Origin of the sequence: Streptococcus infantis, assembly GCF_000960085.1 — a bacterium.
In the GTDB taxonomy this organism is placed as follows: domain Bacteria; phylum Bacillota; class Bacilli; order Lactobacillales; family Streptococcaceae; genus Streptococcus; species Streptococcus infantis_C.
The window spans coordinates 346,030-403,700 of the sequence record NZ_JYGT01000007.1; the positions used below are offsets into that span (position 1 = coordinate 346,030).

The following is a 57,671-nucleotide window of genomic DNA, read 5'->3' on the forward strand; positions in this document are numbered from 1 at the left end:
TCCCACATCTCCCATAAAAACTTTAGCAGGCTTATGGTTAAAGACAAAGAAACCAAGAAGACCACCAATCATGGCAAGAATCACTAGGAGAATATCCAATTGGTTTTGTACATAAGCAATGACTCCATAGGCAGATAGGCTAATCACTACTGAGATACTTGCCAACCCATCAATTCCGTCAGTCAAGTTAACAGCATTCGAAAAACCAACTAACCAGAAGAGAGCAAAGAAAATGTAAAGAACGCCTAGGTGCAATGGATACCCAAATACATTTAAGACATCCCCTCCTCTTTCATAAAAGAGATAGAAGATAACTCCTCCTACTAATTGAAGCAAGAGCTTTTGTTTAGGATTGAGCCCTTCATTGATTTTACGAAAAACCTTGAGGAAATCATCTAAGAAGCCAACCAAACCATACAAAACGAGAATAAAGAGGATCATTCCGACATTGTTGGTTAGTTGATTAGTCAAAAGTGCAAGAACTAAACTAACTAAAACACTTGTTACGAGGAAGACTATTCCTCCCATTGTTGGCGTCCCAGCTTTTGCTTGGTGCTGTTTAACATCCTCATGCATCTGTTGGCCTGTAATTTGCGCCTTTCTATAAAATTGGATAAAGGCCGGAATTCCTACTAAAGTTAGTAAAAATGTCACAATTCCAGCACTAATAGAAATAAACATATTAGTCTCCTAAAGTTAATTTAATTTTTTTAATGTTTTTGATAGCTGTATTAGTCCGAACATCTTGCTTCTGAACAACGGAACCTGAACCTTCAAATTCCAGTTCAATATCCAACCATTTAGCAAAGGTCTCGGCAGTCTCTTTTTTCCAGCCATACATGTCTGGAATTTCTTCTACCTTATCCGATAAAAGGAGAACTTGTTGGTTTGGTGCAAGATTGGTCCCTTCTTCTACAGAAGTCTCTTTAATCTTTGTTCCAGTACCTACAACGATTGGTTGCACAATATTTCGGCGTAAGGCTTCCGCCAACTCACCAGGTGAAATATCCTTGATGCTAGGCATTGCATAAGAAGATTCTGTCGTAACTTTATCTAAATTTTTGGCTGGAGATTGAAGATTGAGAGATTCTTTCATAGCTGAAGCCCGCTCCAAGATTGGGGTGGCAAATTCTCCCAACTGGATACCTGAATAATGCTCAGGCTGTTGAACCGTTACATACAAGATAAAATCAGGATTTTCAGCAGGATTCATAGTCACAACTGAGAAAATATAATTGGTAGAACCAACCAAGTATCCTCCATTTTTCTCATCAGCGATTTGAGCCGTACCGGATTTAACTGCTACATTTTGTCCAGGAACTGTTATAATTGGCTTTCCTGTGTAGTGATTATACATAGTTCCATATAGAGGGTCCGTCCCAACTAAGATCATGTGATTTCGAGTTGTGCTTGCTGCCTCTTTGGAAACAGGATTTCCTACTATTTCTTTTTGTGACTTACGTACAGACTGATTGTTAGTATCATAAATAGCACTTATAAATTTTGGCTCCAGCATAACTCCATCATTAGCAATAGCTGTAAAGGCACGAAGCATTTGTGTTTGTGTCACTGAAATTCCTTGCCCAAATGAGCTTTGAGCAATACTAACAATATTATCAGCTGGAAGTTGACCAGCGTATTCATCTGTCAAGCCAAAGCGAGTTGGAACCCCAAATTTAAAGCGTTTTAGATAATCCAACCAAGTAGCATCTCCCATTTTTTGTTCAAGTAGACTCATTCCAACATTACTGGAGTGAGCGAAACCTTGTAAGAAAGTCATCATCCCACCAGTAGTCAAACCATCATTAACATCCCAATCTCGAGTCGTCGCATCCGCTATTTTGAATTCACTGCTATTGAAGTATTCTCCACTTGGGAAGGTATTATTATCAATAGAAGAAGCTAACGTCATAACCTTCATGGCTGATCCTGGTTCATAGTTACTTTGATAAAGAATATCACGCCAAACAAAGTCCTCAGTGATTCCTTCTTTAGTATCTGCATTAAAGGTAGGTCGTTGGGTGGTAGCGAGGATTTCACCGGTCTTTGCACTGACCAAGGTCGCGGTCATATACTTACCTTTTACTTTTTCTAGAAAGGCATCCATCTGAGTTTCCATGAAAGATTGTAGCGGACTAGACAATGTTGTATAAACATCCTTGCCATCCACAGTTTGTTGCGATACCAGTTCTGTACCTGGTACGATATTTCCTACACGGTCTTTTTCATAGGTAATAATACCGTCTGTCCCAGCAAGAATGGTATTTAAAGAACTCTCCAAACCAGAAGTCCCTAACAAACTCTTACTACCATCCTCATTTTCATGAAGTTGGGCTAAGCCAATAAAGCTAGAAGCAAATTGTCCATTTGGATAGCTTCTATTTGGACTAGTCGTAAAATTAATACCCTCAACCTTAGCAGATTCTAAGTCCTGTTTAATGGACATCATATTAGCATAGGTAATCCCATTCCCTTTAGCACCAAAAGAAACCTGTTTGAGATTTGGTTGAGAGAGTTGGTCTTTGACGTAAGTCTCCTCCATATCTAAGTATTTATGAAAAATTTCTGCCACTTTGTTGTACTGAGATTCTTCTACATAAAGAACATCACCATTAGCGGACTTATATTCTTTATCTATTACAGCATAAACATTATAGGAGGTTGCATCTTCTGCAATCGGAGTTCCATTACGATCATAAATGGTTCCCCTCTTAGCAGGGACTGTTCGTGTTGTTTGATGAACCTTATAAGCTTCTTTGACCAGGTCAACACCAAACTTCTTTCCCGTACCAATAATCACCGCAAAGTTAACCAAAAAAACAGCAAAGAGAATGACAGCTAAGAGACTAAGGCTTTTTCCAACTCGTCTGCGGTTTTCTAGAGGAGTTCTGCGATTCTTAATGGCAAAGTGTACTATTTTTTCTTTCCATGTTTTCATATATTACTCCGCCGATCGAATATTTTCATTATTCAATTGCAAGTCTTGTGAATTTGCAATTCCGGTCAAACGTTCTGATCGGATTAATTCGTTAACTTCTTGTTTGGCATCATCTAGCTCTGTCTTTTTTTCTTCAATTTGTGCATTGACTCTTGTCAAATCACTCTGGACCTGAAATAGTTTTGTCTGCATATAGACTACACTAATTGCTAAGACAAGGGCTGTGATGGCAATTGAAAGGTAAAAGGCCTTTTCAACACGTGAAAATTTTTTTATACGAGCTTGTAGCAATTGGCTCGTTGTTCCTCTGTTTTCTGCCATTATTTCCTCTTACTTGTGAATTTTTCTTGCCACTCGAAGCTTGGCTGAGTGGGAACGATTATTGGCTTCCAATTCTTCCTTGCTTGGTAAAATCGGTTTCCGAGATACCAATTCCATTTTGGGCTTGAGATCGTCTGGGATGAAAGGCAAACCTTTAGGAACTTCAACTGTGGAAGCTTCCTTAAATAACTGTTTGGTCAAGCGGTCCTCCAGCGAATGGAAGGTAATCACTGATATTCTGCCATCTAGAGCCAGCATATCCATAGCCTGCTGGATTGATTCATCTGCAGCACCCAGTTCATCATTGACCTCTATACGGATAGCTTGGAAAATTTGTTTGGCTGGGTGGCCTTTTTTCTTGAGCTCCTTTGCCGGTTTGGCAGATTTAATAATCTCTGCCAATTCCGTCGTGGTCTCAATCGGTTTCTGTTCACGCGCCTGTTCAATTTTTCGAGCAATCTGTTTGGAAAACTTGTCCTCTCCATATTTGAAAAAGATTCTTACCAAATCATGGTAGTCGTAGTGATTAACGACTTCATAAGCGGTCAAACTAGCTTCCTGATTCATGCGCATATCCAGCGGTGCATCCTTCTTATAGGAAAAACCACGTTCACGCTGATCCAACTGCGGGCTTGACACACCTAAATCATAACAAATTCCATCAATTTCAGTCACACCTAAGTCATGTAAGCGGTCCTTCAAATGACGGAAATTATCCTTGATGAAGGTGACCATGCCCTTTTCAATGTAAGGCGCCAAACGTTTTTGTGCATTATCAATAGCGTTTTGGTCCTGGTCAAAGGCATATAAATGCCCCTTCTCACTTAACTTACTTAATAAATACTCGCTGTGTCCTGCTCCTCCCAAGGTCGCATCAACGTAAATACCATCAGGTTTTACATCTAGCATATCAATGGTCTCATGGAGCATGACCGTTACATGATGAAATTCTTTTGTCATATCTTATCTATTTTACCACAAATCCGACTAGCTTGCACTCACTAAAGCTAAAACATTCCACTGTTGCTTTATTCCTTATACTCGACAGGCTTCTCAGCTACTTGAGCTAGCCCTGAGTCTACTTCTGGATTCAGGTGATGATGAACTGCCTCTGCCACTGCTCTTGGTATACCAACAGCGACAATCTCATCCACACTGGCTTCCTTGATTTTTGTCAGAGATTTGAAATATTTCATCAAATTCTGCTTGCGTTTTGGACCCAAGCCTTCAATTCCATCCAATTGAGAGGAGAAGGAATTTTTAGAACGTAGTTGTCGGTGGAAGGTAATGGCAAAGCGGTGGACTTCATCCTGAATGCGTTGCAGGAGGAAAAATTCTTGAGAATTGCGAGACAACTCTACCACCTCAAGTGGGTCTCCAAAGAGCAATTCATGGGTTTGGTGCTTGTCATTCTTTTGCAGGCCTGCGATCGGAATATCTAACCCCAACTCTTCTTGAATGACCTGTTTAGCGATATTGACCTGACCCTGACCACCATCGATGACGATTAAATCTGGTGGTGTCAAACCGTCACGCTGGACTCGTCCATAACGTCTACGAATAACCTCTCGCATACTTGCATAGTCATCTGGTCCGACCACAGTCTTGATTTTATACTTACGGTAATCCTTCTTGCTCGGTTTTCCGTTAACAAAAACAACCATGGCAGAGACTGGACTAGTCCCCATAATATTAGAGTTATCAAAAGACTCGATACGGACTGGGGTTGGAATTTGTAGAAGTCGTCCAAGATTTTCAATAGCTCCTTGAGTCTTTTCAACTGATTTCTCTAACAGATTAAACTTCTGCTCTAAACTAACACGAGCGTTTTTGATAGCCAGATTAACCAGTTGCTTCTTCTCCCCTCGTTGGGGCTTGAGAACCTTTGTATCCACCAAAGCCTTGATAGCTTCTTCGTCAATATCTTGAGGGATCAGGATTTCATTGGGAATCAGGTGAGATTTCTCCTGGTAAAATTGCCCCACATAGGTCAAGAAATCCTCGTCTGGATCGTTGTAGTAAGGGAAGAGATTGACATCGCGTTCAATCAGTTTACCTTGACGGACAAAGAAAACCTGAACACACATCCAACCCTTATCCACGTAGTAACCAAATACATCACGGTTTTGGAGGTCTTTAGCCATGACTCGTTGCTTAGTCCGAAGGGTGCCAATAGCCTGAATCAAATCACGGTATTCCGCGGCACGTTCAAACTCCATACTTTGGGCTGCCACAGCCATCTTCTCCTTGAGGTCATCAATGATTTTATCGTCTTGTCCCTTGAGAAAATCAGAGACTTCTTGGGACATAGCTTTAAAATAAGCTTCATCCTTGCGACAAACCGTATGAGCCATACACTGGCCGATATGGTAATAAAAACAAACCTTAGAAGGAGGATTGGTACACTTGCGAAAAGGGAAAATCCGATCCAGAAGTCGCTTGATTTCATTGGCCGCCCCCACATCAGGATAGGGACCAAAATAGAGTCCTCCGTCTTTCTTAACCTGACGGGTAATAATCAAACGAGGATAACGCTCATTGGTAATTTTGATAAAAGGATAGGACTTATCGTCCTTGAGCATAATATTGTATTTAGGCTTGTTTTCCTTAATCAGGTTGATTTCAAGTAGAAGAGCCTCAATATTGGACTCCGTAACGATAAACTCAAAATCCACAATTTCAGATACTAAGGCTTCTGTCTTGGTATCATGACTTCCACGGAAATAGGACCGTACACGATTACGCAGATTTTTAGCCTTCCCCACATAGATGATGGTCCCATTCTTGTCTTTGTGGATGTAACAACCTGGACTAGTTGGCAAGAGCTCCAGTTTTGATTTGATCAAGTTATTCATAGTTCCATTATAGCAAAAACTCCTTACCATTGCTGACATCAAGAAGTCCTATTTGAGCTTAAAAACACTTATTCTCCAGAGCCGTAAAGTTTCTGAACTGCTTGAACATCTTGAGCCTGAATACCATAGTATGACCCCGCTGGCTGCATGACCGAAACTTCATTGGTATGTTCCAAACCAATGGCATGCCCTAGCTCATGCTCTGCTGTATGCAAGATGCGGTCGTAGGTATAGCCATAGTTTTGATTAGATAAATAATAATGATTCAGGCGAACGGTCACTGAAATGAATTGTTTGGTTAGGAGGTTTGTCTGACTCTCCGCCTCACCTGCTACAGCTGTCGAACCATCATTCATTTTGGTAGCGAAAATATTGGCCTTATCCGCTTCTGTTACAAGCTCAAAGTTAAAAGCCCCTGTCTGGTTCCAGTTAGCAATAGCTTCAAGGTAGGCCTTTTGGAAAGTGGCATCCATTTGAGGATCAATATAGATAGTTGCTTGCGCCTTTGACCATTTTGCTCCTGAATCTTGATGATGATCTGTCTGAGACAAACCTTGCAACTTGCCAGTTTCTTGCCATTGTTGCCAACCTGCTTGGCCGACTTGGACCACTTTGCTAACTTGATTTAAAGTAGCAGGTAAATCACCTGTCACATACCAGAGAATCCCAAAAGTGATGAGAATGAAGAAGATAAGCGTCCATACAAGGCGCCAAAACATACGCAAAATCCCTAGTAAAAACCGACATAACACACGAATAATCCAGCCCATAATTGCCCACCTTTCTAAAATAATAAGAACCCATCTTTAAGCCATGGATTCCCATTCTAAAGATAGATTCTTTATTCTACTAAAACAAACTGAAAGAAAGCTAAAATTAAGACAAGCGTTCTTCCAAAACAAAATCGATTGGCAAAGTAGCTAAAAAGCGTTCCAATTGTTTTTCCCAATAATACCACTCGTGGTTACCCGCACTATGACTATAAGTCACATCAAAACCAAGTTTCTTGAGATTCTTCACTGCTAGATTATTGGCAGAATAGAGATAATCTTGTTCGCCACACCAAACCCAGAGTTTGGTCTCCTTGTCTGACTTTTTGGCAAGAGTCTCAAGTGAGTAAGGGCTATTCACCCAATCATTAACTTTGCCAAAAACACCTCGCCAGTAGGCACGCGTTCCTAAATCTTGACTCTCAGGAGAAAACTCTTCAAAACTAAGAGCACCAGAAAAACTAGCTGCATGGGAGAAACGGTCAGTTGACAGTGCTAACTTAAAGGAACCGTAGCCACCCATTGATAAACCAGCAATGAAGGTTTTATCTCGCTCGTTGGTCATATTGGGGAAGAAGCGTTTGAGCACCTTAGGCAATTCTTCTGCTAGAGCTGTGTAATAGTTATAGCCATACTGAGTATCTGTATACCAGCCATTGTTTGTATTTGGCATGACAACAATCAGATTGGTCCCACGTAGCAAGCGCTCTACATTGGTCCGCTTGAGCCAACTATTGTGGTTTCCAGACATCCCGTGAAGGAGATAGAGAACTGGAATATCTTTACTGTTTGGCTCTGTCACCCGAGATGCATCCGGATAGAGTACATTTACTCCCCACTCCATACCTAAAACTTCTGAGTAATACTCAATCTTCATTACTGCCATAACTTGCTCCTTATTGGTTTGAGATAAGAAAAAGCCGAAACTCGACTTTCTCTCTTGCTATTTAATCCTTATTTTGCTTCCATGACCACTGGTAAAATGGCTGGACGACGTTTCGTTTGTTCAAAAAGGAATTTAGCCAAATTGTCACGGACCTTACCTTTAAGATCAGCCCAGTCAAAGTCCTCCCCTTGGAGATAGTCTTCAACTGTTTGGTTCACCAACTCTGTACTTTCGCGCAGAATATCTCGACTCTTCTTGAGATAGACAAAACCACGTGTATGCACTCGTGCTTTGGCAATGATTTTCTTCTCACGACGGTTAACAGTGATAGCCACGATAAAAATACCATCTTCTGACAAGACCTTACGGTCACGAAGAACAACATTACCAACATCCCCAATAGCATTTCCGTCAATCAAGACATCACCTGCAGCAACTGCACCAGACGGGACAAAGTCCCCATGTTCATAAGACATGGTTGTGCCCTTTTTCGGGATAAAAATGCGTTCTGGCAACAACCCAACTGCCATAGCAGCCTTAGCATGAGCATCCAACTCACGGTATTCACCTTGGATTGGGAAAAGATACTGAGGTTGTAAAAGATTAATCATCAATTGAAGATCACGCGCATTCCCATGTCCTGATACACGTAAACTTTGAGTAATCGGTTTAACGACACCACCAGCTTGGTAGACCATATTTTCTACACGTGCCATAACAGCTTCTTTAGCGATTGATGGCGTTGTAACGATATAAACCAAGTCTCCATCCTTGATTTCAACATAGCGGTGACGACCAATGGACATTTTACGGAGTCCATTAATCGGTTCACCCATACGACCGGTTTCAAGGATAATTAATTCGTGGTCTTCAAAACGAGACATATCTTTAGGTTTAATCAAGAGACTTTCGTTAGCCAATGACAATTTTTTCAAGCGAATAGCTGTACGAACGATATTTTCAATATCAAATCCAGTCAAAACAACGCGACGTCCTGTATCTGCAGCAGCATCAAAGACTTGCTGAATGCGAGAAAGGTTACTTGCAACAGCAGCTACAATGATACGTCCATCCCAGTCAGAAATGGTTTGCGTAATTTCATCACCAACTTCACTTTCGCTAGCTACTTGAATATTACTGTCTGCGTTTGCTGAGTCGCTTAGAAGAGCTAAAACTCCTTCGCGACCAATTTCTGCTAAACGACCAAAGTCAGTCGCATATGATTCGCTAGCCGTTTGGTCAAATTTGAAGTCCCCTGTATAAACGATACTTCCTTCAGATGTTTTTAAAACGACACCCAGACTCTCTGGGATAGAGTGAGTTGTGTGGAAGAAGGAAACCTCCGTACCGCCAAAGTCGATTTCTGTATTTTCATCAATAACATGGAAGTCATCGAATTTTTTAGCACTATCATTTCCTTTAACAAAAAGCTTAGCAAGCTCAATTGTCAACTCTGAACCAAAAACAGGAACTTTCACTTCTGACAAAAGATAAGGAAGAGCTCCAATCGCATCCGCATGTCCGTGCGTTAAAAAGACACCTGCAATACGGTCGCTATTTTCAAACAGATATTCCATATTTGGAATAACGACATCGACACCCAACTGCTCATTTTCAGGATATTTTAAACCTGCATCTAAAACAAAGATTGAATCGTTAATTTCTGCGATGTACATGTTTTTCCCGTTTTCACGAACACCGCCTAAAGTTGTTAATTTAATATTGGTCATTTTCCCTCCGAAGTATTACTATAACGTGTTTGTAGAGTCTTCACAACTCTCTTTTTGTAAAAGTCCAATTTACTTTTATCCGAATCTTTTCCTCTCATTATACCATTTTTTTACTAATTTTCAAAATGAAGATAGGATTTCAACTAGAGAACATTCACCACTGATAAAGGAAGTTACTCAGAAATAAAAAAAGATTTAGAAATTCTAAATCTTTTTTTATTTCTAGTTTGGATAAATGTATCTTACAGTACCTTTTGAAGCTGTTGGATTAAACCATCCACGGTAATTTCCGATTGGTTGAGTACCACTACCATCATAGTTTGCTTCCAATACCTGGATAGAATTTTCACTTTGTACATCTGTCACATAAGCAACGTGTCCATATTCACCACCGTCCCAAACGGCGATTGCGCCTACTACAGGCACAGTTCCTGTCCTAAAACCTTGTGCACTAGCATAGATTGCCCAAGTGTTGGCATTTCCCCACCAGTTGCTAGCCCAAGGAGCCATTTCTTTCACGCCCCATGTACACTGACCAATAGGGTATGAGTTCCCGTAGTTTGTAGGAGTATTTATGACAACATCATCAGCTGCTACCCCATTCACAGTACTTGTTGCTTCATAAGCCGGAGCATTATATGTATAGCTAACTTGAGTTGGACCACTCACTTCTAGCACATCACCAGGGTGGATGGTATCAAAAATGCTTTTCCCATTATTAGCTGCCAACTCATAAGGATCCATACCATTTGCAGTAGCAATACCAAAAAATGAATCACCATCTTGGACAACGTAAGAAGCTGCGCTAACAGTTTGAGCACCAACCGTCGCAAAAATAGCTGTAGATGTTAAACCAAGAGTCAGTTTAGCAACTGTTTTTTTCATAACAATTTTCTCCTAAAATTTTATTGATAATTTTTTTTATGTTGATAAGAGAATCATACCTGATTTACATGTCAGTTGTTTTAGATTTTTGTTGTAGTCATGTTACAAATCTGTATACTTTTACTACATAAAGTTAAAAATCACTTACAAAAAGAGACTGAAATAGGTTACTTCAGCCTCCTTATATTTATTTTTTCATCAAGAAATCATAGATTTCCTGTACTGTACCTAGTGCCATCATTTCTTGGTCTTTAACAGTTTGCTTAAGATTTTGATAAATCTGACTTTCAGCAATATCCCGTTTAGTCGCATCTTTATTAACCCTCATCACACCATTTTCAATGGTGACAAAACCAAGCTCTTCAAAAATTTGAATCATCTTGACGAGTAAGATTTGCTCAATTTTGAGATAGGTTGATAAGTCCTTGAGTTTATAACGAATATCAAATTCTGGGAACTGATAGATCGTCTTATAGAGCTTTGCGAATTGCTCTCTTGTGCCATAACCTGTCAAATAGTATGCTTTAGCGATATCATTTTTAAAGTAAATAGCAGAGAAATCCTGTTCTTGCAACACTTGTTTGAGAAGACTGAGATCCTCGGGAATATTTTTTACAACGATTGCTGGGCTAGAAAGCATTTCTGGCAAAGCACTGGTAAAATCTAGGACAGGTACTCCCTCTGGTATCTCTACACTCTTACTACGGATGTTAAAAAGTTGAACACCGTCCACACGGGCATCTACCATCATCAACTGGAGGGTTGTTTGCCCATTCCATTGGTTAACAGAAAGGGTAACTGCCAATTCCAGTTGTTTTACCTGAGAAAACTCTGTAGCCTTTGATCCTTGACCAAAAGCTACTACCTCAAAGCTCGCGGTCCCTTTGGAAATCTTTAATTTTAGATGACTATCTCCCGCTCCCATAGAACGAGCATTTTCAACTTGAAAATCTCGAATATAAAAAACAGGTTTTTGGTTATCCATTCCAAAAGGGGCTAATCGTTCAAAGCTTTTAACCGTCTCTAAACTTAGGCTTTCCAAATCTAATTCTTCATCTAGATATAATGTATTCTTGCCTTTGGCATCTATCCCTTTGTCTTTTACATAGGTTTCTAAAATTTCCGATAAGGCGTCTAGCTGTTCCGCTTCAAGTGTCATACCTGCAGCGCCTGCATGCCCACCAAAGGCGATAAAAAGTTCCCGATGCGGATCCAAGGCTTCAAAGATATCGACGGCTTCAATACTTCGAGCACTCCCCTTGGCACGGCCATCTTCAATATTCAGAACAATAACTGTCTGCCCTAATTCTTCCAACAAGCGCCCAGCTACAATTCCAAGCACTCCTGGGTTCCAACCTTCTTTGGCTAAAACTTGAACACTTTTATTAGGGTCTACCAAGCTTTTAGCTTCTTCATAAATGGCTTGAACTATTTCCTTGCGTTCTTCATTTTTATCTTGAATCATGAGGGCAATCTCACGCACCTCTTCATCATCAAAGCCAGTTAGTAAGTCAATAGCCGGATTGGGATCATCCAAGCGTCCTAGCGCATTCAAACGAGGAGCTAGTTGAAAACCAACTGTCTCTTCTGTAAGGTCACTACTAGAAATCCCTGCAATTTCAAATAGTTCTTGGAGGCCTAGTCTTTGGGTATTGCGCAAAACTTCTAGACCATATTGAACCATAATACGATTTTCATCCGTCAAGCTGACCATATCGGCAATTGTCCCAATAGCAACCAAATCAAGCAACTCAACCTGTACTTCCTCCAAGAGGGCACAAGCTAGTTTAAAAGCCACTCCACAACCAGCTAAATGTTTAAAAGGATAGTCTGATTCAGGATGCTCCGGATGAACGATTGCATAAGCATCAGGTAAAACCTCTGGTAGAGAATGGTGATCCGTTACAATAACATCTACTCCCATAGATTGAGCCAAGTCAATAGCCTCATGGCCTGCAACTCCATTATCTACAGTTACAATCAAGGATATCCCTTGTTGCTCAATGAAGTACTTGTAAACACTAGCATTAGGACCATAACCATCTGTAAAACGATTAGGAAGATAGACTAAACACTCGGCTCCTAATTGTTCTAATGTTTCTTTAAGGATTGAAGCTGATGTCATCCCATCTGCATCGTAATCTCCATAAACGAGAATAAATTCACCCTGCTCTATAGCACGACGAATACGATTCACTGCCTTGTCCATATCGTGGAGAAGATAGGGATCGTGTAAATCATCTAGACTTGGTGCCAAAAAACGAGACAAACTATCTTCATCCTTAATACCACGGCTAAATAATAGACGAGCAGCTTCAGGCCCTAGCCCAGCTTTCTTGGCGATTTTTGTAAAATCCGCATCCTCAACTTGAGGTGCAAATTGCCAATTATAAGTCGGAATAATCAAAATTCATCCACTCTTTCTTACGATTCTATTCATTTATTATAACACGATTTTTAGTTTTTCTCTTGCTAATCTAACCACATTCCTGGCTAAATTCTCAGGCTACTTCAGCTAACACCCAGCATATTTAATTACGAAAAAAGCACCTAAACAACCAAGCTTTTCAGCTTAGCAATTCAGGTGTACCTTATTTTAAAATTTATTCTTTTATTCTTGCTTCTGCATCCGCCACTACTCGGGCCAGACTAGTTTGGCTTAATTCTTCTTCCATGGCTTCTTGAATTTTATCTAACTTTTCATCTAAAACCCCATGGATATTGGATCCTACTGGACAGTCAGGATTAGGATTATCATGGAAACTAAAGAGTTGTCCAGTCTTTCCAAGGCATTCCACCGCTTGATAAATATCCAAAAGACTAATACCCTCAAGATTTTTGATAATCTCTGCCCCTCCAGTTCCACGCGCGACGGAAATCAAGTCTGCTTTTTTCAGTTGGGACAAAGTTTTTCGGATAATAACAGGATTGACTCCAACACTACTAGCTAGAAAATCACTAGTCACCTTGCTTTCCTTCCCTTTTAGGGCAATAATTACCAACATATGTGTCGCAATGGTAAATCGGTTTGAAATTTGCATGCAGTCCTCCTTTATTATTAACAAAGCTCATTCTTCTCTTATATTTATTATATCTCCTATAGTTGTAATGTCAAGAGTTACGACTAAGCCAGTCGTCCAATTCAACATCATGTCCTTGACTCTGGGCGATTTCGTGCAACAAGTCCTGATTATGGGTATGGTGAATTCCATTGACTAAGCTTTCATAGTATACCTCATAGTAGGGCAATTTCAAATCTCTAGCCAATTGTAATTCTGACTCAACATCGTAATCAACACGACGAAAATCTATATCCTTCAAACCTTTTTCATCAAAATCCAAAATCATATATTGCGCCCGCAAATCCTCACGTAGACTTGCTGATAAAAAGAAGGGTTGCCCAATTGAGCCTGGATTTAAAATGAGTTGTCCCTCGCTCCCATAGCGAAGAAATTGCTGGTGAATATGCCCATAAATCGCAATATCACAGTCAGGATTGGTTACCAAACGGTCAAAATCCTCCTGCTTGCCAAGATGGATCAGTTCTCTTCCCCAATTTTTATCCGGCAAATGATGACTTATCCCTACCTTCAGATTTCCAAACTGTCGGTGTGTGTGCATGGGAAAAGCCTGTAGAGCTTCAATATCATCTAGACTAATTTCTTCCATAATATACTGGCATTGGCGCAAGAGGTAGCGATGGCTAGGTCTACTTGTATCTAATTTTCGATGAGCAGCTCGCCATAAACTCTCTTCCCAATTTCCCAGAACTCGAATCGTAATCGGGAAGTCCTCTAATTGTCTGAGAATATTTTTTCGTCCTGTCCCAGGCATGAGAATATCTCCCAAGAGCCAGTATTCCTCAGCTCCTGCCTTCTCTGCATCTGCTAAAACAGCTTCCAGTGCTCTTGTATTTCCATGGATATCTGAAAGTACCGCAATTTTTGTCATATAATCCCCTCTTGCATTCTCTCCTTTAATTATAGCACTCTCAAAATCAAAGTCAAAAAGCATTTTTACTATCATGTTTTACTTTACTTTTTTAGTGAAAAGGATTACAATGAAGGTGATAAGAAATGAGGAGGTTTTTGCTATGACACAACGTTACGAAAACATCATGGTAGCAGTCGACGGTTCTAAAGAAGCTGATTTGGCTTTTATCAAAGGAGTTCAGTCAGCATTACGTAACCAGGCTAAATTAACCATTGCGCATGTAATCGATACTCGTGCTCTTCAAAGCATTTCAACATTCGATGCAGAAGTTTACGAAGAGTTACAAGTCGAGGCACAAGAGTTAATGGCAGAATATGAAAAGCGTGCAAGAGACGCTGGTCTTAAAGATATTCAAGTTGTCATCGAAATGGGAAATCCTAAAACTCTTTTGGCTAAAACAATCCCTGATCAAGAACACGTTGATTTGATTTTGGTTGGAGCAACAGGGCTTAACGCCTTCGAACGTTTGCTTGTCGGATCTTCATCAGAATATATCCTACGCCATACAAGCGTTGACCTTCTCGTCGTCCGAGACAAGGATAAAACTTTATAATTAGACTAAAAAAAGGAGCCAGTGCGCTCCTTTTTATTGTTTATTTTTTCTTTCTTTATGACGTGCATAAGCTCTAATCTGACGCTCAAGTTCCTTTTTGATTGCAGGCTCTGGAGCGTACTTTTCTTTCCAGTTATCTGGTTTCAAAATTTTGTGGGTTACTGGATCAAAATGAGCCTTACCATCTGGGAAGATTTTACCCATGTTTGCCTGATGGACAATCTCAAAGATTCTCTCTGGGTCTACCCCCATTAAAACGAAACTTCCATAAGTAAAGTAGAGCGTGTCAATCAAAGCATCCACTTGACCAACGAGGGTTTTCTCAGCTGGTGTTGACTGAGATACTTTTTCGGCAGCTATATCAAGTGCTTGGTGTAAATCCTGCACAGCTTGTTGAAATTCCTCTTCAGAATTGCTTGCAGCACGGACAAATTCAACTAACTCTTCAATCTTAAAACCCGCACGGTGGGTCGCCCCTTCTAAATCCCAAGCTATAGGTTCTTCTTGAGTTCGCTCATCCATCATACGATGGAAGGTCTTAACCTTGTTGAAATGATAGTCACGACTGACAAAGACTTTTTCAGAAGCCAAGACTCCAAAATATTCCAAAGCCTTGTGAATCCCATCATTTTGGTTGCTGGCAGTAATATGCTTAGCAACTTCTTTTACACTGCTACTACCATTTCCCATGGCAACAGACATACCAACACCAGCCAACATTTCCAAGTCATTATCCGAGTCCCCAAAGGCCATGACTTGGTTGAGTTCAAAACCATACTCTTTTCCGACACGGCGAATCCCCTCTAACTTAGAATTCCCTTGATTGATAATATCGGCCGCGAAAGGATTACTTCTGGTGAACTTCAGTTTGTTTAATTCTTCAGCAGCATGGTTAGTCTCCTCAGGCGTCATCAACATAAGCACCTGATAGATCGGTTGGTTGATTAAGTCCAACAAATCATCTTCCTTCTGAGGAAGGGCCTTACTGACCATACGATTAAAGGAATGACTAACAGTACGAGTCAAAAATTTAGGTACAAATCGACTAACTAGCTGTGAAAGAGGGCTGAGTCCAAAGGACATAATCCGAGAACCGACAACGTCTTGTCGCGTTCCCATGGCAATCTCTTTTCGATTTTCCTTGGCATAAGAGATGATTTGTCTGAGGCTTCTCTTATCAATAGGGCTAGAAAAAAGAACACGATCTTTGTTAAAGATATATTGGCCATTGTAGGTCACTGCAAAATCCAGATCCAAATCATCCATCAAATCCTTAACAAAAAAAGGTCCTCGCCCTGTTGCTACCCCAACAAGCACCCCTTGTTCTTTCACAATCTTGATAGCTTCCTTAGTGGACTTCAAAACACTCTTACTATCATTTACAAGCGTTCCATCAATATCAAAAAAAACGGCTTTGACTTCCATCCTATCTCATTCCTTTCTTTTATGATACAATGATTATACCACAATTCAGAAAAAGTGAGTGAATCATGACTAAGAAAATCCTTGTTTTACATACTGGTGGTACTATTTCCATGCAGGCAGATGAAGCTGGAGCTGTAAGAACTAGTGCTGACAACCCTATGAATCATATCTCTAATCCACTTGAAGGCGTCGAAGTCCATTCCTTAGATTTTTTAAATTTGCCTAGTCCACACATCAAGCCCAAGCATATGTTAGCTCTTTACCAAAAGATTAAACAAGAAGCAGTTGCATACGATGGGGTTGTCATCACACATGGGACAGATACTCTAGAAGAAACAGCCTATTTTCTCGACACCATGGAGGTCCCTCAAATACCTATCGTTTTGACAGGGGCTATGAGATCTTCCAATGAACTGGGAAGTGATGGTGTCTATAACTATCTTAGCGCCTTGCGTGTTGCGAGCGATGACAAGGCTGCAGATAAGGGTGTGCTAGTCGTTATGAACGACGAAATTCACGCTGCTAAGTATGTGACCAAGACGCATACGACGAATGTTAGTACCTTTCAAACACCGACTCATGGGCCACTTGGGCTCATTATGAAGCATGAAATTCTCTACTTCAAAACGGCAGAACCTCGTGTTCGTTTTGACCTTGATCACATTCAGGGATTGGTTCCTATCGTACCTGTTTATGCAGGCATGACCGAAGAGCTTCTCGATCTGCTTCCTGTCGATCAGTTAGATGGACTGATTATCCAGGCTTTTGGAGCTGGGAATGTTCCTAAAGAAACTGCCCAAAAACTGAAATCTCTCTGTCAAACAGGACTTCCTATTGCACTCGTTTCTCGTTGTTTCAATGGGATTGCAGAACCTGTTTATGCCTATGAAGGCGGAGGTATTTGCCTTCAAAATGATGGTGTTTATTTTGTAAAAGAATTAAATGCTCAGAAAGCACGTCTTAAACTCCTTATTGCAATTAATGCTGGACTAAAGGGCGACCAACTCCGAGCATATATGGAAGGATAAGAAAAATCCCAAGAAATCAATGATTTCTTGGGATTTGTTTTTAGTCTTTACGTGTTGATTTACGCTCTGTCAAACCGTGAGGGAGAAGAACTTCACGTTCCTCCAACTCTTCTTTATGCATAATCTTCGTCAACATACGCATACTAATCGCACCAAGGTCATACAAAGGTTGTGCGATAGTTGTCAGATTTGGTCGAGTAAAGCGAGCAACTTGCGAATCATCACTCGTAATGATTTCAAAGTCTTCTGGTACTGTGACTCCATGGTCAGCTAAGCCGTTCAAGAGACCTGCCGCCAATTCATCACCAGTCACAATAGCTGCTGTTGCTTTCGAAGAAACTAAGCGTTCTGCCAAGGCATACCCATCATCATAGCGATATTTTGATTCGAATACAAGACCTTCACTATAGTTGACTCCAGCCTGTTTCAAAGCTTCCTTATAACCAACCAAGCGAACTTTACCATTAATATCATCTACTAAGGGACCACTCACAAAAGCAATCTTTTTATTACGTTTCAACAAATGACGAACAGCATCCGCAGTAGCATTCTTATAGTCGATGTTAACACTTGGAAGTTGGTGTTCAACATCCACTGTTCCTGCAAGAACGACAGGAGTACGTGAGCGTGAAAACTCTGAACGAATCTTCTCTGTCAAATGGTAGCCCATAAAGATAACACCGTCAACTTGTTTTGAAAAGAGTGTGTTCACTACGGCTACTTCTTTTTCATCATCTTCGTCACTATTAGCAAGAACGATGTTGTACTTGTACATCTCTGCGATGTCATCAATCCCTTTTGCGAGAGCAGCGAAATAAGTGTTAGTGATATCAGGAATGACAACCCCAACTGTTGTTGTTCGTTTGCTTGCCAAGCCACGGGCGACTGCATTTGGACGATAGTCCAGGCGTTCAATAACCTCTAGAACTTTCTTACGAGTGTTCTCTTTGACGTTTTTGTTGCCATTGACTACACGACTAACGGTTGCCATTGAAACTCCTGCTTCTCGGGCAACATCATAAATCGTTACTGTATCATCTGTGTTCATACCATTTCCTTTCTAATGTTGAAAATTTTGTTTTCATGTTTACACTACCTTTAGTTTACCATTTATTGTAAGCATTTTCAAGGGATATATAAAGTTTCTTTGAAAAATTTTTATTGTAAATCATATTTTCTGAAATCAGTTTACTTTTCTTGATTTTTAAAGATGATTGCTGTATGATAATAAAAAATGAAGTAGGAGGCAAAGATGGCTTTTACGGATTCACATCGACGTTGTGCTAGTTTTGGGGTAGTAACTAATCTCCCAGATGATGTGATTGACTCAATCTGGTATATTATCGATCATTTTTTAAAGCATGTTTTTGAACTAGAGGATGAATTAGAATTTCGACTTTTGAACAATGAAGGCTCTATCACCTTCCGTTTTTCTAGCCAACACCTGCCTACAACGATTGACTTCGACTTTAATCATCGTTTTAACCCATTGTATCCACCAAAAGTTCTCGTGATGGATATGGATGGGAAGGAAACTATTCTCCTACCTGAAGAAAATGACCTATTTTAAAAACTCTAGTCTCCTGACTAGAGTTTTCTTTTTTTAATAAACAGAACGACTGACCACGATACCACCTGGTTTTTTAAATTCTAAATCTAGATAATCCTGATAGGTCCCAGGAACAATAAACCCTTGCGGGCTCAGGATATCTGTCCCAGCTTCTCCAACGATAGAATCTGCCAGCAGAACACAGTTGGTACTAAGGACAAAATAGGTTTTGTATTTAGATGATTTGAACTTATAGAGGCTGGCATCTGCTTCATGTTTCAATTGATAAGAGTAAGTATGCTTGATTTCTCCTTCTCTTCTTTTCATCAACTGCGAACTTGGTCCCCAAGGGATTAAAAGTTTTTCTATATCTCTCAATCGTTCCTCAATTGCTTCCTTCTGTTGTTGAGACAAGCTCAAACCATAAGCAAATAGAGTTTTCTGACTTTCTCTCTTGCAGAGCTCGATATACTTTTCTCGATTGGCTTTAAATAGGACTCCATCACCAATCGTACCAAACAAACGCTCTGAGTGAGGATCATAAGAACCATAGGAAATAACCTGACCTTGATAGCAGATATCCACATGCCCCATGGCTAAAAAGAATGAGGATTCTGAAGCATGGATGAAAATTTCCAAATCAACTGTCTGATCATTTTTTCTCTCTGAATGTAATTGAATTTCTTCAGGTTGATGGTTAGCTAAAGTTTCATTCCACTTTCGTAAGGTGTTAATGGGAATCAAAGCTGTCACAAATATAGGCAGTGTCATTCTCATTCTGCGCTTCAGCTTGGGATTGCTTCTCCCTTTTTCAAACAATAAACCATCCCTGAAACTGCTCGACCCCAACATGATTAAGTAAAAACCTAACAGAAGCAACTCAAAATTTGTTGCATCATGGAAAGGGGAGATACTGTAGAGACCAAATCCCATCATCCACACAGCATCAAATAAGTAATTGACCCTTGGATGGATATGATTATTTCGGTAAATCAACCAAGTAATCAGACTGATCAGACCTGTAAACAGTTGATAACCTCCGATAATCATCACAAGGAGATAGAGGGCTATCCCTTGCAGGATGACTGAATCAAATAGGATGACTGCAAGAAAGAGCTTGGCTATGGTTACAAAAATATTTTCTCTACGGGACTTTTCCTGGAACCATCGTGTCAATAAATGCCAAATAGCCGACAAGGAAAAGTACCCCATCAATAGCTGGTAGCTCAACCTCGGTACTATCTGCCCAAAACAAATCAGGAGAAGACCAAGGATAATAGCTAGCGCACCTTCCCCTAGACTTCTCCATTTACTATATGTTTCGGAAAACTTAGGCATTTTCTTTCTCCAATTGACTATATAAGTGACGAATTGGTTGTCCTAGCACTGGATGAATAAAATGCGGAGCTATTTCTTGAAGGGATTCTAGGACAAAAAGGCGCTCGGGAATATAGGGATGTGGCAAGATGAGGTCGTCAGTATAGATTACTTGGTCCTCTACAAAGAGCAAATCCAAGTCAATCAAGCGTGGTCCCCAATGTACCTCTCTAACTCGTCCCATTTCTGACTCAATCGCCAACAAGGTTTCTAACAAGATTGGAGCTGGCAACCAGGTTTCCACTTCAATGACTTGATTGGCAAAGCTATCTTGCTCGACTCCGCCCCAAGGCTCAGTCGTAATTACGCTAGACTCCTTGAGAACATGGATGCCACGAGCTCGCATTTTATCAATCGCTTGCTCAAGATTAGCTGTCTTATCACCCATATTACTTCCTAGAGCGATAAAAGCTCGTTGTTTACGACGATGGATGGTTACTGAACAGGTATCTAGTGGTAAATGGACAGGTGCCCATGGTTTTTTTAGTTCTAGCTCAATTTCTTGAACGATAGGGTAGGTCTCAAAAGTGCGTTCTACTAGTTTGTAAGCTACTGTTTCAATCAAGTCCTCAGTGTTTTCCTGAAACCAAGCTGTCCATTGCTGACAGAGTTCTCCATAGTGAACCGAAGACTCTAAGTCCAGCTCCGTCGCAGCCTTGGTCATATCATAGGATAAGCTTGCGGAAATGATAAATTTTTGTCCAAGTTCCTTTTCACTTGGAAAAAGTCCATGATAGGCGAAAACTTCCAGATCCTTAATGCGCAATTGATCCATAACTAGTCCTTTCTAGAAAAAATCGTTTGAATCGATTTTTATAACCCCATGAGACGGTATGCTTGATCTCGAAGATCTTTGTCTGTCTCAAATACTCCACGAGCTACTGTTGTCAAGGTTGCAGTTCCTGGTTTTCGAACACCACGCATGCTCATACACATATGCTCTGCTTCAATAACAACGAAAGCACCTTTGGCACCAAGATAGTCCATCAAAGCATCAGCCACTTCGATATTCAAGCGTTCTTGAATCTGTGGCTTTTTAGCATAAACTTCAACTGTACGTGCTAGCTTTGACAAACCTGCCACGCGTCCATCTGGAATGTAGGCGATATGGGCTTTCCCATAAAATGGCAAGAAGTGGTGTTCACACATAGTATGGAAAAAAATATCCTTTTCCACTACCATATTGTCATCAATAATCTCAAAGGATTTTGACAGGTGCTCTTCAGCAGTTTGCCCAAGACCTGAAAAAATCTCTTGGTACATGCGAGCTACCCGAGCAGGTGTCTCCTGCAATCCTTCGCGGTTGACATCTTCACCGACTGCCTCGATAATCATTTTGACAGCCGTCTCAATTTTTTGTGTATCCATTCTCTAGTTTTTCCTCTCCATCAGATAGGCTCTCACCTGGCTCAAGAAATACAAGGAGCCCGTGATGATCCTAACTGTTTTTTTCTCTTCATCGTCTAGCATATTTTGATCTAGAAACGCCTGCCAACTTTGGTAGTTAAGATTTCTAGAATCAGCTGCTTTCTTTAGTACTTCTTCATCCGTTGCTCGACCATCATCAAAGTGAGTAAGCGTAAGCTCAGTATCTGGCAAGGTTTCTAATAAATCTAACATATCCTCTAAAGCTTTGGTTTTAATACAAGTAAAGAGGATTTCCTTATGATAGTCAGCAAATCGTTCTTTCAGGGTAGCTAATAAAGCTTTGATTGCATGGGGGTTGTGGGCCCCATCTAAAATCATCAAGGGTTTTCTAGAAACAACTTCTAAACGTCCAGGCCAGCTTGTTTCCTCTAAAGCTTGAGCCACTAAATCATTTTCTGGCAATTCTCGCCCAGTCTCATGACAATAGGTATCCAACAAAGTTAGTGCCATTCCAGCATTCTCTATCTGATGCAAACCAAGCAGACCTGTTTGAAAGCGACCTTGTCTAAGCGTACTTGTATAGTCGAAGGTTTCGCCCGTTACGGTACTCTCACAATGATTGAGCTGATAGTCATCTCCATGGGCAAGTCTAGGAGCTTGTTTCGCTTTCGCAATCTGGTCAATAACCGCCAAGGCTTCTGGGACAATGTTCCCCGTTACAAGGGGAACTCCTGGCTTGATAATGCCTGCTTTCTGCTCTGCGATGGCTTCCAAAGTATCACCAAGTAAAGCTATGTGATCCAGCCCAATGGTCGTGATACCTGTTAGAATAGGCTGACAGACGTTGGTACTATCCAAAAGTCCACCCATACCAACTTCCATAATCGCCACATCAACCTGCTCAGAAGCAAAGTAATCATAGGCTATAGCAGTGATAATCTCGAATTCTGTCGTTCCTTGTAAGACTTTAGCATGCTCCCCTTCAAGTAGTGAACGATATTCAGACATTAAGACTTCTAATCTCGCTTCTGGGATAGATTCTCCATTAATGGCAATCTGGTCGGTATAATGAATCAGATAGGGAGAGCTAAAGACACCAACTCTTAGTCCCATCTTTTCCAACATATTCTTCAAAAAAGCTATGGTAGATCCCTTACCATTGGTTCCACCTATGTGGATAACCTTAAGCTTGAGATGAGGATTGCCACGTAAAGCTAAAAGCTCTACCATTCTTTCCAAACCAAAATGAGGTTGGTCTGTCCGGTAGTGGGTAATCCACTGATTCGTTTCATTTTTATTCATGTTACTTATATTGTTTCAAGTTTAAATTTTCTGCATCATCTGCTAAGCGGATAGCAGATACAATGTCGACTGCCATCTTGTGGCTGGCTACATCGTGCACGCGCACCACTTCCACACCTTGTCTAGCAGCGATACTAGTCACATGAGCCGAAGCAGTGTCACGATTGCGAAAGCCTTCTTCAGTATCCGGATTTACTTCAAATCCATTTTCTTCAAGGATATTAATGACAAAGCGCTTGCGAGAGACTCCCAAAAAGATTGGATAGTCCATCTCGTGCAACTTATCAAGGTCACGTAGGAGAATGAGATTTTCCTTCTTTGTCAAACCAAAGCCAATCCCTGGATCCAGCATGATGTTTTCTTTTGCAATACCAGCTTCCTTCGCTCTTGCTAGAGCACGGTCGAAGAAAGCAGCCATCAATTCTTCAACTGATAGTTGTTCAAATTCAGCCAAGTCTTCCTTTGTGAAAGTCTGACCAAATCCAAAATGAGGGAAAATGAGCGAACTAGGGTGCTGAGGGCGTGCCATGACTGGATTAAACATGATGACCACCTGAGCTCCTGCTTTAGCAACCACTTCCGCCATTTTCTCATCACCCATGAGACCGGTAATGTCATTGACTATATTGGCACCAGCCTGTAAAGCTGCTTCTGCCACTTGACTCTTCCAAGTATCGACCGAAATCAGAACATCACTTTCTTGACGGATAGCCTGAATGACTGGAACCACACGTTGGATTTCCTCTTCAATCTCAACATAGCTACTTCCAGGCCGAGTAGATTCACCACCGATATCTAAGATAGTAGCACCTTCAGCTATCAATTTTCGAGCCTGTTTTAAGGCTTCTTCAATAGCAAAAAATTTGCCCCCATCAGAAAAAGAATCTGGGGTGACATTGATAATACCACAAATAGCTGTTTTAGTAAGATTCCCTCTTTTTTCCACGATTATCACTCAAATTTCATTTAGATTGGTATTCCTCTATTTTACTGTTTTTTTTGGATTCTGTCCAATTATCCCTCAGTAACTAAATATCTCTTGAACTATACAAGGGCGCAAAAAAAGGAGAACCTGAGTCCTCCTTTTTAGGTTTTCTTATTTTTCAGTCAAAGCTGCAAGACCTGGAAGTTCTTTACCTTCGAGGAGTTCCATTGAAGCACCACCACCAGTAGAGATCCATGAGAATTTGTCTGCACGTCCAAGGTTGATCGCTGCAGCAGCTGAGTCACCACCACCGATGATTGATTTAACGCCTGGTTGTTTCACGATAGCGTCCATCACACCGATTGTACCAGCTTGGAAGTCAGGGTTTTCAAATACACCCATTGGTCCGTTCCATACAACTGTTTTCGCACCAGTCAATTCTTGGTCGAATTTAGCGATTGATTTAGGACCGATATCAAGACCAAGGAATCCTGGGTCTACTGCTTCACCTTCAGTGTCTTTCACTTCAGTGTAGTCAGCAAATGCATTTGCTTCTTTTGAGTCAACTGGCAAGATCAATTTGCCGTTTGATTTTTCAAGAAGAGATTTAGCAACATCCAATTTGTCTTCTTCTACAAGTGAGTTACCGATTTCGATACCTTGTGCTTTGTAGAATGTGTAAGTCATACCACCACCGATAAGAACTTTATCAGCTTTTTCAAGCAAGTTTTCGATAACACCAATCTTGTCTGAAACTTTTGAACCACCAAGGATGGCTACGAATGGACGTTCTGGAGCTTCAACTGCTTCTTTGATGTAAGCAATTTCGTTTTCAAGAAGGAAACCAGCAACAGCTTTTTCAACGTTTGCTGAGATACCTACGTTAGATGCGTGTGCACGGTGAGCTGTACCGAATGCATCGTTTACGAAGATACCATCTCCAAGTGATGCCCAGTATTTACCAAGTTCAGGATCATTTTTAGATTCTTTCTTGCCGTCAACATCTTCGTAACGAGTGTTTTCAACCAAGAGAACTTGTCCATCTTCAAGAGCGTTAACAGCTGCTTCCAATTCAGCACCACGAGTAACCCCTGGGATAAATTTAACTTCTTGACCCAATTTAGCAGCCAAGTCAGCAGCTACAGGAGCAAGTGATTTACCTTCTTTATCTGCTTCTTCTTTTACACGTCCAAGGTGAGAGAAGAGGATTGCACGTCCGCCTTGTTCAAGGATATACTTGATAGTTGGAAGAGCTGCAGTGATACGGTTGTCGTTAGTGATCACGCCATCTTTTACAGGTACGTTGAAGTCAACACGAACGAGAACTTTTTTCCCTTTCAAGTCAACGTCTTTAACAGTCAATTTTGCCATTAGATATGACTCCTTCTTTTTTTTTACGTGTTAATTATATCACAAAATCAATAAAAGAGATAGCAAAACCTTAAACTTTTCCAGTTCTTTATTGCCCTTTATTTCTTATTATTTTATAATAAAAATAAGATAAGGAGCGCTAAATGATGAAAAACACTCTAACAGATAAGCAAAAAGAGGCAGATTCAGACCTCAATATCATTGCCATTTTGACAATTCTTTCGTTTATAGGATACATCCTTTCCCAAAAACAAATACTTGATTTCTCTCACCAAACAGAGTTTCCCGTCTGGATTCGTCTTCTTTTTCTCGCAACTCTCCAGTTTTGTGTTGCTGGATTGGGGACGAGCATAGTAATGATTCGAAGAAAAGAAAGCTGGAAACAATATGGTTTGCTAGCTAAACATCTCCTCCCAACCATTATTAAGACCGCTGCTATCTGTCTCCCCTTACTTCTTTTTCTCATCAGTAGAGGGCAGATTCATTCCTATCTCCCTTTTCAATCCATCCTCTTAACCAGAGAAGTTCTGGCAAGTTCTTTTCCGACAAATATCTTGGGGTTCCTCCTTATTGGACTTATCTGGGGATTCTGGGAAGGTTTTAATTATGTTGTCATTGCAAACAAAATTAACTGTCGCTTTCCATCACATCAGACTTGGCTTGATTACGGAGCCTTGACTTGTGCTCTTATCTGTCTGATGATTCATGGGATGATTAGCTTTCATCTCCATGCCATTTTAGAGGCTTTGTCTGTTTTTATCTTGATTTATGGTATGCTCGTCATTCAAAAGAGAACAGGCAACGCTTGGGGTTGTATTTTTATCTTCCTATTCATTTGGAACGCATTTTAACCCCCAAACAAGATTTTCACTTTTTAAACTCAAAAAAAGATTTGACTCTTAAAAGTCAAATCTTTTTTATTAATATGAAGTCAGTGTTAGATACACTCTCTATCTTAATCTTCTTTTTTCTTTTGAGCTAGCAAGCCAAAACCACTTAAAACTCCAGCTAGGCCAAGGGCAAGAAGATTTGCATCTACTTCTGTACCTGTACTTGGAAGTTGTTTTCCTTCAGGTTTTTCAACTTGTGCTTCTGTTTTTGCTGGTTCTTGCTTCGCTGCTTGGCTTGCTTGAACTGGCGAAACGGATGTTTCAGTCTTAGGTTCTGTTTTTCTAGTTTCCTTCTTAATATCTTGAGTCGCTGGAGCAGGTGTAACTGGTCTGTCACCTGGTACTTTAACTATTTTTGTACCGACTTCAACAATCTCAGTTACGGCTTCCTTGAGAACTTCCGTTCCCTTAAGACTGCGATGTCCTTCAGAATCAATCTCTACAAGGTTTCTACGAAGGCCTGCAACTCCTACTTGAACCAAGCGTCGTTCTCCTAATGGGAGGCTAGGATTTACTCTTTCTTCATGTCCATATGCAAGAACTTCTTCTTCCACAACTAAGCTTGGTTTCTTAACTTCTAAGACTTTTGGACCGTCTAGCGGTTGAACACGGCTTTCTACCTTCGTACCAACTTCAGTGATTTCTGCAACTGCTTCCTTGACTACTTCTGTTTTAAGAAGAGTACGGTTACCTTTGGCATCTACTTCAATCAGACGACGAGTCTGCCCTTCTACACCTACCTGAACAATACGACGTTCACCCAACAAGAGGTCTCCTGCTGGACGTTCTTGGCGTTCGAAGGTTTGAGTTTCTGTTTCAATCACTAACTCAGGTAGCGCTTCAACTGTTGGCGCAGTTTCTCCTTCTTCTAAGCTACCCACATGATGACTTTCTTCTGCAGGAGCTAGTTTCTTATTCAGCTTTTCTTTCATGTCCGCAAAGGCTTCTGGAGTTGGCGTTTGTGAAGATAATAAAGTCTCAGCTTGCGCAATCAACTCAGATTTAGGATCTTTTTCAAGGACAGATTCGAGCAAGCTTTCCAATTCTTCTCTAGCAGTTTGATAACGTTGATTGCCATCCAATTCAGTACCAGCTTGTTTCAAGTCATTCAAGGCCTGGTTGACTGCTTCTTGACTAGCATCATGATTTTCTAAGATAGCTTTCGCTACATCAAGCTTCTCAACAAGAGCTGCTTGTTTTGCTGCATCAGCAAATGTATAAGCTATTGTTTCTTTGCGTCCTTGAGCAGATGTGATTTCTTGTTTCAGATATTCGTCGTTAATGGCTGCCTTAGGTGATACTAGGACATCAAATTCGACAGTTTGTCCTTGATAGTGCAACTCAAGTTTTTGACGGCCTGTTTTTTGAGCATCATAGCCTGTAATTTCGACTCCTTGGTCTGTAAAGCTATGTTCAGTCTCCGTCTCATCATCATACAAGACCTTGAAGCGTCCTTCTGATAAGTCTAGAGCATCACCTACCAAGTAGTCAATTTTCGGTTGCTTGCTAATATACAAGGCTGCGACTTCTTTTGGACCAGTTTCTTCACCAGTCACTTGAACCTTGAAGCTTCCTGCAACCGGTAAACCAAGATAGGTCACTGTTAACTCTTGTTCACCATGATGGTGAGAATCATAGCCGTTAACAACTACACCTGCATGACTGAGGTTGATGACTTCATCTGCTTCTTCCCCTTCGTATTTGACACGGAGAAGACCACCTTTAAGATTCAACTCCTCACCATTTTGATAAGTTGCTTTTTTAGGTGCTACTTCTAGACTGACAGCCTTAATCTTTCTCTCATCCTGAGGAATTGTTACAGCAAGGGTATTACTGATTTCTTTACCTGGCAATTGTGTACGGTAGTAAAGAAGGCTCGGACGTTTTTCGAAGGTCAATGAATCTGTCGCCAAATCTCCTCCAACTACTGTATTTAAGGTAGCGATTGGAGTTTGTGAATTTGCCTTGTCATAGACTGTAATTGTTGCTCCAGCAGGAACTTCTGAGAAACCAAGTTGAACCTTATTGTCCGTTAGGACACGCGCTGCAACTTTAGCCATTGGAATATTTTGACTCTCCGTATCAAGAGTTTCATACATCTTCCAGTTGTAGATACGGATGGCTTTCCATGGTGTTCCATTGTCAGATGTGATGACGTTCAAGCGCCATTCTTGCGCAGTAATTGGACTATCAAGGGTGATATCTGAAACATGAGCTCTATTGCCACGAACAGCCTTGGCTAGTTTCCATTCTCCAGCATCATCCTTGTAGTAAAGGTCAAAGTCCTTCGTATTCATTAAACCATCGTTGACGGATTCTCCACCAGCACCAGCATGGTCCATGACCCATCTAACAACACGGCGTGGTTGTGTCAAACGAATATCAACGTTACCGCTTAGCTGAGCAGAAGACCATTTGTCAGATAGACTAGTTATGGTCCCATTCAACATACCTTCGATACCCTCTCCACCTTCTGTATTTGGGAAAGTACTTCCAATAACAGTGGCTCCGGGAACGATATTTTCTGCAAGTGGTCTTGGAAGGCTTGTATCTTGGACAGTCATGCCCCAGTCAAAGTTTGTAGTTGCAGCTTCAGAGCGAAGACCATTCTTACCAACTGCAACAACCTTCAACTCTTGATTGGTTCCAGTCGCACTAGCTGAACGGCTGACTTTTGGTAGGTAAATAGTAGTTGCTGATGATCCTGTCAATAGACGCCAAGCATCGCCATCCTTTTCATAAACTTCATAGAAGTCAGCATCTTTATTGCCCTTAAATTGAACAATGGCTTCTGCCTCTTGTGCGTTTTTAAGAGATTGCTTAGCTACTGTTAGAGTTGTTGGTGCTTGAGGAGCCTCTTGATTATCTGTAACAGTCAACTCTCCTAGATTGAATTGGTAATCCCTGACAGTTGCAGTATTTTCAAAGGTGAGTTTGATCCCATAAATCTTTTGCCCAGCCAATTCACTCAAGTCAAATTCGTCTTTTGTCCAATCGTCAGATAGAGTCAGTTCTTTGCGAGTATTCTCTCCACCATAAGTATAGTTTTTCTGAGTCGCAAACTCTACATAAACCTTGCTTCCCTTACCACCTTTATGGGCGACCCGAAGTTTTGTTTTATCTGTTACTTCAAGTTTTGTAGAGTAAAGACGAACATCTTGATTGGTGTTTTCAGCTAAATCACCTGCAAACTTGAGTGAGTTTCCTCCATTGTAGGCATCTTCAAAGTCATAATTAGCTTGAAGTTTAGCTCCTGATGAAGTTTGCCACCAGCGCCATGTAGGCAAAACACCTGATACAGAACGATAGTTCCATTCAGAATCCTTAGAGATTTTACCATCCACAAACCATTTTTTACCATGTCCAGTGTTAAAGGATGTTGTAAAGGTACGACCTACTGCTGGTGTACGGTCAGCTACGAGGTTGGCAATGCCGTACCAGTCCTTGTTATCTGGTTTTTGACTAGTCGGATCTCCTTGGTAGCCTGTGAAGAAGATATTTTCATTCTTGTGATAGTCTTCTCCAGTCTTTCCAAGACTCGTGATAGTATCAGGCGCAAAGAGTCCAAGTGACAAGCGAAGTTTTCCATTTTCATCAAAAAGGGCATCCCATTTTACTTTTGTCTTATAAGAACCACCCTGTTGCAATTCCAAACCTGCAAAAACATCATACTGACTGCGTCCAATCCATTCCGCCATTGTTACAGAGTAATCATTTTTCTCTTTAGTCCAGTTAAAGTTTGCAAAGAAGTGATCTGCAGGCACTTTATCGCCTTCTTTTTCCATGAATTGATAGTTGTACTCACCAAGTCCATCCTCATGGTAACGACCATATTCATAAGTCATGGCATCGTACCAAGAATATTTGACTGGGTGGTTGACTTTGGCAGCATACTCCTTGGTATAAAGCATGAAGTCACGCATTTTCTTACCAAGAGGCGTTACGATATCTCCTGTTGTTTCTTGGTTGATAAAGTATCCATCAAATCCATAATATTTAGCCAAATCAACTAACTTACGAGCGATAGGGAAAGTTCCATCCTCATCTTGTTGAAGAGCTGCAGCAAATTTTTCTTGATCCGCAATGCTATTTGACCAGTTGAAGAACAAAGTTCCCAACACAGGAACACCATTTCGGTGACCAGCATCAATCACATCTGGAGTCGGAACGAGGCCTTCCCAGAAGACCATTGAATTCAAGTATTGCCAGTAGTCAAAAGCGTAGGCTTTAAACTCTTCACCACCTACAGAAGCATGATCTTTAGCCTTAGAGTTGGTATTAGCAAGAGCCTCAACCTTGGCATCCTTATTAGCTTTTTCATTGACAACATGTCCACGATAGCGCTTGGCTAGTTCTACTGAAGAGCGGTTAATAGCATCGTCTTCGCGGGCACCTGGTTCCCATTTTAACAAATCTTCCCAGGTGTCAAACTTAATTTCTTTTGGTCGGAGACTTTTTTCTTCTTTCTTAGGAACATCAGAAACAGTAGCTTTTTCTTCTGGCTTATTTTCTGTAGTTGCATGTGTTTCTTCAACCTTAGGAGTTTCAGTAACTGGGCTAGTTGCTTCCTTATCAGCTGTAGTCAATTGGTCCAAGGTTGGTTTTTCTTCTGAAATAGGCTGTTCACTAACCTTGTTTTCTGTCTCCTCCAACTGCTTCAAGACTTCAGGTGAAGCTGTTGTTGGTTGTTCTGTTGTAGCAGTTGCTGGTTGTTCTGTTGTGCTATTTGCTGCTTGTTCTGCAGCCACAGCAGTGGTCGTGGTCTCATTTGCTGGAAGGGCGACTTCTTCTGCAAAAGCCTGGTTAGCAAACAAAACCGATCCAATCATCAAGGAGCAGGCACCCACAGATAATTTTCGAATACTATAGCGGCAACGTTGCTCAAAAAATGGATTCTTCATCTTTTTCTCCTTTTACTTTCAAAAGTAAGCGCTTTATTTTTTGTTTTAAAAAAAGTAACTGCTCTTGAAATAGCAGAACTGTTCATTTTTATTTTACGTTATTTAAAGGAAGAGTCAACACTTGCCCATAAATATCTATAAAGGAGTGAATAAATGATATAAATTAGACAATCAGAAGCATTTTTCTACTTTTACTAGCATTTTTCTTAAAAAACTTCATTTACTACTTGTTAGATTGCTATTAATCCTTTAAAATAGAATGGGAGAAATTCCGCGATTATTTTTCGGAGGAAAAAGGAAATGTCCATTAATTGGCAGGAAATAATTTTTCACTTTTTAGGTGGTCTGGGACTATTTTTGTATAGTATCAAGACCATGGGAGATGGTTTGCAACAAGCTGCTGGAGATCGCCTTCGTTATTACATTGATAAGTACACAAGTAATCCCTTCTTAGGGGTCCTAGTGGGGATTGTTGTTACTGCCCTGATTCAGTCGAGTACCGGTGTAACGGTTATCACAGTTGGACTGGTCAGCGCTAGTCTCTTAACTCTTAGACAGGCTATCGGGATTATCATGGGAGCCAATATCGGGACAACCGTAACATCATTCATCATCGGTTTCAAACTTGGCGAGTATGCCCTACCCTTGATTTTCCTTGGAACCATGTTCTTATTCTTTACAAAGAATCGAACCGTAAACAATATTGGACGTATCCTTTTTGGTGTTGGTGGTATCTTCTATGCCCTCAACCTCATTAGTGCTGGGATGAGTCCTCTTAAAGACTTACCTCAATTCAAGGAATACATGGTTACCTTGGGGCAAAATCCTATCTTGGGAGTTGTGGCTGGTGCAGTCATTACCGTTTTGATTCAGGCATCTTCTGCAACTATCGGGATTTTACAAGGTCTCTATGCAGGTGGCTTCCTCGACCTCAAAGGGGCATTACCTGTCTTATTCGGGGATAATATCGGTACAACCTTAACGGTTATTATCGCAGCAGCCGGAGCAAACGTTTCTGCTAAACGGGTTGCAGCAACGCACGTTACCTTTAACGTTTTGGGAACCATCCTCTGCTTAATCTTGTTGGGCCCATTCACTTCGATGATTGAGTACTTCCAAGCTTTACTTCACCTCTCACCAGAGATGACTATCGCTTTCTCACATGGTGCCTTCAACGTAAGTAATACCATTGTACAGTTCCCATTCATCGGTGCTTTGGCTTACTTTGTAACTAAGTTAATCCCTGGTGAAGACGAAGTTGTTAAGTATGAACCTCTTTACTTGGATGAACAACTGATCCAACAAGCTCCTTCTATCGCCCTAGGAAATGCCAAGAAAGAACTCTTGCACCTTGGAAACTATGCTGTAAAAGCATTTGACCTTTCTTACGACTACATCATCAATTCTAACGAAAAAGTAGCTGAAAAAGGACACAAAACTGAAGAAGCTATCAATACAATCGATGAGAAATTAACGCGCTACCTCATTACTCTTTCTAGTGAAGCTTTGAGTCAAAAAGAGAGTGAAGTCTTAACAAATATCCTTGACTCTTCTCGTGACTTGGAACGTATCGGAGACCACGCAGAAGCATTAATTAATCTTAATGACTACTTGCAACGTAAGAATGTTCAATTCTCTAACTCAGCCCTAGAAGAGTTGGAAGAAATTTATCGTCAAACAAGTGAGTTTGTTAAAGATGCTCTCGAAAGTGTAGAAAATAACGACCTCGAGATGGCAGAGTCTCTTATCGAACGTCATGAAGCTATTAACAAGATGGAACGCGTCCTTCGTAAGACTCATATCAAACGTCTCAACAACGGTGAATGTTCTACACAAGCAGGTGTCAACTTTATCGATATCATTTCACACTACACTCGTGTGTCAGACCACGCTATGAACCTTGCTGAAAAGGTTTTAGCTGAACAAATTTAAGACAAAAAAATGCTTTGATTCGAACGAATCAAAGCATTTTAAATAGCTCTCCAATCATAAAGGAGGAGGCAGCTGCCCCCTTGTACCTAGCTTCTTCCTTTTGGATAAAGCTGGCCAGATTGACTAACTCTGGCGCAGGAGTCTTGGGATTCTTGAGAAGTTCAAGTGTGACTAGTCCCGAAAGTCGGACTGCAAGCAAGCGTTCATTGGTGCTGGGCAACTGCTTAGCAGTTTCTAGGAGTGCAACCACTAAATCTGCGCTCAATGTTTGACGAGCATTGTTGTAAAGTTCTCGTATCAAGGTTTCTAGGTTTGGTTCTTCCATACTATCACTTCCATCTTTTCTGTTTAATAGTTTTTAATCAAATCTACTGTAGAACGATCTAATTTTTTAACCAAGGCTTGTAAGAAAGCTTGAGCTTCAAGGAAATCGTCCATAGCATAGAGTGTTTGGTGAGAGTGGATATAACGAGCGCAGACACCGATTGTTGTAGATGGAACACCACCATTTTTCAAATGAGCTGCTCCTGCATCTGTACCACCTTTTCCACAATAGTATTGGTATTTGATTCCAGCTTCTTCAGCAGTTGTCAAAAGGAAATCCTTCATGCCTGGGAGAAGCAAGTGACCTGGATCATAGAAACGAATCAAGGTTCCATCACCAATCTTGCCTTGTCCACCATAGACATCACCTGCTGGTGAACAGTCCACAGCAAGGAAAACTTCTGGATCAAATTTCGTTGTTGATGCATGGGCTCCACGAAGTCCAACTTCTTCTTGGACGTTCGCGCCAAGGTAAAGTTCATTTCTTAGTTTTTGACCTGACAAGTTTTCAGCCAACTCGCTAACCATGAGAACACCATAACGGTTATCCCAAGCTTTTGAGATGATATTTTTTTCATTAGCAGTTAGGATCGCACTACTATCCGGAACAATTGTATCTCCTGGACGGATACCGAAACTTTCAGCTTCTGCTTTATCCGAAAAACCACCGTCAAAAACGATATCTGAAATAGCTGGCATAGTTGGTCCACCTGTGCCACGAGTCAAATGTGGAGGAACTGAACCCGAAATTACTGGAATTTCACGGCCCTCACGTGTGAAGAGTTTAAAGCGTTGGCTGCTAACAACCATTGGGTTCCAACCACCAATGCTGACTACTCGGAAGGTACCGTCTGCTTTGATTTCACTAACCATGAAACCAACTTCATCCATGTGAGAGGCTACCAAAACACGAGGTGCATTGGCTGCTTCTGAGTGCTTAACCCCAAAAATACCACCCAAGCCATCAGTCACCACTTCATCCACGTGAGGTGTTAATTTTTCACGAAGATAAGCACGTACAGGCGCTTCATGACCTGAGATAGCAGAAAGCTCTGTTACTTCTTTGATTTTAGAAAATAATGTTGTCATTTTAGTCCCTTCTTTCTTTCAACCATTTTACCACTTTTTATAGGAGAAAGGTAGTAGAAATCAACATTTTACCTTGTAACTTATTTCCTCCAATAAAAAAGAATCACAAATGTGATTCTTTTATTTAGAATTTCTCTTTAAAGAAAAGTGATCTGGTACGGGATCCTTACCCTCTTCGGACCAAGGGTGGCACCGTAAAATCCGTGCCAATCCCATCAGAACTCCCTTAGCCCCATGCTTTTCGATAGCTTGTATCATGTAGTTCGAACAAGTCGGTTCAAAGCGACAAGAAGGTGGAAAAGCAGGCGAGATAAATCGCTGGTAAAAACGCACTGGTGCAATTAAAATTTTTTTCATTATTTATTATTGGTTACAGCCATGGTGTGTAATTGGCTGATTTCTTTTTTATTAAGACGACGTGATTCTCCTGGACGAAGACCCGTTAAGTCTAGATGTCCAAAACGAGTTCGAGAGAGTTTATCCACTTGGAGGCCAACAGCTTCAAACATCTTTTTAACCTGGTGATTGCGCCCTTCATGGATGGTCAACTGAACAACTGAGCGGTTTTTTACTGGATCTACTTTGAGAATTTCGTAAACAGCTGGCTTAGTCTTCTTGCCATCAATCTCAACTCCACGAGTCAAAGGACGGAGATTTTCTTTGTTGGCAATTCCTTTAACACGCGCCACATAGACCTTATCAATCTCATTACGAGGGTGAATCATCTCATCTGTAAAATCCCCATCATTAGTCAAAATCAAGACACCTGAGGTATCCCAGTCCAAGCGACCCACAGGGTAAATACGCTCTTTCACATTAGGCAAAAGATCGACAACCGTCTTACGTCCCTTGTCATCTGTCACACTGGAAATCACTCCACGTGGTTTGTTAAGCAGATAATAGACTTTTTCTTCGTTATAGATGGGTTGACCTTCAACCTCAACCTTGTCGCCTGACTTGATGGTTGTCGCTAGTTCACGTACTACCTGTCCATTGACGGTTACCAAACCTTGCTTGATCAACTCCTCTGCTTTCCTCCTACTGGCCACTCCTGCGTGGGCAATATATTTATTGATTCTCATCTTCTTCTATCCTTTCACCAAATAATTGGCTTTCTTGTACTTGAATATCAAGCTCATCAATCACGGGCAACTCTTCCAAGCGATTAATCCCCATATAATCCAGGAAATAATCCGTCGTCACATAGAGATTAGGGCGTCCGAGAACTTCCTTTTTCCCGTCTTCTCGTATCAACTCAAAGGCCTGTAACTTAGCTAGCGCTCCACTTGAATTAACCCCCCGAATAGCATCAATCTCAATCCGTGTGATGGGTTGCTTGTAAGCAATGATGGATAAGGTTTCAAGGGCAGCCCGAGATAGACTTTGGTTGATTGGAGCCTTAGAGTATTCTTTTAAGACCGCTGCAAATTGTGGCTTGGTCACCAATCTGTAGGCACCACCTGTCTCAATCAAGGCTAAACTGGAATCTTGGTCTTTTTCATACTTGTGGGCTAACTTTTCTAAGCTTTGCTGAATCCCAGTCGGTGGAAGCGATAGGACCTCAGCCAGCTGACGGACTCTAATGCCATCCTCCCCCGCTACAAACAGGAGTGCTTCTATTTCTGCTAAAGTACTCATATTTCCTCTCTATCAAGCTTGACTCTACTCTACTTGATTTTCCTCATTCTTTTTCATGAGATAAATATCTCCAAAACTCTCTTTTTGAATCAAGAGAATTTCTTGGGTTTTAATCAACTCCAAGGTTGCTAAAAAGAGTGTAATGACTTCTTGTAAATCCTTGGTTTCTTTAAACAAATCCTGCAAGCATAATTGTTGACCTTCAACCAAGGCTTCTCGAACGATGACCATCATATCTTCAATCTTATACTCATCCCGTAAGATTGTTGTGTGACTTTTCGAGAATTCTTCCTTTTTCTTGGTCAGTAAGGTTGAAAAGGCTAAGAAAAGATCAATCGTCGTCTTATCATGCACAAGTTCTGCATCCTCGTAGATCAACTCTGTAGGTGCTTTTGAGTAATATTGAGCTCGTTCTTGGTGCTTCACTTCCAACTGCTCTCCCAAAAGTTTAAATTTACGGTATTCCTCAATCTGAGAAAGGAGATCCTGCTCTAGGTCATCCTCTAAATCCGTCACTTCTGCAACCTTTGGCAAGAGCTTGCGACTCTTAATCAGCATGAGTTGGCTAGCCATCACCATGTATTCGCCTGCAACTTCTAAACGCATGGCTTGTAAGGTCGATATGTAGGCTAGATATTGCTCGATAACTTCTGTAATCGGTACATCATAGATATCCATCTGGTACTTTGAAACCAAGTGTAAGAGCAAGTCCAAAGGCCCTTCAAAATCTTTTAATTTAATATCCATTATCTATATTTTTCTAAGGTCATGACTGTCTTTAATCCTAATTTTTTAGCGATTTCGTACAAGTCAACCTTTTCTTCGATTTGTCTTAATATAAACTGTTCTCTCAATCCTTGGGCAGATAAATCTGAAAAACCTTTTTCCTTTAAAAAAGCTTCCAACTGACGAAAAGCCCATTGACGGGAGTACGATTTCCCAGCTTTTTCAAAGAGATAGGTCTGCCCCATCAAGGGCTCTAACTCTGCAAGCAAATTTTGGGGAAGGCTCAGGATTCTTTGTTGAGAAGCTTTATTGACTCTCAAAACTTGAAAATCCAGGTTCACATCCCCTGTTTTTAAGGCTAGAATTTCACTAGGCAAGAGGCCCAACTCTACTATTAGCAAGGCTAGCAAGCGTCCTTCTGGATAAGCACTTTCTTGCCAGAAAGAACTGAGGTCTAAAAGTTCTGACTGAACTTGCTTTTTCTCAGCCTGTTTCGGCAATTCTAAACGATAAAAGGTGTCAATTTTCCCCTTCTGGTATAAAAAGTAAAGAAATTGGTTGCAAGCAGAAACTTTCCGCTTTTGGGCACTCATTTTAAAATTTGATAATTGAGCTTGGTAGATTTTTAAACTTGTCTCTGAAATTTGTTTTCCAACAAAATCCAAAAACTGCTCCAAATCATACTTATAAGACTGCTTAGAATTACTAGATAGATTTTGCTTTTCTTCTAAAAATACTGAAATCCATTCTCTCATTTGCTTCGAATCACATATTCCTTACTAAAATCATGCAGAAGGGCATTGACAGCCTTAAGGATTGATTTCCGTGTAATAATCCCTTGGAAGATTCCATCCTTATCAACAACTGGTAGGAATGATTCATCCACTAACTTATGTAAAACATCTGTCAATGTATAATCTGGAGCTACCACTGCAACATCCTTCTTGGTCATGTGTACGATATCCGTATCTGCCATGGCTTCCTGACTCAATCCCTGCTCCATCTGGTAAGCAAGAATATCTCTAAGACCAATAGTTCCGACGAATTTTTTCTCATCAGTCACGACTGGTACTCTGGTATAGGTCATCTGGCTAAGAAGGAGAATTGCATGATCTGCATTGTGAGAATCAATGAGCACAGCCAAATTTTCAGCAGGAGTTAAAAAGGTTTCCTCTTGCTCCAGTAAAAACTGTTCAAATTCTTTGGCAATCATCGAGCAAACTCCTTGGACAAGCCTGGATATACCTCATGGTCACGTGTCAAAAAGTCTACTTTAAAGTAGCTATCATCAATCTCCACACGAGCGTAGAGACATTCTCTGATTGTTCCACGTGGTTGACTGATAGAACCAGGATTTAGAAAGAGAGTCTTCCCTTCCATCCAAGCACTTGGAACATGCAAGTGCCCATAAAGACAGATATCTGCATCTTCCTCTTGAGCCCAGAAATCAAGCTTTTGGAAGTTGAAGTTAATATCAAACAAATGCCCATGAGTCTGGATAATCTTGGTAGGACCCAGCTGAGTCACTAAGCGTTCTGGATAATCTGAATAAAAATCCATGTTTCCTCTGACTACCTGGATTCCTTCCCAGAGTGGTGAATCTGGGCGAAGTTCCGAGTCACCATCGTGAAAAATAGCATCGACTTTTCCAAGATAGCGGTCACGTATTTCTTCTACAATCAAGCTATCTCCGTGGGAGTCACTCATTACAATGATGGTTTGCTTTGCCATGATGGAAATACCTCCAAAAGTTTCTTAACGGCTAAGGCACGGTGGGATTGACTATTTTTTTCTTCAAGAGTTAATTCGGCTGATGATTTACCAGTTTCTCCTACTAAGAAGAGCGGATCATAGCCAAAACCATTTTCACCCTTAGGTTCAAAGTTAATGTAACCTGGCCAGTCAGCTTCGACGACCAAGCTTTCCTTACCTGGGCTAGCAACGACCAAGGTTGTGTGAAATTGCGCTGAACGGTCCTTGAGTTCAAAGACCATGGCTAATTCGTGTAAGAGTTTAGCATTGTTTTCCTGGTCAGTGGCTCCCACTCCTGCGAAGCGAGCTGACCAAACACCTGGGAGACCACCAAGCACATCAACTTTGAGCCCAGAGTCATCAGCTAAAACCATCTTACCTGTTAATTTAGAAATGGTTTCAGCCTTAAGGCGAGCATTTTCTTCAAAGGTCATACCAGTTTCAGCAACTTCAGGCAGATCTGGGTAATCTTTGAGATTCTCCACATCATAGCCAAGTTTGTCAAAGATAGCACGAAATTCCTTGGTTTTACCCTCGTTACGAGTCGCTATGAGCAAGGTTTCTCTGACCTTGTTTGTCTCGAAAAAGTCCTGAACATTCACTCCTTCTTTAGGCAATTCCACATGCAAGAGCTTTCCGTTTTCCACTAAGAGCAAAGCTCCTTGGCGTTGAATAACTTCTAAGTTTCGATTTGCTTCTTGGTTGAGAATATCTACCACAAAAGAGAGTAAGCGATAGACTGAACCATATCGTAAAACTGTGACTGAAAGTGGAAATCCTCGCTCATCATCTCGAAAGATTTTGGCCAAATCAAATAGCGGAAACTCTAACTCATCATCCGTCAAAGTACGAATGCCACCAAAAACACTGTAGGATCCAACATACCAGTCTTGGTCATCCTTGTATTCATAAATTTTGTTTGTCATAATGTTACATGCTCCACATGAATATCTCTTTCCAGCCATTCTGCTCCGATTTGAGCAAAACTTTGGCTATTTGCAGTTGTGTAAAAACGGTGTTGAAGTGGTGCCGCATCTCGACTACGATTAATCTCAAAATAATTGAGTAGGACCGAAATATCGCGAACACACTCCGCTCCACTATCGATTAGTTGTACCTTAGGGCCCATGACATTTTGGATGATAGGTCTGAGGAGCGGATAATGAGTACAACCTAAAATCAAGCTATCCACTTTTCCAACCAAAGGACGTAGGGTTTCGTATACGACTTTCTTGGTCACACTGGTCGATAGAGCACCTGACTCGACCAAAGGAGCAAATTTGGGGCAAGCCAGACTTTCAACCTGCAAATCTGGATCCAAGTCATGAATCTTTTGACGATAGATATCTGATTGTACGGTCATCGGTGTTCCAATCACTCCGATTTTCCCACCCTGACTTGCTTTGATAGCTGCTGAAGCACCAGGCAAAATCACTCCAAGAACAGGAATATCAAGTTTGGATTTGATTTCTTCCCAGACGACTGCTGTTGCTGTATTACAAGCAATGACAATCATCTTGACATCCTTGGTCAAAAGAAAGTTGACCAACTGCCAAGTATATTCACGAATTTGCTCAGCAGGACGAGGGCCATATGGCGCCCGTGCCGAATCTCCAATATAGACGATTTCTTCATGAGGAAGCTGACGCATGAGCTCACGCACAACAGTCAAGCCCCCAACACCAGAGTCCAAAAAACCGATTGGTCGATTATCCATATAGTCTTCTTTCTAGTCATATTATTCTGATTGATAGTTCATTATCATTACATTTCTTACTGAAATTTCCGACCGACTGATTCGTCATCAGTTGTCTCCAACTTAATCATAATCAAATATCAATAGAATGCAAGGAAAAAGTCTTAGTTCTAAATATCAGTTGAACATAGTGAGAAGTCTGGAACTTTCATCCCAGACTTTTCCTATTTATTTCTTTTTATTGTTAGCGAGGGCTGCTTTTTGTTGGCGAATGATTTGGTGGTAAACTTGTTGTACCTTAGCTTCGCTTGGTTTTTGACCATTTGCACTCAAGAGAGTACGAACGGCTTCTGCATTCAAACGTGGGTTATCCGCAAATTCTTTTTCGATTTGCTTGCGCACCAAGTACATTCCTCCAAGAGCTCCGCCTAGAAAAGCTAAAACAATCAATACAATTGCTAAAATAAGGTCCATAATATTTCTCCTGTTTCTTTTTGAATCTTCTATATTATACCATAAAGTCCTACGCCTGACTAGTTTGAGTTACGCTTTCAGAAAGCAACTGACCAACATTTTAATTCACTTTACCTATAAAAAAACTTGCTTATCATCCATTATAAAATCTAAAATACATACTGTCCTTAAAATAAACAAATGAGGTCTTTAAAGCCTTGCAATAAGTTAATGTGTCTGCTATAGTAAAATCATAAATCTCAACTATACTACCTACTTCAATATTAAAAAAATCTATGGAAAATAAAAATAACTATCAACTAATATACGACCAACCAGCTGCTCATTCCTATGATGGATGGGAAAAACAAGCCCTCCCAGTCGGAAATGGAGAAATGGGTGCCAAGGTTTTCGGACTCATCGGTGAAGAAAGAATCCAGTACAACGAAAAAACACTTTGGTCTGGAGGCCCACAGCCAGATAGTCAAGACTACAACGGAGGAAACTACAAGGACCGCTACAAAGTCTTAGCCGAAATCCGTAAGGCCTTAGAAGACGATGACCGTCAAAAAGCCAACCAACTAGCAGAGAGAAATTTGGTTGGACCAAACAATGCCCAATACGGTCGCTACCTAGCCTTTGGTGATATCTTCATGGTCTTTAATAACCAGAAGAAGGGCTTGGAAAATGTTACTGACTATCATCGTAGCTTAGATATTTCTGAAGCTATCACGACTACTTCTTATACTCAAGATGGAACAAACTTTAAACGCGAAACCTTCTCTAGCTATCCGGATGATGTCACTGTGACCCACTTGAGTAAAAAAGGGGATAAGACCCTCGATTTTACTCTTTGGAATAGCTTGACAGAAGATTTACTTGCGAATGGTGACTACTCTTGGGAATATTCGAAGTATAAACAGGGAGCAGTCACTACTGATTCCAATGGTATTTTACTCAAAGGAACTGTCAAAGACAATGGTCTTAAATTTGCTTCTTATCTTGGTATCAAGACAGATGGACAAGTCACTGCACAAGATGGCTATTTGACTGTCACAGGAGCCAGCTATGCGACCCTTTTACTCAGTGCCAAGACCAACTTTGCTCAAAATCCAAAAACCAATTATAGCAAAGATATTGACTTAGAAAAAACGGTTAAGTCTATCATAGAAGCTGCCAAGGCCAAAGACTATGAAACTCTGAAACATGACCACATCGAGGACTATCAAAGTCTCTTCAATCGTGTTCAACTAAATCTTGGCGGTAGCAAGTCTAATCAAACTACAAAAGAGGCTCTTCAAACCTATAATCCCGAAAAAGGGCAAAAACTAGAAGAACTCTTCTTTCAATACGGCCGTTACCTCCTCATCAGTTCGTCTCGTGACCGGACAGATGCCCTTCCTGCCAACTTGCAAGGAGTCTGGAATGCAGTAGATAATCCACCTTGGAATTCTGACTACCACCTCAATGTCAACCTACAGATGAACTACTGGCCTGCCTACATGAACAATCTTGCAGAAACGGCTAAGTCAATGATCAATTATATCGATGACATGCGCTACTATGGTCGTATCGCTGCTAAAGAATATGCAGGTATCGAGTCAAAAGAAGGTCAAGAAAACGGTTGGTTGGTTCATACTCAGGCGACACCATTTGGCTGGACTACTCCTGGTTGGAACTACTATTGGGGTTGGTCTCCAGCTGCCAATGCTTGGATGATGCAGAACGTCTATGACTATTATAAATTCACCAAGGATGAAACCTATCTCAAAGAAAAGATTTACCCAATGCTCAAGGAAACAGCTAAGTTCTGGAACTCCTTCTTGCACTATGACAAGGCCAGTGACCGTTGGGTATCTTCTCCATCCTACTCACCTGAACACGGGACCATTACCATCGGAAATACCTTTGACCAATCGCTAGTCTGGCAGTTATTCCACGATTACATGGAAATCGCCAACCATCTGAATGTCGACCAAGACTTAGTCACAGAGGTCAAGGCTAAATTTGACAAGCTCAAACCACTTCATATCAACCAAGAGGGACGTATCAAGGAATGGTACGAGGAAGACAGTCCTCAATTCACCAACGAAGGCATTGAAAATCATCACCGTCACGTTTCCCATCTGGTTGGACTCTTCCCAGGAACCTTATTTGGCAAGGATCAACCCGAATACCTAGAGGCAGCACGCGCAACCCTAAACCACCGAGGAGATGGTGGAACTGGTTGGTCTAAGGCCAATAAAATCAACCTCTGGGCTCGTCTCTTAGATGGAAATCGTGCCCACCGTTTGTTAGCAGAACAGCTCAGATCCTCGACTCTAGAAAACCTCTGGGATACGCACGCGCCTTTCCAAATTGATGGGAACTTCGGTGCAACCAGCGGTATGGCAGAAATGCTCCTTCAGTCTCATACAGGCTACATTGCCCCATTACCAGCCCTTCCAGATGCTTGGAAAGACGGTCAAGTTTCAGGCTTAGTCGCTCGTGGTAACTTTGAAGTCAGCATGCAATGGAAAGAAAAAAATCTCGAAACGCTATCTTTCCTTTCTAATGTGGGTGGAAACTTAGTCGTAGACTACCCAAATATTGAAGCTAGCATTGTCAAGGTAAACGGCAAGGAAGTACAAGCTACCCGCATCAAAGACAACCGCATCCAACTTGCAACTCAAAAGGGTGATGTGATCACCTTTGAAAAGTTACCTATACCGTCATAAATGGATTAAACTAAATCTAATCTATATCCTAGACTCTCTACAAATCTGTCAATTGCATCAACTTTTTAAAACTTCGCCTTAATCTTATTGATATAAACAAAAAAGGAGGGAATATTTCCCATCCTTTTTTATGATAATAAAATTATATAGGAGTATCTATAAGTAACTACTCCCAATTTTTAGTTTCTAAAACAAACTAAAAAACCAATTAAAAATCGAATACAATACATTCATAAGGAAATCATAAAAAAATAAGCAAATGAGATACCAAATGAATTCTACAATTGCAATCAGTGGCTTCACTAAGATATAAAATAAAATATCCAAAATAAATTTCATTTTCTGTCTTCTTTCTTAGTAAGTCCCAGAATCCAAGGTAAGGAAGATTCTAGTTTTAACGCCAAAAGAAATCGACTAAATTCTAAGACTTTTGGCTCGGACTCCTTCTTTTCAGTCAATACTTCCATCCCTTTTACCCAAAGACATGTTCCAATTGCTCTTGCCATGTTGGTAAAAAAATTTGGTTGTTGATCCATGCGACTCTCCCTTGGTTACTCTAGCTAATATAGGTCTGTTTTTATTGTATTCAGTATATCAATTTTTTGTAGATAATCAAGCTTTTGTCTGAAAAAAAGTTTCATAATCTTTCTAGAAGCCTTCTAGCTAGATTATAAAACTTTATTGATTATTTCATTTCTTTTTTATAGCGTTCTAATTCTGCCTGATTAGCCCAAACATAATGACCTGGACGAATTTCTACCATAGAAGGTTTGTCAGTTTCATAGTCATGTTGATCTGGATCATAGACTTTCAAAACTTTTTTACGTTCCAGGATTGGATCTGGAATAGGAACAGCTGATAAAAGTGCTTGCGTGTATGGATGGATTGGATTGTTAAACAATTCCTCAGTCTCAGCAACTTCAACAATGACACCTTTATAAATTACCGCGATACGGTCAGAGATGAATCGAACTACAGACAAATCGTGGGCGATAAAGAGATAAGTTAAGCCTAATTCTTTTTGGAATTTCTTGAGCAAATTCAAAACCTGGGCACGTACAGAAACGTCCAAGGCTGAAATTGGCTCATCCGCGATAACGAAGTCAGGTTGCATTACCAAAGCACGTGCAATCCCGATACGTTGACGTTGTCCACCTGAGAACTCATGAGGATAACGAGTCAAGTGTTCAGCCAAAAGCCCTACTTCACGAATGATATTTTGAACTTTTTCTTTTCTTTCTTCTTCATCTTTAAATAAATGGTGGTTGTAAAGACCTTCAGAAATGATATAGTCTACTGTCGCACGTTCGTTCAAACTTGCGGCTGGGTCTTGGAAAATCATTTGGATGCGACGGATTAATTCCTCTGCTTGTTCACGTGATTTTTTACCATTAATTTTTTTACCATCAAAGATGATATCTCCCTTGCTGGTATCGTTAAGACCGATAATAGCACGACCAATTGTTGTCTTACCACTACCAGATTCTCCAACGAGTGAGAAAGTTTCTCCTTTGTTGATAAAGAAGTTTGCATTCTTAACAGCTACAAACTTTTTGCTTCCTTCACCGAAGGAAATTTCTAAGTCTTTAATTTCTACTAATTTTTCAGACATTTCCTTCCTCCTAGTCCTCAAGATGAGCAAAGCCCATCTTTTCACGAATTTTATCGTGTAAGTCTTCAATCACTGCTGGTTTTGAAACTTTTGGAGCCTGTTCATGAAGCAACCATGTTTTCGCCCAATGAGTATCTGATACTGCAAACTGTGGAGCTTTTTCTTCGAAATCAATCTTCATCGCATAGTCTGAACGAAGAGCAAAAGCATCTCCCTTCAATTCAGTATAAAGTGATGGAGGTGTTCCCGGAATTGAATACAATTCTCCTTTATCATCAGCCAACTGTGGCAAGCTTGACAAGAGGCTCCAAGTATATGGGTGACGTGGATCGTAGAAAATCTCTTCAACTGTACCATACTCGACGATTTCACCAGCATACATAACTGCAACTTTATCAGCAATACTTGCTACGACACCTAAGTCGTGTGTGATGAAAATTGTTGTAAAGTGATATTCATGTTGAAGCGACTTCAACAAGTCAATAATTTGAGCTTGAATAGTCACATCAAGGGCTGTTGTTGGCTCGTCACAGATGAGGACATCTGGACGACAGGCAAGAGCAATTGCGATAACGATACGTTGACGCATCCCACCAGAATACTGGAATGGATATTCATTAAAACGTCTCTCAGCGTCAGGGATACCAACCTTATTCATATAGTCAATAGCCAAGTCTTTTGCTTCTTGAGCTGTTTTCCCTTGGTGTTTAACAATCACTTCAGTGATTTGACTTCCGATTGTCTTGATTGGGTCAAGACTGGTCATCGGATCTTGGAAGATGGTTGCAATCTTGGCACCACGGATTTGTTCCCAATCTTTATTAGATGTAAGGCTGGTCAAGTCCTGTCCACGGTATTTAATACTACCTCGTGCAATACGACCATTTCCTTCTAACATTCCTGTGAAGGTTTTTGTTAAAACTGATTTACCTGAACCTGATTCCCCAACCAAAGCGAGAACCTCTCCCTCAATCAAATCGATGGAGACACCTCGAATAGCTGTCAAAATCTTGTCACGAACGTCAAATTCCACGACAATATCTTGAGCAGTCAAAATTACATTTTTTTCTTTTGTCATGTCTACTCCTATCTATGTGTACGTGGATCACTAGCATCCGCTAGGTTTTGACCAACTACGAAAAGTGACAAGGAAACCAAAACTAAAGTTGTCAATGGAATCCAGAAGAGGTAAGCATTTGTTGTTACGTTCTGAGAATAGTCTGAAATCAAACGTCCCAAACTTGGTACTGTGATTGGCAAGCCAAGTCCAAAGAATGATAGGAAGGCTTCATATGAGATAAATGCAGGAAGCATTTGTGACATAGTAGTAACAATCACAGATACCAATTGTGGCATGATATTTTTAATGACAATCTTATAGGTTGGTGTTCCAAGTGTACGTGAAGCAAGATTGTACTCCAAATCGCGGTAACGCATAATTTGGATACGAATCATATAAGCAATACCAATCCAAGTGGTTACACTCATGGCAAAAATCAAATTCCAAAAACCTGCACCAATAGAGTAAGTCAAAACAATAACAATCAAAAGTGATGGAATATTATTGATAACGTTATAAACCTCCATCATGATACGGTCAACTGATTTTGAAATCCCCCAAACACCACCGACGATAACACCGATTACAACGTTGATAAAGGTCGCAATAACAGAAATCAAGATAGAGTTACGAGCTCCAAACCAGACACCGTCAAAGAGAGACTTACCGTTACTATCTGTACCAAACCAATGCTCACCATTTGGCTTAATGTAACGAGCACTAAAATCATTTACTTTACTTACGTCGTTAAAGTCAAAATCTGAGAACATTGGGTAGATGAAACTCATCAATACGATGGAAATCAAAATACCAAGCATGATGATTGTTGATTTTTTCTTCAAAAACTGTCTAAAAACAGATCCCCAGTATGAGTAGGCAGGAGCGTCAATTGCTTCAGAGGCAAAATCATCTCGTTTTACAAATTGAAATTTATCATTACTAATTGTAGACATTATTTGCCTCCTTTCTCTGTCAACTTAATACGAGGGTCAATAATAGTCATCCAAATATCTCCTATTAAGTAAGAGAAAATTGAGACACTTGTAAAGATGAAGACCAGACCAACAACCATATTGTTATTTGACGCTTTTACAGAGTCAATCAACATTTTACCCATACCTGGGAAGGCGAAGACTGTTTCAGTAAGAGTCGCTCCACCGATAACACCAATAATAGAACCTGGAATACCAGAAACGAGCGGTACCATAGCGTTCTTAAAGATGTGTTTATTTGAAATTTCTTTCTCAGATAGACCTTTTGCACGTGCAAAACGAACAAAGTCTTGAGATTGCAAGTCAATCATGTAACGACGAATCCAGATAGCTAGACCAGGTGCTCCAAGTAAACCAAGAATAACTGCAGGTAAAACATATGAACGCCAGTCTCCAGCACCCAAGATAGGGAATGAATCTGGGAATCCAATTGAAGAACCAATCAAACGAATGATATATACAAGTGCAATCGTTGGAAGGGCCATCAAGAAAGTCAAAGTACCTGTAGAGAGGCTATCAATCCAAGTATTTTTGAAACGAGCCATTGCCGAACCAAGAGGAACTGCAATCGCATATGAAATAGCAAGACCAATCAAACCAGTGATAGCAGAACTTGCAATCATTGATGGATACTGATAATTACTTTCAGTAGCGGTGTATGGATCATCCTTACCGTAGTTAGCTACTTCACGTGCATCAGCCTGACTTGGTGATTTGTAAGTTCTTGTGTAGATATTGACTGATGAAGTTTTCTTCCCAGTTGGGAATTGAACTTCAGATGTCTTCGTTTGTCCTTGTCCTTGTGTGATAACTTGAAGTACAGGAGTATTTGCATAAGTTGGGTAAGAATCTCCTAGGTTCAAGTTCACAAAATTTTGATGAACAAATGGGAACTGACTGTTGAAGTACAAAAGGTACTTATGTTTAGTCCCTGAACCTACTAAAGACCATCCAATAGCTGGATCGTTTTCAAAACGCAAATAACGCTCTAAGTTAGGATTTTCTGGGTCTTGAATCTTGTTTGTATGGTCAATATCAAGCAAGTTTGCATAGAATTTGAACACACGCTCAAAAATAGGGATTTCACGAGTAGCATAGAATTGACCGCTCTCTGTAAACTCACCCAAAGTCCAACCGTTACCAATTTGTTGGATGTATTTTTCGTAGATAGCTTTATTTGTATCGTTTGCATCAACGGTTACAGAAGGGTCAATGCTACTAGCTTTTTCCTGCAACTCTTTCGTATCGTAATACTCGATATAACCCATACGCTCATAAACAGTATTTTCATAATTATCGCGTTTATCAGCTGTGGTTGCAATTTTATTGTAGTTAGTATCTTGTTTGAAGATCAACTTCCGTGGAACCATCGTATAGATGATTGTGTAAATCAAGGTCGTTACTAAAAAGATAGAAACTAACGACCGCAAGATACGCATAAAAACATATTTTTTCATATTATTTCCTTTAAAATCCCAAAAGAACCTTCTCCTTTTGGAGAGAAAGTTCTAATGAGCATTATTTATTTCACGTGACTTGCTAAATCTTTTTGAGCTTTTTCGTTTGATTCAGCTTTTTCTTTAAGCCATTTTTCACGAGCTTTTTGGTATTCTTCTTTTGTAATAGGTTTTTCACCAACCTCAGTGTACTTCAAGTAACCTGAGGTTTCTCCTTTAAGACCCGCAGCTGAGTAAGAAGAAGTAAATGGAATAACTTTAGAAACAAATGACACAGCGGTTTCTTTTGGACCTGCCATTACAGGAATTGTCAAACCGTTGTCTGTTAACCAAGCTTGAGCAAGGGCATATTTTTCGTAACGTTTTTGAACATCTTGATTTTCTTTGTTTGCATAGTCAAGTAATTTTTCATAGTCAGACAAACCAAGTTTTTGGATAACTGATGCATCAGTATCTTTATCAATACCCATGAGCAAGCGAGTGTTTCCGCCTTTAATCGTGAACTGGTCTAAGAATGTTGATGGATCTTGATAATCTGGATTCCATCCAGTCAAAGTATGAATATCCCAATCTTGTTCTTTGGCTGTTGGAGCACTAAATGAAAGTGGTAATGCTTCTGCTTGAGTCATTTGTTGAAGATCGATGACAACATTGTCTGAACCAAGTACGTTTTCAATTGATTGTTTAAGTGATTGAACACGGTTTACAACAGCTGTAGATTCTTGGATTGTTAGAGCATCCAAATGAATTGGGAATTCTACTCCTTCCGCTTTCAAGCTTTCTTTTGCTTTTGCAAAGGCAGCTTTAGCTTTTTCTTCGTTGTAAAGACCATTTTGCGAATCAGCAAGCGATACGTTTGACCATGTACTTGAGTTTGTCTTCGCAAGACTTTCTTCTACAAGTTTACCAAATTGTTTGTCCCCAACTTGAAGGTCATATGGTGTGAAAGTGTTACGGATTCCAACCGCAGCTCCCTCTGTACCATTTGTCTGAGCTGAGTAAGAATTACGGTCTACCGCAAAGTTAAGGGCTTGACGGAATTCTTTGTTTAGCAAAGCTTTTCTTGTAGATTCTTTTTGGCTATCTGTTGTTTTTGAAGTGTGGTTATATGTTGAACGGCCATAGTTCACACTAACAGTAGCGATAGCTGATCCAGGTTCGCTAAAGTAGATGTTATCTTTGAACTCAGATGCATATTTTTCGTATGTTGAGCTAGTAGGATAGATACGAGCTTTGCTGTATTGCCCTTCTGAGAATCCTTTAGCAACGACATCTTGGTCTTTACCATCCCAGTATGTAAATTTAATGTTTTGAATTTTAACAGCGTCTTTATCCCAGTAAGCATCGTTCTTAGCCATTTCAATCGAAGACTTAGCTGTGATTGATTTCAAAACAAACGGTCCATTATACAAAATAGAAGATGGATCTGTAGGTGCACCAAAGCCTTCCCCTTTTGATTTAAGGAAATCTTCGTTGATTGGCATCATCACGCCGTTTGTTGTTTTGTCATTCCAGAAAGTTTCTGGCTGGTTCAATGTATATTCAAGAGTGTTATCGTCAACAGCTTTTACACCAACAGTTGAGAAGTCGTTTGTTTCACCGTTAATGTAAGCGCTGAGCCCTTTAATTGAAGAACTGATAACAGACAAACCTTTTGATTTTCCTTCTACCGCATGTTTCAACCCTGTCACAAAGTCCTGGGCTTTAACTGGAGCGTATTCTTCTCCTTCAGCAGTAACCCACTTAGCATCCTTACGGATTTTATAAGTGTAAGTCAAACCGTCTTGTGAAACTGTCCATGATTCAGCAATCGATGGTACAAGGTTGCCATATTTATCGTTAGCAAGCAAACCATCTACCGCATTTGTCGTAACAAAAGAAGTAGAATCAACGTTGTTAACAACATAATCCAATGTTTCAGGATCAACTGAATAAACATATTTATAATCTGATGCTAATTTTGTATTGCTTGAGCCTGCATTTGAATTCGTATTTGAACATGCAGCAAGCACTCCTGCTGCAAGCAAGGTTACTCCTGCTACCGCAAGAATCCGACTTTTTTTCATATTTTCAAACTCCTCGTTTTAAATTGTGGATATTGAAGATTATACCACAGTTTTCGTAAAAAGTAAACGAATTTTCAGAATATTTTGTCGTATAGATTTTGAAGGCTATAAATCTTATGCTTTCAGAAAAGAAAACTATTGACGGGAAGAAATTTTCAAGGTATAATATTAAAAGTTAAGGCGGTATAGCCAAGTGGTAAGGCACGGCTCTGCAAAAGCTTGATCGTCGGTTCAAATCCGTCTACCGCCTTTTTTATACTATTTTATAGTAATTTATCCGAAAAGAAAGTCCGTAAAATCGGACTTTTTTGTTTTTCCTTTAGGATAAAAAAGGATAACTTTAAAAATCTTTTGGGGCAAGTTTGGGGCGGGGGTGTTTTTTGAGCAAATAAAAATGACTAGTTGCCGCTAGTGGTATAATATTGAAATAAACAAAACAGACAAAAATCAAGCGAATAAGAATACTCCGCCTCTATTTAAATATAGACTCCTAACGGAGTCTTTTCTTTTTAACGTTTAAAAAAGCTTTATCAGTTTTCTCTGATAAAGCTTTTGTTTTATTCAGTTTCTTCTTCTGATTCAAGCTCTTGAATTTGAACCTTAAGCTTGGTTACACGACCATTTTTTACTTTGTCATTTGTCAAGGTGATATGCTTGTTGCCACTATCTAACTCATAACTAAGTTTTTCTGATGTTGGAATAGTTCCCACACCTGTCAAATAATAACCAGCAATGGTATCTACATCGTCACTTTCAAGTTCGACATCAAAATAATCATTGAAATCGTTCAAATTCATTGTCCCTTGGACAATATGAGTGTCCTCGCCGATAGTATGAACATAGACTTCAGCACGGTCAGTTTCATCATCAATCTCACCAACAATCTCTTCAAGGAGATCCTCAAGTGTTACCAAACCAGCCATTCCTCCATATTCATCGAGAAGAATAGCCATTTGTCTTTGTGAATTTCTCAATTCTTTTAATAAATCATCCACAAAAATAGTTTCTGGTACAAATAGAGGTTCCTGTAATATCTTTCTCAATACAATATTATCAAAACCATCGGTAAACCCTGCTTTTAGCAGACTCTTTGTATGTATCAAACCAATCACGTTGTCCTTGTCATCATCATAGACAGGAATTCGAGAAAAGTTTTGTTTTAAGATGCTTTCGATAATCGTCTGAGTGTCATCTTGAATATCTACCATGAAAGCGTCAGTTCTAGGAACCATGACTTCACGCGCCATGAGCTCATCTAGCGAGAAAATTCCTTGCAACATTTCGATTTCATCTGCATCCAAGGTTTCTTCACTATTGGTAAGCATATACTCAATCTCATCACGAGTCATTTTTTCATCTGCATCGTCAAATGTCATTGGCGTCAAACGACTCAAGAGATTAGTTGATGCTGATAACATCCAAACAAATGGACTCACAATCTTACCGAGAGCGATAATAAATGGCACTGTTCGGATAGCCAAGGCATCCTTAAGATTTAGCGCAATTCGTTTGGGATAGAGCTCACCGAAAACGATAGAGATATAGGTCAAGAAAGCAAGTGACAGGAAGCTTGCGATTGCGAGCGCTGTTTCGCTATTTCCCATCCAAGAAGCTATCAATTCTCCAAGAGAATCTGCTAGTTTAGCCCCTGACAAGATCGTAATTAAGGTAATACCAACTTGAATGGTTGATAAAAAGTGATTTGGGTTTTCAAGTACCTTTAGCAAACGGATATAGCGTTTATCTCCTTCTTCTGCCTTTTGTTCAACACGTGAACAGCTAAGAGAAACCATAGCCATCTCTGTAGCAGAGAAAAAAGCATTTAAAAAGGTCAAAACAACTAATAATACAAACTGCAGTAACAAATCCTGACTGCTCGGGTCTTCCATTTTCCTTCTCCTAAAAAGTATAATTGAGACTATTATACCATATTTTTCAACTTCTACACATTAATTTTCGATTTCTATAGTAAATCCCTTATCGAAACAATAAGGGACTGTCTATCTATTAGTCTTTTGTGACTGTAACTTCTCCTGTTCGGTAGTCTAACTGAATCCCCTTTTGAACATTTGGAATTACAACGTTAAACTCTAATTCACCATCAGAAGATTTGGCTTCTATCTGAGAAGCAGATGGTACTAGATCATCTTCAGTTGCATACAATAGCGTAACACGGTAACGCACTCGTTTATTCTTATCTAGAGCTTTTCGTACTAGACTTTCATAGTAGTTTTGTCCAGTCGAATCTTCAGCTCGTGCTTGGTTGGCCCAGGCTGTTTGTACAGCAATATTTTTTGGATTGCTAGTAGAAGCGTCAAAACCATCTAAACCACCAATCAAGGCATAGCCTAATAAATGCCCTCTATCTACAGCGTGATTATAGGTTCCTTTTAAGTTTTTGACCTGATGCCATCCTGCTGGGGTCCAAGAAGTCGAACCATTCCCGGTTTCTTCACGATCTTTGTACTGTCTTGTAGCTTTTGACATGAGGGCGTTAGCCACAGTTGGAACCGTCTCCCCAACCACAGTTTTTGTCTTGTTATCAGCATAGGGTTTACTTGAAACTTTTGCATCTAGATTTGTTTTGTTTCCATTGACTACAAAGGCTCCGGCTCCATTCCACTCAAGGGACCCCTTTATTTGTTTTTTGACCGAATCGGTCAGTACACTTTCAGCCAGTTCTTGACTTGGAGTATCAGACGACTGTGATTTTTGTTTTGCTTGTGTTTGTGGTGCAGTGTTGGAAAACTGCATTTGTTTAATATAGTAGCTTCCTGCTGACAAGAGCAAAAAGAGCAAGAGGCCAATTAGGGCCTGCCTTGTTTTTTTATTCATCTTTTCTCCTTAGTTTTTGTTCTTAGAAAAAGGCTGGTCCCCCAGCCTATTTCCCTGTAAATTTCGCAATTAACTCATGCCACTTTTCTGGTGCTAAAATTGCCCATGGGTCCTGACCTTTGCCTAAGATACCGTAGCCAATCATCAAGCCAATTCCAAGCGCCAAGACCCCTAGAAGCAAAACAATAATGACCAATAGAAATCGACGTAGCACATAAGATACTTCTTTATTCATCTTCATCAGCTTCCACACTTACCCGTTCAATATTAGCTCCTAACTGAGCTAACTTTTCATGGAAACGATAATAGCCTCTATCCAAATGGACAAGTTTCCCAACAACTGTCTCACCTTCGGCTACAAGACCTGTTAAGATCAAGGCTGCACTAGCACGAAGGTCCGTAGACAGGACTTCTGCACCTTGGAGGGGTTGCCCGCCAACGATACGAGCTGTGTCACGGATGATTTCCGAATGCAAGCCCATTCGACGCATTTCCTCTAGATGTTGGAAACGATTCTCAAAGACTGTCTCAATCATAGTTGATTCTCCTTGAGCGACCGTCATAAGAGCAGTAAATTGTGCCTGCATGTCAGTTGGAAATCCTGGATGTGGTAAGGTCTTGACATGAACTGCTTTCAATTTCTCACGTTGAGAACGGATGCGGATACCTTCATCCTCGTCGATGACTTCAACACCCATTTCCTGTAATTTCGCCAACAAGGGACGGTTGTGTTCCCAGATAGCATCTTGAATCAGGACATCTCCACCCGTCATTGCAGCAGCAACCATGAAGGTCCCTGCTTCGATGCGGTCTTGAACAACATTATGTGTTGCACCATGCAAACTTTCAACACCTGTAATTGTAATGCTCTCTGTTCCCGCGCCTTTTACTTTAGCTCCCATTTTATTTAAAAGAATAGCTAAATCTACAATCTCAGGTTCACGCGCAGCATTTTCAATAACAGTTACCCCGTCAGCAAGGGTTGCAGCCATCATCAAGTTTTGAGTTGCCCCAACACTAGGAAAGTCCATATAGATATGGGCTCCATGCAAGCGTTCTGCCTTAGCTTCGATATAACCAGCTGTTTGGGTGATCTTAGCTCCCATTGCTTCCAAACCTTTAAGGTGAAGGTCAATAGGACGACTACCAATCGTACATCCACCTGGCATCGAAACTTTAGCGTGACCAACTCTAGCTAGGATTGGACCCAAGACTACAATAGACGCACGCATCTTGCTGACATACTTATAAGGAGCTTCTTCTGTGATATCATCTGTTGCATCCACTTCAACAATGTGTGCATCTTGATCAAAATTAACTTTCGCATTTAATCCACGAACCACCTGATTCATGGTAAATACATCTGATAAAATCGGAACATTTTTTAGAACTGTTTTTCCTTCACTTGCTAAAATAGTTGCCGCAAGTAGGGGTAAAACTGCATTTTTCGCACCCTCAATGGTGACACTTCCGACTAGGCGATTATCACCACCTCGAACTACAATTTTTTCCATAAATATTTTCCTTTACTTTCGAGTTTAGAATAATGTCCGTACTGCTTCTTGCCATAATTGGTAGAGATTTAGGAAAAAAGAACTAATCAGATATCCTAAACCGATACTACACAACACTACCAAAAGTCGTACCTTCCTCGCATTGTCCTTAGTCACCTTCAAAATTTGATCCCATTTGACCAAATCTTTTAAAAGTTGAAAAACTAGGTAGACAAAAAACATATGACTACTGAGGGTAAAAAACAATTGAATCATCTGCCTATTATACCATCTTCTCTTTTTCTACGCTAGTCTATGAGTTCACACTATAATTTATGGATTGTTTTTCAAGTAATCAATCGCATCTTGAAGTGTTTTGACTGGAACAATTTTCATGTCGGTTTTAATCATTTCAGCCGCTTCTACAGCTGTGTCATAGTTACTTTTGGCGTTTGGATTTGCCTTTTTAGCTTCATCAGAAACGGGATTATTAGGAGCGAAGAATACAGTAGCTCCCTTTTTAGATGCGGCAACAACTTTTTTGTCAATTCCACCAATATCACCAACATTCCCATCTCTATCGATACTTCCTGTACCGGCAATAATGCGTCCATTGCGAAGAGTTGGATCTGCAATTTGCGTATAGATAGATAGACTAAACATCAGACCAGCACTAGGACCACCAATGCCTGCAGTTGAAAACTTGATTGGCACATCACTTGACACTTCTGTACGGTCAATCAAGCCGATTCCGATACCATTTTTCCCATTTTCAAGAGTAATGATTTTCCCTTCAGCCGTTTTGACTTTTCCGTCTTCCTCGTAGGTAACCTTAACTTTATCACCAAGAGTTTGAGAATTGACGTAGTCGACCATCTCCTTGGAGCTTTCAAAAGTCTTATCATTGACGGCTGTTACGGTGTCAGCGATATTGAGAATTCCCTTAAAAGTTGAATTGTCTGTCACAGTCAAAACATAGACACCCAGGTACTTGAGCTCTATTTCCTTACCAGCAGATTTCAGACCTTGATATTTGGCCATGTTTTGCGAAGTTTCCATGTAAAACTGATTGATTCGCATAAATTCTGTATCTGATGAACCACCAGTCATCTCTTTGGCACTATGTATGTCCGTGAAAGGTGTCAGCCAAGCATAAACCAAGTCAACCAGTCTAGCGTGCTTAACTCCAACTGTTACAAATTGGTAAGAACCTTCCTCTTGGTCAGTTTGATTATTGACTTGTAAGACTTTTCGAATATCTTCTGAAGTCCCTGGAACCTCAATGTAATAAGGCAGGGGCACTGTAAAAGCTATAAATGTGATAATAAGCCCAATAATTAGATATATGGGCCATCTAGTTTTTTTCTTCATGTTTTAACTCCTCTAAGACAGCATTTGGGACATACTCACTGATATCTTGACCAAATTTCAATAGTTCTCTCACCGCTGAAGAACTGATATAGATATGCTCTGGGCGACTATGAAGATAGATTGTCTCAATCTCTCCTGCTAATTGATGATTGTAAAAATCAAAACTGGCTTCATACTGAAGGTCCGCAGCGTTACGCAAACCACGAACAAGAACATTGACACCCAGTTTTCTAGCAACATCAACTACTAATTCATCATGAGAGGCGATAACTTGGACATTCTCTAGATGTGCCACTGCTTTTTCAACCGTCTTCAAACGACTCTCTATCGGTAAGAATCCATTTTTGTGTGGATTATAAAAAATTCCAACATACAAGCGATCAAAGAGCTTACTTGCACGCTCAATGAGATCCAAATGACCCTTTGTTATCGGATCAAACGAACCTGTGAATAAACCAATCTTATCTGACATAGACTGTCACCTTACTAATCCCATATATTTTTTCCTTCCAGATGCCCAAACAGGCAATCTCTTCTGGAAGTTCTACTGATTTATCGGTTTCACAAACCACCATGACATCTTCTGAAAAAAGGTTTCTCTCTGCCATTTTTTCAATATCGGACACAATCTGTTCTTTCGCATAGGGAGGATCTAAAAAGATGAGATCGAAGACACCATCTACCTGCTCCAATGCACGACTGGACTCCATTTTCAATAATTGAAACTTTGAGGTTTCTTTGGTCATCTGGATATTTTCTGCCACAATATTCTGGGCCCGTCTGTCCCTCTCGACCAGAACAGCACTTGACATACCCCTTGAAACTGCTTCGATGGATAAACCACCACTGCCAGCATAGAGATCTAGTACACGTCCTCCTTCAAAGTAGGGACCAATCATATTGAAAATAGCTCCTCGGACCTTGTCAGATGTTGGTCTCGTTGTTTTTCCGTCTAACGTCTTTAAAGGACGTCCTCCGTAGATTCCTGATACGATTTTCATAAGGTATATTATACCAAATTCTGATGAAATAAGAAAATCGAACCTCTCGGTTCGATTGTTTAAAGAATATTGTCGTAAGTATCTCTGACTTCTTGTGGCCAAACACTGGTTTGAACTTCACCGATATGTTTCTTACGAAGTAAGAACATCGCCATACGTGATTGACCAATTCCTCCACCAATTGTCAATGGGAAGAGACCGTTTAAGAGAGCTTTGTGCCATTCCAAAGAAAGGCGGTCTTCATCTCCTGTAATAGCTACTTGCCGACGGAGAGTATCTTCATCGACACGAATTCCCATTGAAGACAATTCAAAGGCTGCACCCAAGTTATCATTCCAGACAAGGATATCTCCATTCAAGCCATGATAACTATTTTCAGACTCAGTTGTC

The 57,671-nt window shown here is 40.4% G+C and carries 53 protein-coding genes, 1 tRNA gene and 1 pseudogene (2 of these 55 only partly in view); 7 read left to right on the forward strand and 48 right to left on the reverse strand.

Annotated elements, in window-relative coordinates; translation table 11 throughout:
- The 12 genes from mraY to TZ94_RS04470 all read right to left on the reverse strand — a co-directional run.
- Positions 1 to 681 carry the 5' portion of a phospho-N-acetylmuramoyl-pentapeptide-transferase gene (mraY, locus tag TZ94_RS04415; protein ID WP_045614553.1) on the reverse strand. The gene continues 300 nt to the left of window position 1, outside the view, so only the first 681 of its 981 coding nucleotides appear in the window; its start codon is at positions 679 to 681; the stop codon falls past the left edge of the window.
- 1 nt (position 682) lies between these two features.
- On the reverse strand, positions 683 to 2,938 hold the full coding sequence (pbp2X, locus tag TZ94_RS04420; RefSeq protein WP_045614555.1) for a penicillin-binding protein PBP2X: 2,256 nt from the start codon (positions 2,936 to 2,938) through the stop codon (positions 683 to 685).
- A 3-nt stretch (positions 2,939 to 2,941) separates the two neighbouring features.
- Positions 2,942 to 3,259, reverse strand: a complete 318-nt coding sequence (gene ftsL / locus TZ94_RS04425) for a cell division protein FtsL (RefSeq protein ID WP_045614557.1) — start codon at positions 3,257 to 3,259, stop codon at positions 2,942 to 2,944.
- A gap of 9 nt (positions 3,260 to 3,268) precedes the next feature.
- Positions 3,269 to 4,219 (reverse strand): 16S rRNA (cytosine(1402)-N(4))-methyltransferase RsmH, encoded by a 951-nt coding sequence (gene rsmH / locus TZ94_RS04430; protein WP_036754792.1) that lies wholly within the window; start codon positions 4,217 to 4,219, stop codon positions 3,269 to 3,271.
- A 68-nt stretch (positions 4,220 to 4,287) separates the two neighbouring features.
- Complete coding sequence (gene uvrC / locus TZ94_RS04435) at positions 4,288 to 6,114, reverse strand: excinuclease ABC subunit UvrC (RefSeq protein ID WP_045614564.1); 1,827 nt, start codon at positions 6,112 to 6,114, stop codon at positions 4,288 to 4,290.
- A 68-nt stretch (positions 6,115 to 6,182) separates the two neighbouring features.
- Positions 6,183 to 6,884, reverse strand: a complete 702-nt coding sequence (locus TZ94_RS04440) for a M57 family metalloprotease (RefSeq protein WP_045614566.1) — start codon at positions 6,882 to 6,884, stop codon at positions 6,183 to 6,185.
- A 106-nt stretch (positions 6,885 to 6,990) separates the two neighbouring features.
- Positions 6,991 to 7,770, reverse strand: a complete 780-nt coding sequence (locus TZ94_RS04445) for an alpha/beta hydrolase (protein WP_045614567.1) — start codon at positions 7,768 to 7,770, stop codon at positions 6,991 to 6,993.
- A 68-nt stretch (positions 7,771 to 7,838) separates the two neighbouring features.
- On the reverse strand, positions 7,839 to 9,500 hold the full coding sequence (locus tag TZ94_RS04450) for a ribonuclease J (RefSeq protein ID WP_045614569.1): 1,662 nt from the start codon (positions 9,498 to 9,500) through the stop codon (positions 7,839 to 7,841).
- 222 nt (positions 9,501 to 9,722) lie between these two features.
- On the reverse strand, positions 9,723 to 10,385 hold the full coding sequence (locus tag TZ94_RS04455; protein ID WP_045614570.1) for a COG3942 and LysM peptidoglycan-binding domain-containing protein: 663 nt from the start codon (positions 10,383 to 10,385) through the stop codon (positions 9,723 to 9,725).
- A gap of 187 nt (positions 10,386 to 10,572) precedes the next feature.
- The gene (gene recJ, locus TZ94_RS04460; RefSeq protein ID WP_045614572.1) at positions 10,573 to 12,792 is read right to left on the reverse strand and encodes a single-stranded-DNA-specific exonuclease RecJ; all 2,220 of its coding nucleotides are present in this window, start codon (positions 12,790 to 12,792) and stop codon (positions 10,573 to 10,575) included.
- A 196-nt stretch (positions 12,793 to 12,988) separates the two neighbouring features.
- On the reverse strand, positions 12,989 to 13,426 hold the full coding sequence (locus tag TZ94_RS04465) for an Rrf2 family transcriptional regulator (RefSeq protein WP_045614573.1): 438 nt from the start codon (positions 13,424 to 13,426) through the stop codon (positions 12,989 to 12,991).
- A 70-nt stretch (positions 13,427 to 13,496) separates the two neighbouring features.
- Complete coding sequence (locus TZ94_RS04470; RefSeq protein ID WP_045614575.1) at positions 13,497 to 14,336, reverse strand: metallophosphoesterase family protein; 840 nt, start codon at positions 14,334 to 14,336, stop codon at positions 13,497 to 13,499.
- Between the two features lie 142 nt (positions 14,337 to 14,478).
- On the opposite strand from TZ94_RS04470, the gene TZ94_RS04475 reads away from it, so the two are divergent.
- On the forward strand, positions 14,479 to 14,931 hold the full coding sequence (locus tag TZ94_RS04475; protein WP_006155803.1) for a universal stress protein: 453 nt from the start codon (positions 14,479 to 14,481) through the stop codon (positions 14,929 to 14,931).
- 33 nt (positions 14,932 to 14,964) lie between these two features.
- Here TZ94_RS04475 and TZ94_RS04480 read toward each other — a convergent pair whose 3' ends face one another.
- Positions 14,965 to 16,356, reverse strand: coding sequence for a Cof-type HAD-IIB family hydrolase (locus TZ94_RS04480; protein ID WP_045614580.1), 1,392 nt, complete (start codon positions 16,354 to 16,356; stop codon positions 14,965 to 14,967).
- Positions 16,357 to 16,421: 65 nt separating this feature from the next.
- On the opposite strand from TZ94_RS04480, the gene TZ94_RS04485 reads away from it, so the two are divergent.
- Positions 16,422 to 17,384 carry an asparaginase gene (locus TZ94_RS04485; RefSeq protein ID WP_045614584.1) on the forward strand — a complete coding sequence of 321 codons (963 nt, stop codon included), beginning with the start codon at positions 16,422 to 16,424 and terminating at the stop codon, positions 17,382 to 17,384.
- 40 nt (positions 17,385 to 17,424) lie between these two features.
- On the opposite strand, the gene ccpA is transcribed toward TZ94_RS04485, so the two are convergent.
- The gene (ccpA, locus tag TZ94_RS04490) at positions 17,425 to 18,432 is read right to left on the reverse strand and encodes a catabolite control protein A (protein WP_045614587.1); all 1,008 of its coding nucleotides are present in this window, start codon (positions 18,430 to 18,432) and stop codon (positions 17,425 to 17,427) included.
- A gap of 204 nt (positions 18,433 to 18,636) precedes the next feature.
- On the opposite strand from ccpA, the gene TZ94_RS04495 reads away from it, so the two are divergent.
- Positions 18,637 to 18,954 (forward strand): DUF960 domain-containing protein, encoded by a 318-nt coding sequence (locus tag TZ94_RS04495; protein ID WP_045614591.1) that lies wholly within the window; start codon positions 18,637 to 18,639, stop codon positions 18,952 to 18,954.
- Positions 18,955 to 18,987: 33 nt separating this feature from the next.
- Here the strand turns inward: TZ94_RS04495 and TZ94_RS04500 are convergent, their stop codons facing one another.
- From TZ94_RS04500 to TZ94_RS04525, 6 genes are all read right to left on the reverse strand, one after another.
- Entirely contained in the window at positions 18,988 to 20,271 is a 1,284-nt protein-coding gene (locus TZ94_RS04500) for a hypothetical protein (protein WP_045614594.1), read from the reverse strand.
- The gene (gene folK / locus TZ94_RS04505; RefSeq protein WP_045614597.1) at positions 20,264 to 21,085 is read right to left on the reverse strand and encodes a 2-amino-4-hydroxy-6-hydroxymethyldihydropteridine diphosphokinase; all 822 of its coding nucleotides are present in this window, start codon (positions 21,083 to 21,085) and stop codon (positions 20,264 to 20,266) included. Before folK ends, TZ94_RS04500 begins: the two co-directional genes overlap by 8 nt.
- Before the next feature lie 38 nt (positions 21,086 to 21,123).
- On the reverse strand, positions 21,124 to 21,678 hold the full coding sequence (folE, locus tag TZ94_RS04510) for a GTP cyclohydrolase I FolE (RefSeq protein WP_045614600.1): 555 nt from the start codon (positions 21,676 to 21,678) through the stop codon (positions 21,124 to 21,126).
- A gap of 3 nt (positions 21,679 to 21,681) precedes the next feature.
- Entirely contained in the window at positions 21,682 to 22,980 is a 1,299-nt protein-coding gene (locus tag TZ94_RS04515; protein ID WP_045614603.1) for a bifunctional folylpolyglutamate synthase/dihydrofolate synthase, read from the reverse strand.
- Between the two features lies 1 nt (position 22,981).
- On the reverse strand, positions 22,982 to 23,926 hold the full coding sequence (folP, locus tag TZ94_RS04520) for a dihydropteroate synthase (protein ID WP_045614606.1): 945 nt from the start codon (positions 23,924 to 23,926) through the stop codon (positions 22,982 to 22,984).
- A gap of 150 nt (positions 23,927 to 24,076) precedes the next feature.
- The gene (locus tag TZ94_RS04525) at positions 24,077 to 25,276 is read right to left on the reverse strand and encodes a phosphoglycerate kinase (protein ID WP_045614609.1); all 1,200 of its coding nucleotides are present in this window, start codon (positions 25,274 to 25,276) and stop codon (positions 24,077 to 24,079) included.
- A gap of 143 nt (positions 25,277 to 25,419) precedes the next feature.
- On the opposite strand from TZ94_RS04525, the gene TZ94_RS04530 reads away from it, so the two are divergent.
- A complete protein-coding gene (locus TZ94_RS04530) occupies positions 25,420 to 26,127 on the forward strand; it encodes a hypothetical protein (RefSeq protein WP_241767277.1) in 708 nt (235 codons plus the stop codon).
- A gap of 104 nt (positions 26,128 to 26,231) precedes the next feature.
- On the opposite strand, the gene TZ94_RS04535 is transcribed toward TZ94_RS04530, so the two are convergent.
- Positions 26,232 to 31,067: an endo-beta-N-acetylglucosaminidase gene (locus tag TZ94_RS04535; RefSeq protein WP_045614612.1), complete on the reverse strand. Its 4,836-nt coding sequence runs from the start codon at positions 31,065 to 31,067 to the stop codon at positions 26,232 to 26,234.
- A gap of 300 nt (positions 31,068 to 31,367) precedes the next feature.
- Between TZ94_RS04535 and TZ94_RS04540 the strand changes: the two genes are divergently transcribed.
- The gene (locus TZ94_RS04540; protein ID WP_045614615.1) at positions 31,368 to 32,999 is read left to right on the forward strand and encodes a Na/Pi cotransporter family protein; all 1,632 of its coding nucleotides are present in this window, start codon (positions 31,368 to 31,370) and stop codon (positions 32,997 to 32,999) included.
- Positions 33,000 to 33,027: 28 nt separating this feature from the next.
- On the opposite strand, the gene TZ94_RS04545 is transcribed toward TZ94_RS04540, so the two are convergent.
- The 12 genes from TZ94_RS04545 to TZ94_RS04600 all read right to left on the reverse strand — a co-directional run bounded on the left by TZ94_RS04545 (position 33,028) and on the right by TZ94_RS04600 (position 40,698).
- The gene (locus TZ94_RS04545) at positions 33,028 to 33,324 is read right to left on the reverse strand and encodes a hypothetical protein (RefSeq protein ID WP_045614619.1); all 297 of its coding nucleotides are present in this window, start codon (positions 33,322 to 33,324) and stop codon (positions 33,028 to 33,030) included.
- A gap of 23 nt (positions 33,325 to 33,347) precedes the next feature.
- Complete coding sequence (pepA, locus tag TZ94_RS04550) at positions 33,348 to 34,412, reverse strand: glutamyl aminopeptidase (protein WP_045614622.1); 1,065 nt, start codon at positions 34,410 to 34,412, stop codon at positions 33,348 to 33,350.
- Positions 34,413 to 34,532: 120 nt separating this feature from the next.
- Positions 34,533 to 34,769 carry a membrane protein insertion efficiency factor YidD gene (gene yidD / locus TZ94_RS09500; protein ID WP_045614625.1) on the reverse strand — a complete coding sequence of 79 codons (237 nt, stop codon included), beginning with the start codon at positions 34,767 to 34,769 and terminating at the stop codon, positions 34,533 to 34,535.
- Positions 34,769 to 35,494, reverse strand: coding sequence for a pseudouridine synthase (locus TZ94_RS04560; protein WP_016466836.1), 726 nt, complete (start codon positions 35,492 to 35,494; stop codon positions 34,769 to 34,771). Before TZ94_RS04560 ends, yidD begins: the two co-directional genes overlap by 1 nt.
- Positions 35,481 to 36,050, reverse strand: coding sequence for an SMC-Scp complex subunit ScpB (scpB, locus tag TZ94_RS04565; RefSeq protein WP_045614629.1), 570 nt, complete (start codon positions 36,048 to 36,050; stop codon positions 35,481 to 35,483). Before scpB ends, TZ94_RS04560 begins: the two co-directional genes overlap by 14 nt.
- 24 nt (positions 36,051 to 36,074) lie before the next feature.
- On the reverse strand, positions 36,075 to 36,797 hold the full coding sequence (locus tag TZ94_RS04570) for a segregation/condensation protein A (RefSeq protein ID WP_045614631.1): 723 nt from the start codon (positions 36,795 to 36,797) through the stop codon (positions 36,075 to 36,077).
- Positions 36,797 to 37,531: a site-specific tyrosine recombinase XerD gene (gene xerD, locus TZ94_RS04575; RefSeq protein WP_045614633.1), complete on the reverse strand. Its 735-nt coding sequence runs from the start codon at positions 37,529 to 37,531 to the stop codon at positions 36,797 to 36,799. The genes TZ94_RS04570 and xerD overlap by 1 nt, the downstream gene beginning before the upstream one ends.
- On the reverse strand, positions 37,528 to 37,989 hold the full coding sequence (gene cbpB / locus TZ94_RS04580; protein WP_045614636.1) for a cyclic-di-AMP-binding protein CbpB: 462 nt from the start codon (positions 37,987 to 37,989) through the stop codon (positions 37,528 to 37,530). The genes xerD and cbpB overlap by 4 nt, the downstream gene beginning before the upstream one ends.
- Positions 37,986 to 38,507: a metallophosphoesterase gene (locus tag TZ94_RS04585; protein ID WP_045614638.1), complete on the reverse strand. Its 522-nt coding sequence runs from the start codon at positions 38,505 to 38,507 to the stop codon at positions 37,986 to 37,988. The genes cbpB and TZ94_RS04585 overlap by 4 nt, the downstream gene beginning before the upstream one ends.
- Positions 38,483 to 39,454, reverse strand: a complete 972-nt coding sequence (locus tag TZ94_RS04590) for a nucleoside-triphosphate diphosphatase (protein ID WP_045614641.1) — start codon at positions 39,452 to 39,454, stop codon at positions 38,483 to 38,485. The genes TZ94_RS04585 and TZ94_RS04590 overlap by 25 nt, the downstream gene beginning before the upstream one ends.
- Complete coding sequence (gene racE / locus TZ94_RS04595; protein ID WP_045614644.1) at positions 39,451 to 40,245, reverse strand: glutamate racemase; 795 nt, start codon at positions 40,243 to 40,245, stop codon at positions 39,451 to 39,453. Before racE ends, TZ94_RS04590 begins: the two co-directional genes overlap by 4 nt.
- Positions 40,246 to 40,452: 207 nt before the next feature.
- Positions 40,453 to 40,698 carry a YneF family protein gene (locus TZ94_RS04600; RefSeq protein ID WP_004251708.1) on the reverse strand — a complete coding sequence of 82 codons (246 nt, stop codon included), beginning with the start codon at positions 40,696 to 40,698 and terminating at the stop codon, positions 40,453 to 40,455.
- Positions 40,699 to 40,982: 284 nt separating this feature from the next.
- On the opposite strand from TZ94_RS04600, the pseudogene TZ94_RS04605 reads away from it, so the two are divergent.
- Positions 40,983 to 43,382, forward strand: a pseudogene (locus tag TZ94_RS04605) (glycosyl hydrolase family 95 catalytic domain-containing protein); the annotation flags it as partial.
- A gap of 347 nt (positions 43,383 to 43,729) precedes the next feature.
- Here TZ94_RS04605 and TZ94_RS04610 read toward each other — a convergent pair.
- From TZ94_RS04610 to TZ94_RS04635, 6 genes are all read right to left on the reverse strand, one after another.
- Positions 43,730 to 43,930: a hypothetical protein gene (locus TZ94_RS04610; protein ID WP_045614650.1), complete on the reverse strand. Its 201-nt coding sequence runs from the start codon at positions 43,928 to 43,930 to the stop codon at positions 43,730 to 43,732.
- A gap of 149 nt (positions 43,931 to 44,079) precedes the next feature.
- Positions 44,080 to 45,006 carry an ATP-binding cassette domain-containing protein gene (locus TZ94_RS04615; RefSeq protein ID WP_045614652.1) on the reverse strand — a complete coding sequence of 309 codons (927 nt, stop codon included), beginning with the start codon at positions 45,004 to 45,006 and terminating at the stop codon, positions 44,080 to 44,082.
- A gap of 10 nt (positions 45,007 to 45,016) precedes the next feature.
- Entirely contained in the window at positions 45,017 to 46,084 is a 1,068-nt protein-coding gene (locus TZ94_RS04620) for an ABC transporter ATP-binding protein (RefSeq protein WP_045614655.1), read from the reverse strand.
- An 8-nt stretch (positions 46,085 to 46,092) separates the two neighbouring features.
- Complete coding sequence (gene oppC / locus TZ94_RS04625) at positions 46,093 to 47,019, reverse strand: oligopeptide ABC transporter permease OppC (protein ID WP_045614656.1); 927 nt, start codon at positions 47,017 to 47,019, stop codon at positions 46,093 to 46,095.
- Positions 47,019 to 48,515 (reverse strand): ABC transporter permease, encoded by a 1,497-nt coding sequence (locus tag TZ94_RS04630; RefSeq protein ID WP_045614660.1) that lies wholly within the window; start codon positions 48,513 to 48,515, stop codon positions 47,019 to 47,021. The genes oppC and TZ94_RS04630 overlap by 1 nt, the downstream gene beginning before the upstream one ends.
- A 65-nt stretch (positions 48,516 to 48,580) precedes the next feature.
- On the reverse strand, positions 48,581 to 50,581 hold the full coding sequence (locus TZ94_RS04635; RefSeq protein ID WP_045614663.1) for a peptide ABC transporter substrate-binding protein: 2,001 nt from the start codon (positions 50,579 to 50,581) through the stop codon (positions 48,581 to 48,583).
- Between the two features lie 179 nt (positions 50,582 to 50,760).
- Here TZ94_RS04635 and TZ94_RS04640 point away from each other — a divergent pair.
- A tRNA-Cys gene (locus tag TZ94_RS04640) sits at positions 50,761 to 50,831 on the forward strand.
- 307 nt (positions 50,832 to 51,138) lie between these two features.
- Here TZ94_RS04640 and TZ94_RS04645 read toward each other — a convergent pair.
- The 9 genes from TZ94_RS04645 to asnA form a co-directional block, all read right to left on the reverse strand.
- Positions 51,139 to 52,470 carry a hemolysin family protein gene (locus TZ94_RS04645; protein ID WP_045614667.1) on the reverse strand — a complete coding sequence of 444 codons (1,332 nt, stop codon included), beginning with the start codon at positions 52,468 to 52,470 and terminating at the stop codon, positions 51,139 to 51,141.
- A gap of 118 nt (positions 52,471 to 52,588) precedes the next feature.
- On the reverse strand, positions 52,589 to 53,416 hold the full coding sequence (locus tag TZ94_RS04650) for a DNA/RNA non-specific endonuclease (RefSeq protein ID WP_045614668.1): 828 nt from the start codon (positions 53,414 to 53,416) through the stop codon (positions 52,589 to 52,591).
- Positions 53,417 to 53,462: 46 nt separating this feature from the next.
- Positions 53,463 to 53,657 carry a DNA-directed RNA polymerase subunit beta gene (locus TZ94_RS04655; protein ID WP_052689733.1) on the reverse strand — a complete coding sequence of 65 codons (195 nt, stop codon included), beginning with the start codon at positions 53,655 to 53,657 and terminating at the stop codon, positions 53,463 to 53,465.
- Positions 53,644 to 54,930 carry a UDP-N-acetylglucosamine 1-carboxyvinyltransferase gene (gene murA / locus TZ94_RS04660; protein WP_045614671.1) on the reverse strand — a complete coding sequence of 429 codons (1,287 nt, stop codon included), beginning with the start codon at positions 54,928 to 54,930 and terminating at the stop codon, positions 53,644 to 53,646. The genes TZ94_RS04655 and murA overlap by 14 nt, the downstream gene beginning before the upstream one ends.
- Before the next feature lie 24 nt (positions 54,931 to 54,954).
- Positions 54,955 to 55,185, reverse strand: coding sequence for a DUF1146 family protein (locus tag TZ94_RS04665; protein ID WP_033587493.1), 231 nt, complete (start codon positions 55,183 to 55,185; stop codon positions 54,955 to 54,957).
- A gap of 57 nt (positions 55,186 to 55,242) precedes the next feature.
- Positions 55,243 to 56,280, reverse strand: a complete 1,038-nt coding sequence (locus TZ94_RS04670) for a SepM family pheromone-processing serine protease (protein WP_045614676.1) — start codon at positions 56,278 to 56,280, stop codon at positions 55,243 to 55,245.
- Positions 56,264 to 56,752, reverse strand: coding sequence for a pantetheine-phosphate adenylyltransferase (coaD, locus tag TZ94_RS04675; protein WP_045614677.1), 489 nt, complete (start codon positions 56,750 to 56,752; stop codon positions 56,264 to 56,266). Before coaD ends, TZ94_RS04670 begins: the two co-directional genes overlap by 17 nt.
- A complete protein-coding gene (rsmD, locus tag TZ94_RS04680; RefSeq protein ID WP_045614680.1) occupies positions 56,742 to 57,281 on the reverse strand; it encodes a 16S rRNA (guanine(966)-N(2))-methyltransferase RsmD in 540 nt (179 codons plus the stop codon). Before rsmD ends, coaD begins: the two co-directional genes overlap by 11 nt.
- Positions 57,282 to 57,340: 59 nt before the next feature.
- Positions 57,341 to 57,671, reverse strand: the 3' end of a protein-coding gene (asnA, locus tag TZ94_RS04685) for an aspartate--ammonia ligase (RefSeq protein ID WP_045614682.1). Its footprint extends 662 nt past the window's final position; the window shows 331 of its 993 coding nt (coding positions 663-993); its start codon lies off the right edge, out of view; it ends in the stop codon at positions 57,341 to 57,343.

Coding starts and splice junctions, on each gene's coding strand:
- pbp2X (WP_045614555.1), bottom strand. CDS start 2,938: ATGAAAACATGGAAAGAAAAAATAGTACACTTTGCCATTAAGAATCGC.
- ftsL (WP_045614557.1), bottom strand. CDS start 3,259: ATGGCAGAAAACAGAGGAACAACGAGCCAATTGCTACAAGCTCGTATA.
- rsmH (WP_036754792.1), bottom strand. CDS start 4,219: ATGACAAAAGAATTTCATCATGTAACGGTCATGCTCCATGAGACCATT.
- uvrC (WP_045614564.1), bottom strand. CDS start 6,114: ATGAATAACTTGATCAAATCAAAACTGGAGCTCTTGCCAACTAGTCCA.
- TZ94_RS04440 (WP_045614566.1), bottom strand. CDS start 6,884: ATGGGCTGGATTATTCGTGTGTTATGTCGGTTTTTACTAGGGATTTTG.
- TZ94_RS04445 (WP_045614567.1), bottom strand. CDS start 7,770: ATGGCAGTAATGAAGATTGAGTATTACTCAGAAGTTTTAGGTATGGAG.
- TZ94_RS04450 (WP_045614569.1), bottom strand. CDS start 9,500: ATGACCAATATTAAATTAACAACTTTAGGCGGTGTTCGTGAAAACGGG.
- TZ94_RS04455 (WP_045614570.1), bottom strand. CDS start 10,385: ATGAAAAAAACAGTTGCTAAACTGACTCTTGGTTTAACATCTACAGCT.
- TZ94_RS04465 (WP_045614573.1), bottom strand. CDS start 13,426: ATGCAAATTTCAAACCGATTTACCATTGCGACACATATGTTGGTAATT.
- TZ94_RS04470 (WP_045614575.1), bottom strand. CDS start 14,336: ATGACAAAAATTGCGGTACTTTCAGATATCCATGGAAATACAAGAGCA.
- TZ94_RS04475 (WP_006155803.1), top strand. CDS start 14,479: ATGACACAACGTTACGAAAACATCATGGTAGCAGTCGACGGTTCTAAA.
- TZ94_RS04480 (WP_045614580.1), bottom strand. CDS start 16,356: ATGGAAGTCAAAGCCGTTTTTTTTGATATTGATGGAACGCTTGTAAAT.
- TZ94_RS04485 (WP_045614584.1), top strand. CDS start 16,422: ATGACTAAGAAAATCCTTGTTTTACATACTGGTGGTACTATTTCCATG.
- ccpA (WP_045614587.1), bottom strand. CDS start 18,432: ATGAACACAGATGATACAGTAACGATTTATGATGTTGCCCGAGAAGCA.
- TZ94_RS04495 (WP_045614591.1), top strand. CDS start 18,637: ATGGCTTTTACGGATTCACATCGACGTTGTGCTAGTTTTGGGGTAGTA.
- TZ94_RS04500 (WP_045614594.1), bottom strand. CDS start 20,271: ATGCCTAAGTTTTCCGAAACATATAGTAAATGGAGAAGTCTAGGGGAA.
- folK (WP_045614597.1), bottom strand. CDS start 21,085: ATGGATCAATTGCGCATTAAGGATCTGGAAGTTTTCGCCTATCATGGA.
- folE (WP_045614600.1), bottom strand. CDS start 21,678: ATGGATACACAAAAAATTGAGACGGCTGTCAAAATGATTATCGAGGCA.
- TZ94_RS04515 (WP_045614603.1), bottom strand. CDS start 22,980: ATGAATAAAAATGAAACGAATCAGTGGATTACCCACTACCGGACAGAC.
- TZ94_RS04525 (WP_045614609.1), bottom strand. CDS start 25,276: ATGGCAAAATTGACTGTTAAAGACGTTGACTTGAAAGGGAAAAAAGTT.
- TZ94_RS04530 (WP_241767277.1), top strand. CDS start 25,420: ATGATGAAAAACACTCTAACAGATAAGCAAAAAGAGGCAGATTCAGAC.
- TZ94_RS04535 (WP_045614612.1), bottom strand. CDS start 31,067: ATGAAGAATCCATTTTTTGAGCAACGTTGCCGCTATAGTATTCGAAAA.
- TZ94_RS04540 (WP_045614615.1), top strand. CDS start 31,368: ATGTCCATTAATTGGCAGGAAATAATTTTTCACTTTTTAGGTGGTCTG.
- TZ94_RS04545 (WP_045614619.1), bottom strand. CDS start 33,324: ATGGAAGAACCAAACCTAGAAACCTTGATACGAGAACTTTACAACAAT.
- pepA (WP_045614622.1), bottom strand. CDS start 34,412: ATGACAACATTATTTTCTAAAATCAAAGAAGTAACAGAGCTTTCTGCT.
- yidD (WP_045614625.1), bottom strand. CDS start 34,769: ATGAAAAAAATTTTAATTGCACCAGTGCGTTTTTACCAGCGATTTATC.
- TZ94_RS04560 (WP_016466836.1), bottom strand. CDS start 35,494: ATGAGAATCAATAAATATATTGCCCACGCAGGAGTGGCCAGTAGGAGG.
- scpB (WP_045614629.1), bottom strand. CDS start 36,050: ATGAGTACTTTAGCAGAAATAGAAGCACTCCTGTTTGTAGCGGGGGAG.
- TZ94_RS04570 (WP_045614631.1), bottom strand. CDS start 36,797: ATGGATATTAAATTAAAAGATTTTGAAGGGCCTTTGGACTTGCTCTTA.
- xerD (WP_045614633.1), bottom strand. CDS start 37,531: ATGAGAGAATGGATTTCAGTATTTTTAGAAGAAAAGCAAAATCTATCT.
- cbpB (WP_045614636.1), bottom strand. CDS start 37,989: ATGATTGCCAAAGAATTTGAACAGTTTTTACTGGAGCAAGAGGAAACC.
- TZ94_RS04585 (WP_045614638.1), bottom strand. CDS start 38,507: ATGGCAAAGCAAACCATCATTGTAATGAGTGACTCCCACGGAGATAGC.
- TZ94_RS04590 (WP_045614641.1), bottom strand. CDS start 39,454: ATGACAAACAAAATTTATGAATACAAGGATGACCAAGACTGGTATGTT.
- racE (WP_045614644.1), bottom strand. CDS start 40,245: ATGGATAATCGACCAATCGGTTTTTTGGACTCTGGTGTTGGGGGCTTG.
- TZ94_RS04600 (WP_004251708.1), bottom strand. CDS start 40,698: ATGGACCTTATTTTAGCAATTGTATTGATTGTTTTAGCTTTTCTAGGC.
- TZ94_RS04610 (WP_045614650.1), bottom strand. CDS start 43,930: ATGGATCAACAACCAAATTTTTTTACCAACATGGCAAGAGCAATTGGA.
- TZ94_RS04615 (WP_045614652.1), bottom strand. CDS start 45,006: ATGTCTGAAAAATTAGTAGAAATTAAAGACTTAGAAATTTCCTTCGGT.
- TZ94_RS04620 (WP_045614655.1), bottom strand. CDS start 46,084: ATGACAAAAGAAAAAAATGTAATTTTGACTGCTCAAGATATTGTCGTG.
- oppC (WP_045614656.1), bottom strand. CDS start 47,019: ATGTCTACAATTAGTAATGATAAATTTCAATTTGTAAAACGAGATGAT.
- TZ94_RS04630 (WP_045614660.1), bottom strand. CDS start 48,515: ATGAAAAAATATGTTTTTATGCGTATCTTGCGGTCGTTAGTTTCTATC.
- TZ94_RS04635 (WP_045614663.1), bottom strand. CDS start 50,581: ATGAAAAAAAGTCGGATTCTTGCGGTAGCAGGAGTAACCTTGCTTGCA.
- TZ94_RS04645 (WP_045614667.1), bottom strand. CDS start 52,470: ATGGAAGACCCGAGCAGTCAGGATTTGTTACTGCAGTTTGTATTATTA.
- TZ94_RS04650 (WP_045614668.1), bottom strand. CDS start 53,416: ATGAATAAAAAAACAAGGCAGGCCCTAATTGGCCTCTTGCTCTTTTTG.
- TZ94_RS04655 (WP_052689733.1), bottom strand. CDS start 53,657: ATGAAGATGAATAAAGAAGTATCTTATGTGCTACGTCGATTTCTATTG.
- murA (WP_045614671.1), bottom strand. CDS start 54,930: ATGGAAAAAATTGTAGTTCGAGGTGGTGATAATCGCCTAGTCGGAAGT.
- TZ94_RS04665 (WP_033587493.1), bottom strand. CDS start 55,185: ATGATTCAATTGTTTTTTACCCTCAGTAGTCATATGTTTTTTGTCTAC.
- TZ94_RS04670 (WP_045614676.1), bottom strand. CDS start 56,280: ATGAAGAAAAAAACTAGATGGCCCATATATCTAATTATTGGGCTTATT.
- coaD (WP_045614677.1), bottom strand. CDS start 56,752: ATGTCAGATAAGATTGGTTTATTCACAGGTTCGTTTGATCCGATAACA.
- rsmD (WP_045614680.1), bottom strand. CDS start 57,281: ATGAAAATCGTATCAGGAATCTACGGAGGACGTCCTTTAAAGACGTTA.